Here is a 56989-nt window from a genome sequence, read left to right as displayed (position 1 = left end):
GGATATGGCACGCTCACTCGTCATGGCGGACAGTGCCCAGGCTAGGGCAAGGGCCGACAGCCGCTTTCACATCGAATTGGCGGTGACCGCTCAATCGACCCGCCTGGCAAATGCCGAAATCCGGTTGCAGGCCGAAACGGTGGAGGTCTTGTGGTCACCGTTGGTCGATGATTTTGATGCGGAACGGGCCACTGCTGAACATCTGGCGCTGGTGCGGGCCGTGTCCGAAAACCGCAGCCAGCAGGGGCAGCAATTGGTGATTGACCATATACGGCGCAGCACGCACCACCTAATTGATACGAAGCTGGCTTTGAGCTACTCCACCGACGTGAAGGAAAACCAATGAGTCTCTCCCAGCCGGCGGCAGCAGCGTTGGGATCCATTTCCGGGTGGTTCAATGATGCATCGGCGGACACCTATGCGATGGCCGCCGCGGTCACCGATCTGCTCACGCGAGATGTCGATCCGGGCGCACTGGTCACGAAACACGATCTGGCCGGGTTGAAGGCCCTCGCATCTGATTTCCTGCAACGGCATCCATTCGCCGTTGGATCCGGGGCAACGTTCTCCTCGGCTCGGGTAAGCGAGGGGCAAGGAGTCCTCGAGTGGTGGACGCCAGGGCCAAGCGGGTCCGAAAAATTGGTCTTTGACCTCGACCCGGATGGCGAGCGGTTCTACGACTACGAGCATCTTCCCTTCTTCAGCGCCGCCGAAAGAACGGGCGAGGCAACCATCTGGGGACCGTACGTCGATTATCTGGGTTCGGACGAATACATCCTCACTCACACCGCACCGTTCAAGATCCAAGGCGAGTTTGCGGGAGTTGCCGGCTACGACGTAACGGTGAGAGCGCTGGAAGTCATCTTCCTCCCAATGCTGCGTTCGATCCCGGGACACGCGGCCCTTTTGAACGCAAGCGATCGGGTCATCATCGGCAACTCCGGTGCATATCTTGTGGGAGAAAGAATCAAGTCCGCTCCAACCGGAAGCAGGATTGTGCCTTTGGAAGTCCCCCACCTGGGGTTGTCCATGTTGGTTCCGGCATAGCCGAACGACGGGTCGAACTGCTTCGACCCGCCATTCGCCTGAAGCTGCTTACGCGTTCTGCGCCAGCCGCTGACGCCGCAGAGCGGCTTGTTCCACCAGAGCCCCGAAGATCGCGCGGCGGTCTTCCGCCGATCCGTCGCGGTCCTCTGGATGCCATTGCACGGCGACGGCCCAGGTTCGCCCGGGGTGCTCTGTTCCCTCCACGATCCCGTCGTCGGCCACGGCGCTGACAACCAAGTCCGGGGCCACACGGTCCACAGCCTGGTGATGTCCGGAACGCACCGTGACGCGTTCATGGCCCAGGATCCCGTGGATCTTGCTGCCTTCGGCCAGGGTAACGCGTTCGTTGAGGAACATCGGCTTGCCGGGTTGTCCCTGGTGCAGAGCCGAGGGCACGATGTCCGGCACCAGTGTCCCGCCGAGCGCCACGTTGAAAAGCTGGGATCCACGGCAGATCGCAAGCAGCGGCTGGTCCTTCTCAAGGGTCCGATGGATCATGGCGATGCAGAATTCATCGGCAGTGCGGTCCACCCCGTAGGCCTTGGGGATCGGCCCCTGAAGCCCGTACAGTGCCCCGTCCACGTCACCGCCACCGAGAAACAGCACCGCGTCGGCTTCCTCGGCGGCAAACGCCGCTTGCGGGTCCGCCGTGGAACTGTCGATCAGGACAGCGCGGGCACCGTCTTCCAGCAATTGGTCGAAGGCACTGCGGGTGAAGTCGCGCATGATCCTGTAGCTCTCGCCAACCATGCCCGGGAACGTCAGTGAGACCACCACTGCCACCAAGGGAGCATCCGGGGGAAGCAAATCGAACCCTTCCGGGATGACTTCTTCCAGGGTCAAAACCCGGTCATCCTGTGGATCGGAACTCATGAACTCAAAACCTCCAAATTATTCGTCTGCAAGTGTGCGGGCCCCGGGGCCAGGCGGGTCCTGGCTGCCTCGACGACCCAGCTGAAGAGTGCATGATCACTGGGCGATTCCGCTGCCAAATCCTCGGGATGCCATTGGACAGCCAGCAGCGCCGCGTCCGGAACCTCGAGCGCTTCAATGACCCCGTCCGGAGACGTCGCGGCAACCCGCAATCCCTCGCCAACCCGGTCGACCGCTTGGTGGTGGTACGAGGAGGTGCGCACGGGGTCGGTCCCCAGAACCGAGGCAAGGAGCGTGCCCGGCACGCAGGCCACCGGGTGTTCGGCGCCGCGGTGTTGGATCGCGCCGGGTTCCAGATGTCCCAGAAGCGTTCCGCCGTGGACGACGTTGAGCAATTGCATGCCGCGGCAAATGGCCAACGTCGGGATCCCTGAATCGAGGCAGGCCTGCAGGAGGGCAGCCTCATAGTCGTCCTGCCCCGGGTGGTCGGCCGGCCAATAATGCTCGTCAGGCTCACTTCCGTAGCGGCGCGGATCGATGTCTGCCCCACCCGGAATGACCACCCCGTCCAAGCGGGCGAGCTGGTCAGCAGCCGACTCGCTGCTGCCCGGAAACAGGGCCACGGGTTCCCCGCCTGCCCGGTCGATCGAGGCCAGCACCGCCACTGCCACGGCCGCCCCCGCGAAGCGCATGCCCTGGACCTTGGCAGACCACATGGCCGGGACGCCTATCAGCGGGCGGCGGGTTGCTCCCGTCATGCGAGGCTGCCCGTGTCTACCTCGACGCTGTTCCCCAGCGGAAAATCGAGGGCGGGCATCCAGGCGTTCCATGCCTCATGCAGGGCGCCGTCCGCGATCACGGCCGTGAGCGCGGCGTTGAGTTCCTCGCGCAGGCCGGGGTTGTCCTTGGCGATCCCGATCCCCCACGGGTTGCGGGTCGCCACGGTGAAGGCCACGTCGTAGCGCGGGTCGTCACTCAGCGGCACCAGCACCACGTCGTCGTCCACCATGGCGTCGACGCTGGCATCCGCCACCGCCTCCAGCATGTCCTCGTAGACGGTGTCGCCGCTGAACGGCACGATGATCGCCCCGTCGAAGGTTCGTGCAAGTGCCATGTTGGCGCTGCCCTCGATGGCTGCCACCCGGTACCCGGACAGGTCGGCCGGGGTGCGGGCGGGGTCGCCCTTGCGCACCAAGACCGTTTCGTCGAAGACTGCGTAGGGGCGGGTGAAATCCACCACCGCCTGGCGCTCGGGAATGATGCCCTGCCCGCACCACACCGCATCAACCCGGTGGTCGCGCACCGCGGGCAGCATTTCGTCCCATCCCATAACGACCCATTCGATGGTCCTGCCCATGCGCGAGGCCACAAGTTCCGCGGCCGCCGGTTCATAGCCGGTGCGTTGGCCATTGGAGTCGCGTAGCGAAAAGAGCGGGGGCGCGTCAGCGTCGATGCAGGCCAGTTTAAGCGTTGTCATTACGGCATCGTCTCCCAGTACATTTCGCGGTCCCATTCGGTGATCGAGCCGCAGTAGCGGGCCCATTCCTCTTCCTTGAGCTTGGTGTAGATGGAGACCAGATCCGCCGGCAGCTGCGAGGTCAGGTAGGTGTCCGAGACGAACGCCCCGATGGCATCGCCCAAGGTCAGCGGCAGCTGGGCACCGAGCGCCGGCGCGCTGTCGCAGGCCTCGTCGGGGGCTGAGGGCTCAAGCTTGCGGTTGATCCCGTCCTCCATCGAGGCGATGAGCAGCGTGTGGGACAGGTAGGGGTTCACCGCGGCGTCCGGCACCCGGTATTCCATCCGGCCATTGGCCGAGATGCGGATCAGGCAGCCTCGCGAGTCCAGGCCCCAGTTGGCGGTCGACGGCGCAAATTGTCCGGCGTCCCAGAACCGCTTGTAGGAGTTCACGGTGGAGGCCATCACCGCCATGGAACCCTGGGCATGGGCCAGCATTCCGCCAATGGCGTGCCGGGCGGTTTCCGAGACGTGCAGTTCCACCCGGCCGGCATCCTCGATGACGTTGGTGTCCCCGTCCCAGAGACTGAGGTTGTGGTGGCAGCCGTTGCCCATCTGGCCGTTGTAGGGCTTTGGCATGAAGGATGCGGTGACACCGAATTCACGGGCGACCTGCTTGCAGATCTGCCGGTAGGTGACCAACCGGTCGGCGGTCTTTTCCACGCGGTCGTACATCCAGTTCAGTTCCAGTTGGCCGTCGTCCTCGTAGTCGCCCTCGATCATGTCCAGGCCCATTGCCTTGGAGTAGGTGACGAGCTTCTTATAGATCGGGCGCATGCGCTCGAGGTTCTCGACCTGGTAGGCGGGGCTGGAGCCGGGCCGCTTGACGACCTCGAGGCCGGGGCCTTCCCAGGTCATTTCCGGTTCGGTGCCCGACCGCACCTCGAACCCGGTGCGTTCGGTGAACGCGGCGTGGGTGCGTGCCAGCAAAGAACGGGTGTCGATGGCCAACGGACGGCCACCGACCTCCGGCAGGTGCGGGGGCTCATAGGCGGTGCAGAAGATCCGCGCGACCGAGGTGTCCCAGGGCAGCACCACGAAGGAGTCCGGTTCCGGCAGCGCCCAGAATTCGCGCGCCTCGATGCCGCCGCCGATCAGGTTTCCGTGGCGGTCGTTCTGCAGGTCGGAGAGGGCGGTGCGGTGGAAGCAGATGCCTTTTTCCAGGTTGCGTCGGAAGTGGTTGGCCGGAACCATCTTGGCGACGACGCGCGAGCCAATGGTGGGCAGCGCGTAGTAGATGTACTCGACGCCGGCGGCCTCGATCTTGGCCGCAAGGTCCTTGACGATCTGGGGCTCGAGGTTGCGGGCCTGGTGCCGGGAAAAGGCTTCGCGGTCCAACATGGTGTCGGTTTCGGTTCGGAGTGCTTGCAAGGTCATGGGACTCAACTCGTTTCTTCTGGAAGTCTTAGCTGGTGACAAGGGCGCCGGCGTCAAGAACCAGCTGGCGGTAATGCAAATGTCTCGATGCCGGCAGGCCTGCGTTGACGACGCCGATAAGCGTGTTCCCGCGGTAATAGCCCACCGCAACGCCTGTGTGAGGTTGACCGGGGTCGCCCTCCAGCACTCGGATTTCCTCGGCCTGGGCCGGGGAACCTATGCCGTTGATCCGGGTTCCGAAGATGTCGGTCCAGAAGGTCGGAAGCGGTGCGGGCAAATCTGCCGGCTGCTGGCCGGAGAGCCCGGCGACCAATGCGGGGGCCGCAATCTTGGCGGTGTCGGTGGGAGTCGCCCAATGCTCCACGCGCCGGGCCGAACTCCCGTTGCGGACATCGGGGTACCGCGCAATGTCCCCGACGGCGACGACACCGGGCACCAATTTCCCATCGGCGGCCAGGACCCGGAGGTGCCTGTCGCATTCCACACCGTCGCCGAGGTCTAGTCCGTTTCCTTGGAGCCATTCGACATTCGCGTCGGACCCCACAGCCTCGATTATGACCTCGGCCGCTACCGTGCTGCCGTCGGAGAGCTCGATCCCTGTACAGGATCCATCTCCCCGATAGGCAACCACGGAAACCCCTTCCCGACACTCCACGCCGCGGTTCGAGAGCATCTCTCTCACCCCGGAGGAGAGTGCAGGTCCCAATGGTCGTTCCATCGGGCCGGTGCGTCCCTCCACAAGGGTCACCGTGCAGCCCAGTGAGGCCGCTGTTGCCGCACTTTCGCATCCGATGAACCCGGAGCCGATGACGCCGACCCGGGTTCCCGGCCGCAGCACCGCGTGCAGGGCCAGGGCGTCGTCGATGCTGCGCAGGACGTGGCGTCCGGGCAAGGGTCCGGGCACGGCAACGCGAGCAGGACGCAGCCCCGTGGCAATCACCAGCCCGTCGAAACCTAGTTCTTCCCCGTCGTCGAGAGTGATCGTGCGGGTGGCGAAGTTGGAGGAGCCGATGCGGGCTCCCAATCGCCACTGGATTCCGGTGGCACTTCGCCGCGGCCGAAATGCCAGCTTGGCCAGCGCCTCGGTAGGGCTTCCGGGATCGGCCAGGACGTCTTTGGAGAGCGGCGGCCGGTTGTAGGGCGGATGACTTTCTTCCCCGATGACCAGGATTTCACCTTCCCAGCCTGCGGCCCGAAGCTGTTCGGCGGCGCGCAGTCCCCCCAGCGATGCGCCGGCGACAATGATCCGCTGGCCCATGGCTAGTCCTTCACGAAGATGGCTTGGACTGGACACACGTCGATGGCTTCCTCGACTTCGTCCAGCAATTCGTCGTCAAAGGCTTCCTCGTATTCAAGGATTCCTTCGTCGTTCATCGAGAAGATTTTCGGGGCGGCGATGGCACACTGGCCATGGTTGTCGCATAATTTACGGTCGACGGTGATCTGTGCCATGGTGAAGCTCGTTTCTTTATTGCTGGTGGTGATGTGGAGAGAGCGGAGGGCTTAGACGCGCTCGGTGAATCCGATTGGGAGCCGAATGGGTCCGGTGTTGCCCGAGTCGGGCAACCATTCGTCCCCGCCGGTCAGGTGCGGGTTGGCAAGGCGGCTGGCCAGCAACGGAAGTGCTTCACTCATATCGGCTCGGGCCACGAAGTGTCCGAGGCAGTGGTGCACACCCCCTCCGAACCCGTAGTGGGCGGAGTGCTCGCCAAGAAGGTCCAATTCGGGGTCGGGGAACGCAAGGGGATCGGTGCCGGAGGCCTGGGTGAACAGGTGCACGGTTGTGCCGGCGGCGATCTCAAGCCCCTGGTATTCAAAGTCCTCGACAGCCTCGCGAGTCACCCAGGTGACGGTCGGGTTGATGCGCATGACCTCTTCGACGGCCTTGCTCCCGAGCTCCGGTCGTTCGGCCAGGAGTTCCCATTGCTCCGGGTTCCGCATGAAAGATTGCATTGCCAGGCCCAACTGGTTTCGAGTGGTGTCCATACCACCGAAGATCAGCAGCACCAGGGCGTTGCGGAGTTCCTCGTCGTTGAGCTTGTCGCCATCCCGGCTGGCTAGGACCAGCCGAGAGACAAAGTCCTCGCCCGGGTTGGCCTGGCGGTCCCTGATGAGGTTTTCCGCGTAGGCATAGAGCTCGGCTACGGCCGCGTCAACCTTGTCCAGGTCCTGCTTGAAGGTGACGCCCAGTGCCAGTCCGATGGTGGAAGCAAGACGGGCGATGGTCGGCCACTCGCTTTCCGGAATGCCCAACAAGATCGTCAGCACGCGGGTGGCGTACGGTTCGGCGAAATCTCCGATGAACTCGCAGGAACCGCTGTCGATGAAATCGTCAATGAGTTCATTGGCCAGCGCCTGGAAACGCGGTACCAGGCCCTTGATCAGTCGCGGTGAAAAGGCCGGGTTGAGCAGGCGCCGGATCCGGTGGTGGTCTTCGCCCTCCAACACGAGCAGATTCTTGGTCCACCAGTCAAAGAACAAACCGCCATGCACACCGTTGTGTGCGGGCCACTTGGCGCTGCCCTGGATGAGCTTCGGGCTCTTGAGCAGCTTGCTGACTTCGTCGTAGCGCAACACGGCAATGCCGTAGTTGGTTTTCGCGTACCAGCTTGCTTCCCGGGCATTCCGGAGCTCCTCGGACTGCATGGCGAAGCTCGGATCCGAGATGTCGAGGTAGGGGATGTTGACTTGGTTCGGGGCGGTTTCGACACTCATGGTGCGATCCTTTCGTTGTGGTGCTGGCCTTACGGAGCGGGACTGGCGGCTACACCCAGCGGGTGCATGGCATTAGCTGGCGCTGACGGTTGTCCGGGGATTGATGGCGTCGGCTGCCGGGGCATCGCCCTTGAGATGCGGCTTGCGAAGCGCCAGGTACAGGCCGCCGATTCCCAGTACGACTAGTGAGGAAATCAGGACAATGTAGTTTGCGAACCATCCGGCCTCCGGAGTGCGCGGCCAGGCCATGTTCACCATGCCCAGGACCCCCCACAGCAGTGCCATCACGTTGACCGGAATGCCCCAGCGACCAAGCTGGTATTTGCCCGACGGCGTCCATCCCTTGAGCCGTGCACGCAGGGAAGCCAGCACGACCATTTGGAAGCCCAGATACATCCCCATGGCCGCGAAGGAGATGATGGCAACCAGTGCATCCTCGGAGATCTTGGAACCAATCACGACCAGTGCGGGGAACGCCCCGGCGACCAACAGTGCATACGGCGGCACATGTCGCCGATCGCTGAAGTGGCTGAGCAAGGAACTGAACGGCAGAATCCCGTCGCGGGCCATGGAGTAGGTGAGTCGGCTCGCGGCAGCCTGCAGGCTCAAAACGCACGACACGAAGGAAATCAGGACCACACCGAGCACGACCTTGTAACCAACAGGACCGAAGGCCGCCATCAGCACGCCCACGAGCGGGTCGGAGTCGGCACCTGAAATCACGGCACCGAAATCGGGAACCGCGAGAATGAGCGAGAGGCAGACGAACATCGCTGCGGCTCCCCCGATGTAGATGGTCATGCGCATGGCCTTGGGGATGGCGCGGCCCGGGTTCGGGACTTCCTCTGCAACGTCGCCACAGGCCTCGAAGCCGTAGTACTGAAAAATTCCGATCAGACCGGCGGCAGCGAAGGCCACGAAGTAGTCGGCGCCTTCACCCGCGCCAAAGGTGTTGAAGAGGACAGACAAGTCGTGGTTGCGGTGACCCACAATCAACCAGAGGCCGACAACGACGGCACCGCCAAGTTCCGCGATCAGGCCGAGCATTGCGACCTTGTTCAGAACGCCGGTGCCGAGGAGGTTGAGGCAAGTTGCCAGGGCGATGACCACCAAGGCGGCAAGAATAGTTGCGTTGACGCTGCTTTCCAATCCAAGGAATGCCGCAAGGTACGGGCCTGCTCCATATGCCACGGAGGCAATCGTCGTCAGGAGCGCGGCAAGATAGACCCAGCCGTTCATCCAGCCCCACTTGCGACCCCACAAGCGTCGCGACCAGGGATAGACGCCACCGGCGACCGGGTAGTTGGATACGATTTCGCCGAAGACCATGGCAACGAAAAGCTGACCGGCTCCCACGATGAGCAATGACCAGAACATCGGCGGCCCTGCAGTGCCCAATGCGATCGCAAAGAGGGAATAGATTCCCACTACGGGTGACAGGTAGGTGAACCCCAGCGAGACATTCCCCCAGAACGTCATTTCTCGCTTGAATTGCTTCTCGTATTTGTAGCCAAGAGATGCCAGATGTGCGGCATCCTCGTCGTGAGAATGGGATGAGGCCTCGGGTACTTTACGTGACTCTACGGACACGACGTCTCCTTGTTGGATTTCGATGAAGTGATCGAGTGAACAGAGCCACGCGTCACTGTGACTCTAATCACGTGGCCTCCGGTAAGAAAAACTGTAACTGTGAATGATTTAGAACACAAGCCCCTGCGAGCAATTTGCCCAAGCGCGAGATGGCAGACCTTCGGCCCCTGATTCCCGGGCAAATCCGGGCCAATACTTAGCGTATTGAGGCTCTGACGACCACCCCTCGGTCGCCTGGGCATGATCGGCGATGGCTCCAGACGTAGAACCAGCTAGATTTATTACCTACATTCATGAAGGTTAAATTGAAGCAATGGGCACAGTGGGGACCTGCGGCGGGTTCAAGGGAATCAAAAAACGCTCTTGGGCTAGCTTCAAGAAACTAGCCCAAGAGCGCTTCGACATGTCCGACGCTTCGCCGAACATGATGGTTGCAATTCCGTCAGTCGTGCCGCTCGTGCTCCGGGGCCTGGTGGCTGTGGGACTCGATCTGGAAGGTCGAGTGCTCGATGCTCACCTCGAAGTGCTCGGCCACGCAGGACTGCAATTCACCCAGCAGGGTTGCTGCGGCACCGGTGTGGAACGCCTCGTCTTCCACCACCACGTGCGCCGAAAGAATCGGCAGGTTCGACGCGATCTGGCTGGCGTGCAGGTCATGGACGGCCAGCACCATCGGGTGCGAAACCAGGTGGGCACGGACGTCTTCAAGATCAAGGCCCCTGGGCGTGGACTCCAGCAGGATATGCGTCGTCTCCCCCAGCAGTTTCAGTGCGCGCGGGATGATCATGGCGGCTATCAACATGGCGGCGATCGAGTCCGCCTGCATCCACCCAGTCGTGGAGATGACGATCGCGGAGATGATCACGGCGACGGAACCCAGGGCGTCGTTGACAACCTCCAGGAAGGCTGCGCGCATGTTCAGGTTGTCATCCTTGCCGGAGGCCAGGATCGCCATCGAGGCGACATTGCCCAGCAAGCCGATGATGCCGAAAACCAGCAAGCCGCCACCGGCGATTTCCGTCGGCTCGAAGAGGCGCCGAACGCCGTCGATCAGCGCATAGATACCCACAGCGAGCAGCAGCGTCGACTGGAGGGTCGCCGAAAGCACTTCCGCCCGGCGGAAGCCCCAGGTGCGCTTCGCCGTGGGCTTTCGCATGACCAGCGTCGCCGCGGTGAGGGCCAGCAGCAGGCCGGTGGAATCGGTGAGCATGTGCGCGGCGTCAACGAGCAGCGCCAATGAGTTCGTGAGGAACGCGCCGACGATCTCGGCGACGAGGATGGTCGCAGTGATGCCAAAGGCCCAGGCGAGCTTCTTCCGGTTGGTGGTTGCGGTGCCGTGGTCGTGGTCGTGGCTCATCGGCGCGCTCCTTCCGTCGCCCGGGAAGGATCATGGACGGCGGTGAAGTCGTGCGTGTCCAGTTCGTGGCCGTCGCTGATGCCGATGTAGTGGTTCGCGTCCCCCAGCAGCTCCAGCAACAGCTGCGGATTTGCGAGTGAAAACATACTGGCGCGGCCCTGCGCGCGAGAGGTCACCAGGCCGCAGTCGCGGAGGCAGGAAAGGTGGGCGCTCACGGTGCTTTGGGCCAGGCCCAGGTGCTCGGTGAGTTCCTTGACCTTGTGCTCTCCGGTGCGCAGGTGGGCCAGGATCATCAGCCGCGTGGGGTCGGCCAGGCCATGGAAGAGGGCCGCCGCCGCCCCATGGCTTTCAAGGGCATCCTGGCGTTCGCGGTCGGCTCGCTCTAGCATCGTCATACTACGATGATAGCGATCTGCAGCGATAAAGCCAACGCGGAAGAGCCGTGGCAGGATTGGAACATGAGCATCGGAATAATCATTGGCGAAGACAGCCTTGCCCGCCCGTCCTGGGCGGCCACCGACCCGATGATGCGCACGTATTACGACACCGAGTGGGGCATGCCGGTACGTGACGAGCACGGAGTCTTTGAACGGCTGAGCCTCGAGGCCTTCCAGTCCGGGCTATCCTGGGCCACCATCCTGCGCAAGCGCGAGAACTTCCGCGAGGCATTCGCCGGGTTCGACCCGGAGGTCATTGCAGGCTTCGGCGAGGCGAAGGTCGAGGAGCTGCTGGTCAACGCGGGGATCATCCGCAACCGCGCGAAGATCCTGGCAACCATCAAGAACGCGAAGGCCACCATCGCCCTGCGCGAGGACGGCGGCCTGGCGGAGTTCATCTGGTCGTTCCAGCCCGATTCCACCCCGGCACCGAACGCGCTGGAAGAAATCCCCACCACCAGCCCCGAATCCGTGGCGATGTCCAAGGCGCTGAAGAAGCGAGGATTCGCCTTCGTGGGACCCACGACCATGTATGCACTGATGGAGGCCCTCGGCATCGTCGACACGCACCTGATGGGTTCCCACCGCCGCGGCACCTCGGGCATCTGGCCGGCATGAGCTCGCGCTTCCTGAAGTCCAACGGCCTGCTGGACCCAGGGCACATGATGCGCACGCTCGGGATCCACTCGATCCCCACGCTCGACATCAACGAACCTTCCGAATTTCGGCACACCCGGCTGATCGCCGTCGACTCCGGGCCGATGGCCGTTGAGCTGGGGTTCGCCACGGACGGAGTCGAACTGACCTGTGCCGGGGCCACTGCCAACGACCTTGACCAGCTTGAAGCCGCGGTCCGCGCATGGCTGGACCTGGACACCGACCTGTCCGGCATGCAGGAGTCTTTCTCCCCCGATCCCGTGCTCGGCCCACTGGTCGAGGCGCGACCGTGGTTGCGGCTGGTCGGATACCTCAACGGCTTCGAGGCCGCGGCCACCACAATCCTGGGCCAGCAGGTGACATTGGCCGCCGGCAGGACCTTTGGCGGACGCTTCCTGTCGGCGTACGGAAGCGAGGGCCCCGGTGGGTTGCGCATCTTCCCTACGCCCGAGGCCGTGGTTTCGCGAGGCACTGAGGTCCTGCGCGAAACGATCGGCCTGACCAAGACCCGGGCGGGCACGCTGTTCCTCATGGCCGAGGGATTTGCCGCCAAGGATTTCGCCGGCACATCCGGGATCCCACTGGATCGTTCGGAGCTGCTGGCCTTGCGCGGTGTGGGACCGTGGACGGCCGACTACCTGCAGATGCGCGGCCGAAGCGATCCCGATGCCTTCGTGCCCGGGGATCTGGTCGCGCGTCGGGCCCTGGACAGGATCTCCGAACGCGAAGCCGCTGCGCTGGCAAGTTCGTGGGCGCCCTACAGGTCTTACGCCATGGTGCATCTTTGGGCCGCCGACTCGATGGGCGGTACGCCAGCCTAGTCCGTGCCCTTCGGAGAAGCGGCAGCGTTGACTCCTAGCCGTGGCGTCAAGGAAGTGCCACCGCAGCAAGGGTTCCATTGGCCCGAAGTGCGTAGGCGGTCGTTGACCGACACAAAGGTTACGGGGCATACACAACGACACCCAGTTGGTTCTCTTTGGCCCATGCTCCTGCAGCCTGCGTCGGCCGCCCATCGAATTCCGAGAGTTGGTTGCTACGTCTGCTTCAAGGTCTTCCGGTCTTCAACGGAGATTCCCCGACGTGCGAACTGGTCCAACGATGCTTCGTAGAGGCGCATATAGTCAACGGCCGGATAACGAAGAAGATCGATCCTTATGTAAGGTCGTCCGTCTTTTGTTTTGTTTCTTGGAGTATCCAAAGCCTTGTCAACATATACGTCCAGCGAACGGTTGAGGTCGGCGCGGTCCCATAGCAGCTGGACTTTCGAATTGTTCTCATATTGGATACTCGTCACAGAGGCAATGGATTCCCAGGGGATCTTGTGGCCCCCGCGCACGGTGATCCCGCTTGGCTGGAACTTGAGGTCAATGGCTTCTTTGCCCTTGCGCGAGATGCCCGCCGCTGCGGTAATCATACCGATGCACCCGTAGACAAGAGTCAGCGCGCCCATGACCGTTGGCGTCCACTGGACGATGATCTGGGCACGGCGGCTCGATACGTCTGGCAGGTCATTTAAAATGAGATACAGCCCCAGCGGCAGCAGGACTGCGGCCAGGACCAAAAGCGACCCGCCCTTCTGCATTCGAGGCAGGTGCTGCGAAAGCGAACTCACGAACTCTTCGGGCTGAGGTTTTCCCGTCTTCGGATTTCTCAAGAAAACACCGGTCCGTTCTCGTCTTCGTCATGATCGTCGTCTTCGACGCCAAAGGTTACCGTTTCGAACAGCTCAATCATCGGTTCCATCATGAAACCCAACGCAGCCAGATCGGAGTCGAAGGCCTCCAACAGGAACACCATCCCGTGGCTTCGGCCGACGGTTCTCACATGCCCGATCGCCGGCGACATGACCGTCTCGTCCTCCTTCGGAAGGTCGACGGTAATGGCCGAAGTCGCCTGCACGATCTGGCCGAAGACCGATGATTCGTATTCTTCAACTTGCGCCGGGGTCACCGAATCGTACTTCGGCAACGCCAGCTCGACCAGGCTTTGGCCCGGATCGTCATCGAGGACAATCAGATGCGCCGTCCCCATCGCATGCCCATCTTCTGGCGAGTACCACAGCGTATGCTCGGCCTCGTCCACCTGGTTATTCACCACATCCAATGCCATCAGCTGGTAAGCCTGCCGCATGGCGTCGCTCTCGGGGATGGCCACTTCGGCGAGGTCTGCGGACCACTGCTCTGCCGTATCCCATTCCTCGTCCGGGAAGGAACGCGGGACCGGTATCCAGTACTCCAGATCCGGTTCGATTTCATATGAGATCACTGAACTGGCACCCACCTAAACGTTCCAAAAATTGCATAGCCGAGGTCCCGCAAAGCCTCCGTGAGCTCTGCTTTGCCCTCGCCGGCGTCGACCTGGGCATAGGAATACAGCAACCACAGCCCCGCCTTCGGATCCGGGTCCTCGCTCCCGTCCGGCAGCGGTCGGGGAATCACCATATTCAAGCCCATGTTCAGGAATTCCGGGGCCTCTTCGGCTCGCTCCGAGGTACTCCAGTGATACCAGTTCGCCCCATCGACGGCTTCCGTTTCCAGCGGATTTCCGCCCGCGACCCTGCGCACTGCGTCGGCAAGCGTCCCAGATGCCCCCACCTTCAGTGGAGTCATGATCATGGATGTCGGAATGGCGCCGCCGTTGACCTGCGATACCGGCAGCGCGAACCCGAGAGAGCCACGGCGCCGCAAATGCTCGAACATTTCATGCGTTTTCTGCCGAATCAGCAGAACCACGTCCGCGCGGCCAAGCGACTTGGCCTCGGCCGTCGCAAGCTTGGTCAAAATTCCTTCGTGCTCAGCGGTCGTCCTGAACTCACGCCATCCCGGCGGATACACCATGCTGTATCCGATGCCCCGAGGCTTCGGCTTGGTTTCCGACAGGCTCTGGCTCATCGACTCTCCTGCAGTACTAGAGTTTTATTTGATCAGGCACCGCTCTGCGCGGCCCTCCGAGAAGCTATTTCTGCCGCTCGGACTCGTATACGCCGAGGCCGAAGGATTGCACGAAGGTACCGGAGTCTTCGAGCTTACCGGCAATCTTGGTTCCCATTGCCCAGTCCACGGCCCGAGGGTCGAGGTCGTCGGAGTGCTCCAGAATATAGTCTGCCAATGCCCGATGCTTGGCGCTGCCGCCGTCATTGAGGTAATTGACGAATTTGAGCGGGTCCTCCGCGAAGGACTTGTTGAACTTCGACAGGTACTCATTGCCATGCTGCAACTTGGCCTGCTGGTATTCCCGTTCAAGCTTGCGATTGTTGCGCCTGATGCTACTCCGGGTCTTGCTGTTTCCCTGGATCTTCGTCTTGACCGGACGCTTGGGCTTCCCCTTGAGGGAGGATCTGACAACGCCGCGCCCGGTGCTTGCGCGCGTCTTGGTAAAGGCCTTGAAGGCCTTCCCCAACCCGCGACTGCGCGCGGCCTTGGCTCCGCCCTTGAACACCTGGCCAAGGCCCGAAATACTTTTGCCCAGAACCCTGCCAAACGGGACCAACCCGACGATGGCCAGTCCCAAGCTGGTCCAATCGCCTTCGCCTTGGGTCATCTTGTAGATCTCGATGGCCAGGGCAACCACCGAGACGACCAGCGCGATGAGGCCCAGGATCGGCCCCAGGACTGTAGAGGCCAAGATGATCGCCAAGGCGCCCAGCACGATGGCGGCAATGCTCAAGATGTCGTTGAGCATGTCGTACCATTTCTTGTCGTCGTTGCCCGCGGCGTCGAAGGCCTCCTCGATGCCATTCACCGCCTCGTCATAGGCGTCTTCCCAGTAGGACACTCGGCCATCGAACTTGCCCCACAGCTCGGCGAGCTCCTCCTCTGCCCCCTCGCGTGCGGCTTTCGCATCGGTCAAATCGCTTTTCGCTTCGGCCTTCTGCTCATCGGTGCCTTCGCTGATGCCCAGAAACCCGTCGGCGTCGTCCATTGCGTCTTCTGCAGTGTCCTCTTGGCTTCGTTTCGCCGCCGCCGTCTGGTGCGCCTGCTCTATGTCCGCGATCAGCGCGTTCATCGATGCATGGGAATCCACGCCGCCTTGCGCGGTGCACATCTGCAAGGCGCCCTGGACCCGGTCCAGCGCCTCTGCATACGTTTTCAGTGCCTCACCGGTCTTCTCGTAGCGGATGGCTGCCTTGCGCAGGTCGGGAAATACCTCGCCGGCGGACTCGCGGACCGTGGCCACGGCATCGGACTTCAAATCCGTGGTGCCCTCGCTGATGTCTTCCAGGCGGGTTGCTGCACGATCCATGGCCCCGCCCGAAGAAATCAGGTCCAGGGCGCTGCGGCGCAAATCGTCGGGGTTCCCGCTGATCAGATCCAAGGTCGTACCGGTGTTCGGTGACTGCAAAGACATGCTTTGTACTTCCTCTATCTACTTGGACGCCTTGGGCGCATCGGAGACTCGTGAGTTCAGGAATGCCTTCTGCGCATCCCGATCCCACTCTTCGAAGCCGTCTTTGATGTCTTTCAAATGCGTGTGCACGCCGTCAAGTTTCTCCACCAGCTCATCGCGGTTCTTGTTCCAGTCGTTTTCGAAGTCCTCGACCCGATCTTTCAGCTTCCCCTTGCCCATCGGGTTGCCTACGGCGCCGGCAATGCCCCTGGCGATCTTCGAGGCGTCCTCGAACTCCTTGATGCTGTTGCCTAGGTCGGTCACGATCTCGTCAAGACGAGTCAGATAAATCTCTTCGGCCATAGTTCAGCGACTCCTTCAAATGTATCCAGCGAACAGATTGCCGGTCATGCGCTGCGCGCACTCATGGAGAACAAGCAAAATGTGGCCGCCCTGGTGCTCCCAATGACGACCACATCATTCCAGCTAGAAGCTGGTCTACTTGCCTGCCATGGAACGGTCGGTATCCTGGATCTGTTCCATCATGTCGCGCAATGCTGTCGCCATGTCGTTGATGCCTTCGAATGCCCGCTTCAGTCCGTCATTCAGGTCCTTGTAACCCTCGCCGAACTGGCCCGAAGCATGTTCCGTCGTGAAGTCATCACCCAACAGCTTGTCCACACCGGACTGCAGTTGCTCCAGCACGCCGTCCAGATCGTCGCGTCCGGTGTCCAACTTGGAGGCCATGGCTTCCATTTCGCTGTAATTTGCCTTGAAATCGCTCACAACAATGCTCCCTCACACTTCGACGGGCCCTCTCGCCGGGCCGCTCCGATTCGTACTAAATCTACGCTAATGTGACAACTGGTTTTATCCAATGGGTAGAACTCCCCGTAGCGGGGCTGCACCCGATTAACGTAGAAAGGTCATATGGACGCCGTCGCATTTTCCCTCGCCAAGGCCCACGAACTCGGGATGCGTCCGGCCGAGGCCCGCCTGCGCTTCTGGTCCTATCTGATCGACTACTCAGTGTCGTTCGCCGTCCTGCTCCCCGCCGGCATCGGGTACGTGTTCTACCTTGTCACGAAGCAATACTCGGTGGTCCCGATGGTCCTGACCGGGGCCAGCGGTTTGCTGCTGGTCGTCTACCTGATCGTTTTGCTGAGCCTGAACAGCCGGAAGGGAAGCTCCCCGGGCAAGGCCGCAATGCGCCTGCGGGCCGTGCGCCTGGCCGATTTCTCGGCGCCGGGCTTCCCGCGGGTCTTGGGCCTGGCCGTGGTATTCCTTGGCAGTCACCTGATCCCGCTGATCGGCCCGCTATTGTTGCTGTTCTCCTGCCTGTTCGATCGCCAGCACCGTCGCGGCTGGTTGGATAGGCTGGCGGGCAGCTACGTGCTCGACCTGCGCAGCGGAATCGACCCGACCAATGAGCGGGTCCTTGCCCGCGCCGAATACCTGCTCACCCGCCCCGACCGCGACATTTCCGAGCACCTGCCCGGGTTGGGCACGGTGGTTCACGGCGCCCCTGCCGAAGAAGCAGTCCTGTCTCCACGCCCGCGCTCCAGCGCCGGGATCGTCGGGGCGCAGAACAGCGACTGGCACGCGGCCGCCGCCGGCGGCAGGCGGGTGGTCCGCCGTGCCGCCTTGGCCTTCGACGACGGGTCCTACGTACCGGTCCCCGAGACCGGGCTGATCGGCCGTGCTCCGGTGGCCGACGCGGGTTCTTCCAACGCCTTGCTGATTCCGCTGAAGGACCCCGAACGCCTGTTGTCCAAGACGCACCTGTCCTTCGGCAGCGATGGCGCGGACGTGTGGATCATGGACCTGGGTTCCAGCAACGGCACCCAGGTCACCACCGCCAACGGCCGGCCACACAACGTGCCGGCCAAGACCCGAGCGCTCCTGAATGACGGCGACATCGTCCAGATCGGCAGCCGCACGTTCCGCATCACCTTCCAGGAGACCGAGAAGTGAAAATCAAGGCCACACTCAGGCGCCACGACGCCAGCACCGTCGACGTCGTCTTGACCTGCGACGCAACCGCCACCGTCGGCGATGCAGCCCTCGCCCTCGCCGGGGACCAGGCCCCGGAGCACCCCACGCTGCTGGCCACGGCGGCCGGCACCGCCTCGGTGCAGCTGAACCCGCAGACCCCGCTCGCCGAGGCGGAGCTCGGCTCCGGATTCACCATCGAGGTGGTCCCGACCACCGATGCCTTCGTCTCCGGCGGCTCGGCCGCCGCGGTGCTGCGGGTGGCCAGCGGGCCCGACGCGGGCATGGCCTACGCGCTGCCCGCCGGAACTTCAACCTTGGGGCGAACCGAACAGGCCACCGTCTTTTTGAACGACCGCTTGGTCTCCACCAGGCATGCGCGCATCGAAGTCGGCAACAGGATCGAGCTGGTGGACCTCAACTCGGCCAACGGGATCCTGGTGGACGGCGGGCTGGTGCAGCGCTTGGCGGTCATCCCCGGCCAGCTGATCACCCTGGGCGCCACTGACGTCTACTTCGAGCTGCTGACCGGGCACAGCACGCGCGAGTCCCCGGTCTACGAGAAGGGCGGCTCGATCAATTTCAACCGTTCTCCGCGGGTCGAGATCCGCTATCCGGGCAAGGAACTGAGCCACCCGGCCATCCCCCAGGAGGCCTCGCCGCGGCTCTTCCCCTGGCCGATGATCTTCGCCCCGCTGATCATGGGCTTGACGATCTTCGCCTTCACCCAGCGGACCCTCTCCCTGATCGTGGTGCTGGTTTCGCCGCTGATGATGCTCGGCAACCTGATCGGCCAGCGCACCCAGAACAACAACAAGCTGCGCCTGGAAATCGAGACCTTCGAGCGCCAGTTCGAGCAGCTCGAAGACGAGCTGTTCGCAGGAGAAGAAGCCGAACGGGCGCACCGGCGCAGCGAAGCGCCGGCCACGGCCACCGTGTACGACCAGGCCGAGGCGCTCGGCCCGTTGCTGTGGACCCGGCGCCCGGAGCACTGGAACTTCCTGTCCCTGCGCCTGGGCTCGGGGCGCGCGGCCAGCCGCAACTCGGTCACCGAGCTGCACGACCGCGCAGGGCTGCAGGACTACGTGCAACGCGTCGAGGAGCTGACGGAGAAATACCGGATGATCGACGACGTGCCGGTCATCGAGCTGCTGCCCTCGGCCGGGGCGATCGGCATCGCCGGCCCCCGCGTGCAATCGGCCGACGCGCTGCGCGCCCTGGCCGTGCAGCTTTTCGGCCTGCATGCGCCCAATGACCTATGCACCGCCGCCATCATCGACCCCGCCTGGACCGATGACCTGGAGTGGTTCAAGTGGCTGCCGCACACCACCGGCCCGCGCTCCCCGCTGGCCCAGGTGGCACTGGCCGATACCCAGACCTCGGGCACCGTGCTGCTCAACGCCCTGGAAGAACTCATCTCCCTGCGCGGCCAGGCAGCGTCCTACCGCTTGGGGCCGCTGTCGGCGTCGGCCACCTCCATGGAGCTGGGCAAGGCCGTCGGGGACCACAGCGAAAAGTCCTCGCGCGCCAAGGACCTTTCCCTGGTCCTGTTCGTCACCCATGACGCCCCGGTGGATCGCGCCCGGCTCTCCCAGGTCATCGAACGCGGGCCGGAGGTCGGGATCTACACCATCTTCGTCGCCCCGACCGTCGAGTCGCTGCCGGCCTCCTGCCGCACCTTCGTCGACGTCACCGAAGGACTTGGGCAGGCGACGGTCGGCTGGGTGCGCGCAGGAGAGGAAGTCCGCCAGGTCGCCATGGAAGGGGTCTCCCGCGAACACGCGGAGCACTTCGCCCGGCGGCTGGCCCCCGTCGTGGACTCCAGCTCGCTGATCCCGGACTCCTCGGACATCCCGGATTCGGTGTCCCTGCTGCGGATCCTCGGCACGGACCTGGCCGAGTCACCGGCGGCGGTGCTCGAGAGGTGGCGGCAGAACAATTCGGTCATCGACCGCACCGCGGAAGCCGGGTCGCTGCCGCGGCTCAAACGCGCCGGGACCCTGCGCGCCTTCATCGGGCAGGGCACCCCCGATGCGATGAGCCTGGACCTGCGCACCCAGGGTCCCCACGCCCTGGTCGGCGGCACCACCGGCTCGGGAAAGTCCGAATTCCTGCAGGCCTGGGTCCTGGCGATGGCCGCCGAGTACAGCCCCGATAGGGTCACCTTCCTGTTCGTGGACTACAAGGGCGGTTCGGCATTCGCCGACTGCGTGGATTTGCCCCACTGCGTCGGGCTGGTCACCGACCTGTCCCCGCACCTGGTCCGCCGCGCGCTGACCAGCCTGCGCGCCGAGCTTCACCACCGCGAGAAGCTCTTCCACCGGAAGAAGGCCAAGGACCTGCTGGAGTTGGAGAAGCGGCAGGACCCGCAGACGCCTCCGGCCCTGGTCCTCGTGGTCGATGAGTTCGCCGCCCTGGCCGGGGACGTTCCCGAATTCGTGGAGGGCGTGGTGGACATCGCCCAGCGCGGCCGTTCGCTGGGCATCCACCTGATCCTGGCCACGCAGCGCCCGGCCGGGGTGATCAAGGACAACCTGCGCGCCAACACCAACCTGCGCGTGGCCTTGCGCATGGCCGACGCCGCGGATTCCAACGACGTCGTGGAGGATCCCATCGCTGCCGGCTTCGACCCCTCCCTGCCCGGGCGCGGCATCGCCAAAACCGGCCCGGGCCGGCTCATCCCCTTCCAAAGCGGTTACGCCGGCGGTTGGACCACCGACGAACCCGAACAGGCCGAGGTGCGCGTCGAAGACCTGCGCTTCGGCGGCACCCGGGTGTGGGAACAACCCGAGTCCCAGGCTCCCAACGTCGAGGAGAACAGCGGACCGAATGACCAGAAGCTCTTGGTCACCAGCTTTATCGCGGCGGCAAGCGACGCGGCGATCCCGGCGCCGAGGCGCCCCTGGCTGGATGACTTGCCCGCCACGATCGACCTGCGCGAGCTGAGCGCGGACAGTGACAGCAAGATCCCCCTGGCCCTGGCCGACATCCCCGAGCGCCAAGCCCAGGAAACCGCCTTCTTCGAGCCGGATGCCGACGGCCACCTGCTGATCTACGGCACGTCCGGCTCCGGCAAGTCCGCGGCCCTGCGCAGCATCGCGATCGCCGCCGGAGCCAACCCGGGGGCCGGTGCGGCCGCCGTATACGCGCTGGAATTCGGCACCAGCTCGCTGCGTTCGCTCATCCCCATGCCACACGTCGGCGCGGTGCTCGGCGGGGACGACGTGGAACGCATCCAGCGCGTTTTCCGCACGCTGGCCGAACACCTGGATGACCGTTCCGCCCGCTACGCCGCGGCGAACGCCGCTTCCCTGAGCGAATACCGCCAGGTGACCGGGGACCTGGCCGAGCCGCGCATCTTCGTGCTGATCGACGGGTTCGGCCAGTTCCGCAGCGACTGGGAACTGGGCCACGGACGCAGCGAGTTCTACCAGGTCTTCATGCGGATCGTGGGCGAGGGCCGGCCGCTGGGCGTGCACGTGGTCACCACCGCCGACCGCTTCGGCGCCGTGCCCACCGCCATCAGCGCCAATATCACCCAGCGCGTGGTGCTGCGCATGGCGGACGAGCAGGCCTACAACGTGCTGGGCGTGCCCAAAGACGTACTCAGCGAACGCAGCGCTCCCGGACGGGCCGTCATCAAGGGCCATGAGGCGCAGATCGCGGTCTTGGGCGGTACCGCCAACGTCGCCGAGCAGACGGCGCTGACCACCGCATGGGCCGAGGAGCTACGCGCCGCCGGCGTCCCGCAAGCGGCCGGAATTCAAGCGCTCCCGCAGTCCTTCGAGGCCTCCGAATTGCCGGACTCCGCCAATGGGCAGCCGGTGATCGGCCTATCCGACATGACCCTGGGCCCGTGCGGATTCGAATCGGTCGGCACGTTCGTCGTCGTCGGCCCGCCGCAAAGCGGCAAGAGCAACACCCTGCGCGCCATGGTCACGGCCCTGGAACGGGCGAATCCGGCGACCCAGTTCTTCCACCTCGGCGGCCGCCGCGCCGAGCTGCGCAGCTGGCGGACCTGGAACGGCGCCGTCTCCGGGCCGGAGGAAACGCGGCGTTTCGCCAAGGACATGCTGGAGCTGGTCTCTGATGAGACCATGCCGGGCAAGATCGTGTTCGTGGTGGAGAACATCAGCGAGTTCGCCGATTCGGATGCCGAACGCCCCCTGAAGGAGCTGATCAAGGCCATCAACCGCTCCGACCACTTCCTGGTGGCCGACGGGGACGTCAACCAGTTCTCCTCCAGCTTCGGGCTGCTCGGCGAGCTGAAATCCAGCCGGCATGGCCTGGTGCTCAAGCCCGACGGTTACGACGGCGAATCGATCTTCAAGGTGCCATTCCCTCGCGTCAAGCGCCACGAGTTCCCGCCGGGCCGCGGGTTCATGGTCCAAAACGGCCAGCGCGCGCTGGTGCATGTTCCCCTGGTGGATCGGTAGACGCATCTGGGTCCAGCGCCGGCAGCCACGCAATCGTTGTGCTGCCGGCCAGAGCTGCCGCCGCTCGGAAATCCGAATGTGCGGTGGCGAGCGTTGCGGCGGTCAGATGCGCCGCATGGCTTCAGCCTGAACTGGCTTCAGCGTTGGAACCCGGGCCGACTCATAACCGCTTCGAGCCAGCGATGATCCTTCAAGGCCGGACCGAAGCGGGTGACAGCACGAGGAAAACGCCTCGAAGCCCGCGTCAGGCGCTAAGCGCCTCGGGGTAGATCTGACCGATGGGCGTCTTCTTTTCGGCCTGGAACTCGTCCTCGGCGCGGCCATAGGCCCAGTAGGCCGACAGCGACATGGCCCGGCGGTCCACGCCGCGCTCCCCGTTGAGGTAGGCGCGCAGCGACTTCATGGTTTCACGCTCGCCGTGGGCGAAGACCTGAAGGGTCCCCTCGTGCCAGTCGGCGTTGCGCACGGTTTCCTCGAGCTTGGTGTTCCCCGGGGTGAAGTAGCCTCCGCGGTGCAGCCAGTGGACGCTGATCCCGGCGGGCACATCCAACTGGACCTCGTCCTCGGGGCCGGAGACCTCGAGGTAGATGTCTCCCACCATCTCCGGGGTCATGTCCTCGACTGCCGCGGAAATCGCGGGAAGCGCCGTCTCGTCACCGATCAGCAGGTGGCGGTCGAATTCCGGGTCGGGAGTGTAGAGCCCGCCCGGGCTCGCGAAGCAGATCTGGTCACCGATCTTGGCATTCTGGGCCCAGGGCCCGGCCAGGCCCTGGTCGCCGTGGATGACGAAGTCGATCTGCACGGTCCGGGCCTCGAGATCCACATGGCGCAGCGTGTAGGTACGTCGAACCGGGAAGTCTTCCGGGGCCAGCTGCTCGCGCAGGGCATCGAGGTCATACGGCGGAACCAGCCCGAGTTCGGGCTTCGCAAACAGGATCTTGACGTAGCGGTCGGAGACGGCCTTGTCCTGGAAGTTCACGAACCCCGGCCCGCCGAAGGTCAGTCGCATCATGTGGGGACTCAGTCGCTCGCTCGCCAAAACCTCGAGGACTACCTGGGGCCGAACCGGACGTGCTGAAGGCTGCGTACTCACTAATTACCACTTTCTTGGATTAGGGAAGGTAAACCTATCCTATTCGATGGGGCATCGACCAAGCCAATGCCAACTTCACATGCCTACTCCATTGCGCCGGGCCAGACCGTCGATCATGATCGCGAGCCCCACCTCAAAGGAATGGTCCGCGCGCGCGCCCTCAAGCGCGGACTGCGCAGCGAGGACTCCGGCAAGCCCCGGGGTTTGCGCAGCGGCCTCGCCGGGATCGAACATGTCATCCGGGGCAACCACATCAAGCGCTGCCCCCAGGATGAACGACTCCAATGCCACCATGTCGCCCATGACTGCGGACGCCTCCCAGCCGGCGGCAAGGAACCCCTGCACTACGCATTCATACATGGCCAAGGTGCGAGTCGCCCCCGTGATGGGCTCGGTGGCCAACAGGGCAATGGCATTTGGGTGTGCGGAGAACGCGGCCCGGTAGGACCGGGCCCAGCGCTCCACGGCTTCGCGCCAGGACAAGCTTCCGAAACCACTGACATCAATGCTCTCATTGACCACCTCGCGCATCCCCACCAACAGCGCCTGCTTGTTCTTGACGTGGTGGTAGAGCGCGGGCGGCTTGACCCCAAGCTCGCCGGCGAGCGCTGCCATGGAGAACTTCTCCGGCCCCACGGAATTGAGCAGCCTAAGGGCCGCGACGAGGATCCTTTCGCGGTCGAGCACCGACGTGCGCGGCCGACCGGCGCGACGAACTTCTGACGAATCCACCAAAACCCCTTGCGTGTGACTCCGCCCACAGATAAGGTAGGCGACAGTTTATTTAATCTTATTAAATTTAGTTGGGAGCTGCACCCCTTGACCTTGACAGTCTTTCATTCGGGCTCGGTTGCCGGTGCCCCTGCGGGGCAAACGACCGCCGTGGCGGTCACCGACGGAATCATCACCGCCATCGGACCGGCCGCCGGGGACCTGGCATCGATCGCCGATGTCCTCCATGACCTGCGCGGCGGCTACCTTGGGCCCGCCTTCGGCGACGGCCACGCCCACCCCCTCTTTGCCGGGCTCGAGGACGTCGGTCCCCAGATCCGCCACTGCACGGACCTCGACGAAATCCTGGCCGCAGTCGCACGCTGGGCGGACGAGCACCCCGGGGACGAATGGATCGTCGGTGCCAGCTACGACGCAACACTGTCCGAAGACGGATACTTCGATGCCCGATGGCTCGACAGGGTCGTTTCCGACCGCCCCGTGCTCTTGCGCGCCTGGGACTACCACACGGTTTGGGTCAATTCCCGGGCACTGGAAATTTCCGGGATCACCTCGGACACGCCAGAGCCCGAGCTCGGCCGTATCATCCGTCGCCCGGACGGGTCCCCCCTGGGGACGCTGTGCGAACCCGGCGCCATCGACCTGGTCGCCGCCCATGTTCCCGCACACGGCCAGGACACCTTGGTCTCGGCCCTCACCAGAGCCACCTCGGCCTTTGCCCGGGCCGGTGTCAGCTGGGTGCAAGACGCATGGGTGGAAACGGAATCCCTCGACGCCTACCTCGCCGCCGCACGCCAGGGTGCGTTGCACACCCGAATGAATCTTGCCTTCCGCGCTGACCCGTTGCGCTGGGCTGGGCAGCTGCCCGAATTTGCCGCAGCCAGGGACCGCGTGATCGCCTCCGGCGGGGAACTGCTCAGCGCAAACACCATCAAGTTCTTCCTGGACGGGATCGTTGAATCGCACACGGCCCACATGATCGATGCCTATGCGGACTGCCCCGGCAGCCGCGGCCTGCCCAATTGGGAAGACAACTCACTCATCGATGCGGCGATCGCCGTGGATGCCATGGGTTTCCAATTGCACCTGCACGCCATCGGAGACGCCGCCGTGCGTCAGGGACTGGACACCATTGCGGCGGTCGTTTCCGCCAACGGCCCACGCGACCGCCGACCGGTCATGGCCCACCTGCAGTCCATCTCCCCCACCGACCTGCCACGGTTCAGGCAATTGGGCGTCATCGCGAACTTCGAGCCGCTGTGGGCCCAGCGCGACACCGTCATGACCGAACTGACCTTCCCACGGCTTGGAGCCGAACGCGCGTCACGGCAGTTCCAGATCGGCGAGGTCGCCGCCTCGGATGTCAGGGTGTCCTTTGGCAGCGACTGGCCCGTCACACACCACCACCCCATGCTGGGCATCGGCACGGCAGTGACCCGCACAGGATTGTCCGACCCCGACGTTCCTCCGCTGGCCGGGGCGCCCTACGGCATTGTCGATGCCCTGGACTCCTACAGCACCCAGGTGGCCTACCAGGCCTTTGCCGACCACGAACGCGGAACCCTGGCAGCGGGGCAGATCGCGGACCTGGTCTGGCTGGAGAGCGATCCGCGCTCCAGCGCGGAACACGACGTGGCCGGCGTGAAGGTCCTTGGCACCTGGCTCGCAGGCAACCCCACCTATTTGGAAGCACCCGATCGAATATTGGAAGGAACACGATGAACACCAAGGTCTCGGCTCACGTCCCTGCAGCCGGCAGCATCCACGGCTCCCGTCCCACCGAGCTCAAGCGGGTCCTGGGCATTCCCTTCCTGGTGCTCTTCGGACTGACCTACATGGCACCCGTGACGGTGTTCACCACCTACGGCGTGGTGACCGGGGTGACCAACGGACATCTGCCGGCCGCCTACATCGTGGGGCTGGTGACCATGCTGTTCACCGCCTTCAGTTATGCCCAGATGTCCCGGGCCGTGCCCCAAGCGGGATCCGCCTACGCCTACACCCAGCAGGCCTTCGGCGGAACTGTCGGCTTTGCCACCGGCTGGACCCTGATGCTCGACTACCTGTTCATCCCGATGATCAATTTCCTGCTCATCGGGATCTACCTCAACACGCAATTCCCCGCGATTCCCGCCTGGGCGTTCTCGCTGGTGTCCCTCGTGCTGGTGCTGGGCCTGAACATCATCGGCATCAAGTTCATCGGCCGGCTCAGCGCCACGGTGGTCGCCTCCTCGGTGCTCATGATCGGCATCTTCGTGGCCCTGGTGCTCAACCAGGTCCTCAACGCCGATGCCCCCAGCCTGTTGGCACCCTTCTCCTTTGGCGCCGACGGCCTGGGCCCGATCTTCTCCGGCGCTGCCATCCTCTCGCTCTCGTTCCTGGGATTCGATGCGATTTCGACCCTGTCCGAGGATGCGAGGAATCCCGGCAAGTCGATTCCCGCCGCGATCGTGCTCACCACCTTGGCCGGCGGCCTGATCTTCATCGTCGTGGGCTGGGCCGGGGCACTGATCCACCCGGACCACACCACCTTCGCCGACCCGGATGCCGCGGGAGTCGAACTCATGGCAGGGGTCGGCGGTTCGGTGCTCACCGCGATTTTCGTGGCGGTCTACGTCGTGGGGTCGTTTGGCTCGGCCATGGCCTCGCAGGCCAGCGTGACCCGAATCCTGTACTCCATGGGCCGCGACGGATTGCTTCCGCGCCGCATGGGCATGCTCAACCGCCGTTTTTCCACCCCCGTCTACGCCACCCTCGTGGTCTCCGCGGTGTCGCTGACCTACCTCTTTGTCAGCTTGGAGACTGCGGCCTCGGTGGTCAGCTTCGGGGCCCTGGTTGCGTTCTCCATGGTGAACCTTTCGGTCATCAAGACCTTCTTCATGGATGCGAAGGAGCGCGGTGCCCGCTCGGTGTTGCTCTACCTGCTCATGCCCCTGGTGGGATTCGCGCTGACCATTTGGTTGTGGACCTCGCTCTCCGGCGTCAGCCTCGTGGTGGGACTGGTGTGGTTCGCCGCAGGAATCGGCTTTTTGGCCATCCGCACCAAGGGCTTCCGCACCACCCCGCCGAAGCTTTCCTTCGAGGACTGACGCCGACCCGGAAATGCCGCCCGCACGACGTTCCGGCATCGTGCGGGCGACACCGCCGTTTGCGGGGCGGGACCTTCTAGTCCAGGTGCCGGTCCTGCCAGCTGCGCATGGTCCAGCGGGATTTGGCGGCCGCATCCAGTGTCACCACGCCGGTGTTGGCCAGGGGCGTCGGACGCAGCAGGCCGGGGTCGAAGTTGGTGCTCCTGGAGGCAAGCCAGGTCACCAGCATGGCTGCGTGGCTGACCACCACAAGCTTCCCCGTCCCCGCTGCGCGGGCCTGCTCGATGACCACGTTGAAGCGCTCCAGCGCCGTGTGTGCATCTTCGCCGCCGGCAACCTTGGCTGCCAGGTCGCCGGAGAGCCAGCGGAAAAACACGTCGCGGTAGGCCAGCTGGGCCTCGGGGTCGTTGCGCATTTCCAGTTCTCCGGCGGAGATCTCGCTCAGTCCCGCATGCTCGGCCAAGATCAGGCCGCGCGACTCGGCCAGGGGCGTGGCGGTCATCTTGGCCCGCAGCAACGGCGAGGAGAAAACCGCGTCGACATCCTCTCCACCGAGCCGCTTCACGAGTTCCCGAACCTGCGCCAGTCCGGTCTCGTCCAGCGGGGCGCCGGGGGCCGCGGTGTCCAGGGCCTGCGCCACGTTCGAGGCGGTCTGCCCGTGGCGGATCAAGATGAGTCTCATTCATTCACTCTAAATCGTCGCCGGTGTTTTGGTACGATGAAACCAGCTTCACGAGATGTGCGCCAGCCATGGGCTCCGACCCGGCGCACACACCAACCCCATGCTTCACGGGTGGTTCGGATGACGAAGCGGTCCTGGCAGCAGCCGCTGCCCTGGGGACAAGAGCACACGAAAGGCGCCGCCCCTTGCGCAATCAGTCACGTTCCACCGACACCTGTACCTCGTTCCACTCCGGACACCGCACCAACCCCCGCGCCATCAGGAGCCTCATGGCCCGCCCCACGCTGTGGGCCCCCGCGGACGTCGAGGTCGCGATGTCGATGGCCCACGGACTGACGCTGCACGTGTTTGCCGGCGGGACCCACCACCAGGTGTTCGCCCACGACCTGCCGGAGATCGCCCACCTGCTGCGCATTGCGCCGCGCCCGGCCCCCGGGCTGTCACTGGGGCGGGTCAATTTCCACAACAGCGCGATCGCGCTTCCCGCGGACCCGCGACACAGCGCCGGGTTGCGCTACTTCTCGTTCAGCACCGAACCGCTGTCGGCCTGCAATTTCGAGCGCGACGAGGCACTGGCCCGGGACTTCGAGTCCCTCACGGCCGACCTGCAGCTGTCCTAGCGAAAGATCGGATCGGCGGCGTAGCGCGCCAGCGCTTCCTTGTTGCCCGGGCTCAGGCGCAACAGGCGCTGTTCGTCGACGGAAAAGAACGCCAGGGTCGTGGCGGCGCGCACGCACACCCCACCGTCCACGGGATCGTGGAACTCGTAGCTGATGTCGAAGCTCGCGCCCTTGATGGTGCTGATCCACAAATCCACGTGCGCCGGGACGTTGCGGTAGTCCAGCGGCTTGAGGTAGCGGACCCGGTGCTCGACGACCAGGATCTGCGTGTTCTGAGGGACCGTCGAGAACAGGTCGACCTGGGGCATGATGCCGGGCTTTCCGGTGCCGCCGGGCACCCCGAACCCGGCAATGCGGGCCTCTTCCATCATGCGGACCAGGTTCACGTTGTTGATGTGGCCGTACGCGTCCATGTCCCCCCAGCGCATGGGGACCTCGACGCGGATCTTCTGTTCGGGCATTCAGTCGATCCTTGCCTGGTCATCGGGGCAGATGATGCCCAGCGCCTCCAGCTTCTGGGCAATGCGCGCCCCGTCCGGCTCGTAGACCCAGGGCACCCCGGGGGTGGAGTTCAGGATCCCCTGGCTGCGCCCGCCGGCCAGCACCGCCTCGGAGGGGGTCAGCTGGCGGATGACGATGGCTTCGACATGGCGGGGATAGCGGCGGGCGAATTCGGCGTAGAGATAGGGGTCGTGTTGGCCGTCGTCGCCGATCAGCAGCCATTTCATGTTCGGGAATTCGGCTGCCAGGCGGCGCAACTGGTCGGCCTTGTGCTGCATGCCGGAACGGAACCAGCCGCCCTCGGTGGCGCCCCAGTCGGTCAGCAGCAGCGGTCCCTGCGGGTAGAGGTTGCGCGAGAGGAAGCGGGTGAGGGTCTGGGCCACGTTCCAGGCCCCGGTGGAGAGGTAGAAGGTGGGGGCGCCGGGCTTGTCGCGCATCAGCCGCTCCATCATCACCGGCATCCCCGGGGTGGCCAGGCGGGCGTGCTCGGAGAGCACGAAGGAGTTCCAGGCGGCCAGCAGGGGACGCGGCAGCGCGGTGACCACCACGGTGTCGTCCACGTCCGAGAGCACCCCGAATTCCTGCGTCCCGTCAACGACCACGATCGGGGCGGTGACGGCCGGCCCGCCCTCGACATGCAGGCTGATCTCGTTCCAACCAGGCTCCAGCTTGGCTGCCACGCGGACATCGACCACTCCGCCGCGGTCGGCCTTCACTTTGAAGCGTTCGCCGTTGATGTGGGCCTCGATCTCGCCATGGGGCAGGATCGGCGACATGAAGTTCCGCCAGCCGCGCACGCCGTCGGCAATGACCTTCGCCAGGTGGCGCCCGTCCTCGAAGGCGCCGGGCTTGGCCAGCAGCACCCTGGCGAATATGCGCACCCAGCCGTTCTCCGGATCCGACAAGCCGTAGCCGGTGTAGGGCAACACGGTGGGAACCATGCCACGTTCGCGGGCGCGCTCCGCGCGAAGCTCGTAAAGGCGATCCTCGAAACGTGCTGCAATGTGCCGGGCACGTTCGGATCCTGTTTCCTTGACCATGATGCCCAGTCTTTCATGAGCCGGGAGCATGTAGTGGATCGAAAGGATGACTCGCCGCCATTGCGTGAAAAAGACCAGGTCCAATAACACTGGCATTCTTCTACGTTCCGTAGAAGGATGAGCCCATGATGTTTGACCACGAAACTGATCAACCAGTGCTGGTGCTCACCGAGGATCAGGCCTGGAACCTTCTCGAGCGCACCAGCCACGGCCGTCTGGCCACGGCAGTGGGCAACACCGTCGACATATTCCCGCTGAACTTCGGCTTGCTGGATCGGACCATCTATCTGCGCACGGCACCGGGCGAAAAGCTCGCCGCCCTGACCGTGCACGATGCGGTCGCGTTCGAGGCCGACGGCATCCTCTCCGACGAGGCATGGTCGGTGGTGGTGCACGGAAACGCGCACCAGCTGCAGACCAGCGCAGAGATCGAGGAAGCACGCAGCTCCGGCGTCTCCCCTTGGACGCCCACGCAGAAGCATGCCTGGGTCAAGATCGAGGCAACCAGCATCTCCGGGCGCCATTTCCTCCTCGGGGCACAACCCGAGGCGGATTAGGGGACATTGCCGCATACGGCCCACACATCCACTGGGCCGAACGGCTGGTGATCAGACCTTGACGGCGCTGACCTTGTTCATGCGTTTGAGAAGGTCGGCCGCTACGCTGACCGCAATCGTGGCCGGATCCTTGCCCACCACCTCCGGGTCTCCGATGGGGCAGTCGATCTTTCCAATCATCGCTGCCTCATGTCCGCTTTCCGCTAGATTCTTGCGGAATCGCTGCCATTTGGCGTTGGACCCGATCAGGCCGATCGAGCCAAGATTCGGATGCCGCAACGCAGCATCACAGAGGTGGAAATCCTCTGCGTGGTCATGGGTCATGATCAGCACATGTGTTCCACTGGGCAACCGACTGAGTACTTCTTCGCCAATGACGGCCAGTTTCGGATGAATCCGCGCCACCGCCGGTTCAAGAGCATGCAGGCCCCGCAGGTTTTCCTCGCGGGAATCGCTCAAATACAGTTCAAGGTCCTGCCGCGAAAGAATGCGGGCAAGTTCAAGACCCACATTGCCAACGCCAAAGATCGCCACCGCCGGGGGCACGGCCAGTGGTTCAAGCAAGATCGTCACTTCTCCTCCACAGCATTGTCGACCGTATGTCGCCGGAGCCTTGTCATTCAGCCGCAAGGTCATGGTTTCGGGCACGTGCAGCGACTCGGTGAGCATTTGCCGTGCCCGTGTCACCGCCGTCATCTCCAGGTTGCCGCCACCTATGGTTTCAAAAAGCTCGTCACTGGTGGCAACCATCTTGGTTCCGGCTTCACGCGGTGCATGCCCGCGTACTTGGACCACGGTGATCAACACCGCCGGGGCGCGATGGGCCCGAAGCAACGTCACCGCATCAATCCAGGTCATAAGGATCGTCCGCTGATTATTTCGCTGTGCTCGCGGGCCGTCTGGACCGCCCAGAACACCGCTTCGGGCGTGGCAGGCGAAGCCAGCTCCACACTGCTTCCGGGCTGGGCAAATTCGGCGATGGCTTGGCGCAATGCCTCGCGCACAGAAAGGGACAACATCAGTGGGGGCTCACCCACCGCCTTGGAACCGTAGACCGCGCCTTCTTCATGGGCCTTGTCCAGTAGCGAGACGTTGAAGACTTCGGGCATTTCCGACAGGCTCGGGATCTTGTAGGTGCTGGCGCTCTGGGTCGCCAGCCGCCCCCTGGTGGGCCGGTCGCTGGTGTCCCAGCGCAGGTCCTCCAGGGTCAGCCACCCCGCCCCCTGCACGAATCCGCCTTCGATCTGTCCCAGGTCGATCAGCGGGGAGAGCGAATCCCCCACGTCATGCACCACATCCACCCGGCGCAGGGTGTACGAACCGTCGAAACGGCTGACCTCCACCTCACTGGCCGCCGCCCCATAGGCGAAGTACTTGAACGGTTCCCCCTTCATGATGTCCAGGTCCCAGTGCAGCCCTTCGGTCCGGTAAAAACCTGCTGCCGAAAGCTGGACCCGCTGGAAGTACGCGGCATTGACCAGTTCCTGCCACGAGATGGATTCACGTCCACTGAGGCTGGAGACGGTACCGCGACTGAACCGGATCTCGTGGGCGGGAACGCCCAGCTTGACGGCCGCCACCTGGGCGAGCCGGTCACGGATCTGCTCGCACGCATCCTTTACTGCCCCGCCGTTCAGGTCGCTGCCCGAGCTGGCCGCCGTGGCCGAGGTGTTCGGAACCTTGTCGGTACGAGTCGGTGCGATCCGCACGGTATCGAGGGGGACTCCGAGGGTGGTGGCTGCCACCTGCAATATCTTGGTGTGCAACCCCTGCCCCATTTCGGTGCCACCGTGGTTCACCAGCACCGAACCGTCCTTGTAGACCAGCACCAGGGCGCCGGCTTGGTTGAAGGCGGTGAGGTTGAAGGAGATCCCGAATTTCACCGGGGTCAGGGCCAAGGCCCGCTTCGCATGCTCATGGCTCTGGTTGAACCGGGCAATCTCGGCTTCGCGACGTTCGATCTCCGCACCCTCCAACAGCTGCTGCCAGGCAGCCTCCATACGTTCGGGATGGCGCACCGGCTGGTAGTACGGGGTGTCCTGCCCCTGGACGTAGAAATTCCGGCGCCTCAGTTCCCGGGCGCTCATCCCGAGTTGCGGGGCCACCCGTCCCAGGATGTCCTCCATGACCAGCATGCCCTGTGGTCCCCCGAAGCCGCGGAACGCCGTTTGCGAGGTCTTGTGGCATTTGGCGACACGGCCGTGAACCCGGATGTTGGGTATCCAGTAGGCATTGTCAATGTGGCACAGCGCCCGGGTCAGCACCGGCTCGGACAAATCCAGGCTCCACCCGCCGTCGGCGGTCAGTGTCGCATCCAGGCCCAGGATCCTGCCTTCGTCGTCAAAACCGGCTTTCCAGCTGGCATGAAAACCGTGGCGCTTGCCGGTCATGGTGATATCCACCGTCCGATCCAGCCGCACCCGCACCGGCCGCCCGGTGAGCATGGCCCCGAGGGCCGCCACCGCTGCAAACCCATGCGACTGCATTTCCTTGCCGCCGAAGGCGCCGCCCATGCGCAGCACCTGGACCGTGACCCGGTGCGCGGGGATCCCCAATATGTGGGAGACGATGTCCTGGGCTTCGGTGGGGTGCTGGGTGGATGAATGGATCATCACCTGGCCGATTTCGTCCACCATGGCCAGCGAGTTCTGGGTTTCCAGGTAGAAGTGTTCCTGCCCGGCGAACTCGAACTCCCCCTCAAACACCCGCGCGGCGTCCCTGATTGCGGCCTGGCTGTCGCCCTTGTCGATCACCGGCTGGATTCCGTGGAAGCTTTGCGCGGCGATCGCGTCCTGCAGCGTGATCAACGAGTCGAGCGGTTCGTAGTCCACCTCAACGGCGGCTGCCCCGGCCTTGGCTGCTTCCAGGTCCTCACCGAGAACCCACACCACGGGCTGGCCGTAGAACATGACCTCGTCCACCGGCAGCATCGGCTCGTCGTGTTTGGCACCTTGGTCATTGACCCCGGGGATGTCCGCTGCCGTGATCACCTGGACCACGCCGGGAACCCGGTAGGCCCCGTCGATACCCACATTCAGGATTTTTGCGTGCGCCTGCGTGGACTGCACCGGGTAGGCATGCAGCACTCCGACCAACCGCCGGTCCAGGTCATCGGTGTACAAGGCGCTTCCGGTGGCATGGTCCACCGCGGACTCGTGCGGATGCCACTCCCCGACGATTGGCCGCTCTGGACGTTGGGACAGCTTGCTCATTTGCCTTCTCCCTTCAACCGGCTGGTCTCTTGCAGTTGTGCGACGAAGAACCGTTCCAGCGAGGAGGCAAGCATGGCTTTCCGGTATTCGGCGCTGGCCCGGTGGTCATCCATCGGGGTACCTTCCTCGCCCATCACCCGGGCCGCGGCGCGGATCGTTTCCAGCTCCCAGGCCCGGCCTTCGAGCATCGTTTCGGTGGCGGTCGCCCGCAACGGGGTGGCCGCCACCCCGCCCAGGCCGATCCGCGCCTTGGTGATGATGCCGCCCTCGACGGCGAGCGCATAGCCGATGGCCACGCTGGAGATGTCGTCAAAGCGGCGCTTGGCGATTTTCTGGAAGGACGTCAGTTTGGACAGAGGCAGCGGGACGCGGATGGCGGTGATCAGCTCGCCGGGCCTGCGGACCGTTTGCCTGTACCCGGTGAAGTATTCGGCCAAGGGAACCACTCGTTGGCCCGCCACCGAGCTGAGCACCAGCTCGGCTTCCAGGGCCAACAAGGCCGGAGGAGTGTCGCCGATGGGTGAACCGGTGCCCAGGTTCCCGCCGATGGTCGCGCTGTTGCGGATGAGCCGGGACGCGAATTGGCCAAAGAGCTTGTCCAGCAGGGGGATCCGCCCTTGCAGTCCACGCTCCAGTTCACTGAGCGTGCAGGCCGCCCCGATCTCAAGATGCGTGTCGGTGACATCCAGTCGCCGCAGCTCACTCAGCCGGTCGATGGCCAGCAGGGAACGGGCCCGTGCCCCCTTGATGTTGACCTCCACGCCCCAGTCGGTTCCACCGGCGAGGGGCAGCACCTCAGGTTCCTCGGACAGGATCCGCAGGGCTTCCTGCAGGGTTCCGGGCCTCCGGTAGCGGCCGAGCCGGCCTGTGGGGGTGTCGACGCGAGACAGGTCCGTGTGCACGACGTCCGGCGCCGGCCGGTCGCGGCGGGCAGCGAGCGCATCCTCCGCCGCCGGCGTGCCCAGCGCAAAGGCGGCATCACGGATGGGCCGGTACCCGGTGCATCGGCACAGGTTGCCTGAAAGCGCATGCAGGTCGAACCCATTTGGCCCGCAGTGGTGGTCCGCTGCGTCCTCTTCGTCCGGCGGGGTGCCGGTGGGGGCAGCTCGTTCCGGACGGTAGTATTCGGCGGCCATGCTGCAGACGAATCCCGGGGTGCAGTACCCGCATTGGGATCCACCGTGCTCGACCATCTGTTGCTGGACCGGATGCAGGTCGGTGCGGTCCCCCAGCCCCTCGGCCGTAATCACTTCCTGCCCGTCGAGGGCCGCGGCGGGCAGAAGACAGGCGTTTAGTGCGGTCCAGCGTGTGGCATCTCCGTCTGCTCGGGCCACCAGGATGGAACAGGCCCCGCATTCGCCCTCGGCGCAGCCTTCCTTGCAGGAGGTAAGTCCTTCACCGCGGAGGAAGTCCAGGGCGTTGGTATGCGTTGGTCCGGTAAATTCCCGCACCGTTCCGTTAACGGTGATCAAGCACTGGGATTCTGTGGTTGGTTTGGCGGTCATGCCGCTTCCTCCTGCTTCCCGCCGAGCGGAAAGCCCTGTGTACGAACGATCGATGATGGGCACCCAACAAAGCGGCCTGCGTATCAGCGTCAGGAGCCGGAGTCCGGGTCAGCTGGCTCGCTGTGCGCAGGCCAGCTTAGGCTCCGTGGGCAATCTGCCCTTTCGGCCAAGCGATCGTTCCACCCATGAGGTCCTCCGGCATTTTCCGATCATCCATGTGGTTGGTTCACAAAACAGTCAAAAAGTTCGCGGGAGTTTGCTGCGCTCGGCTGCCGCCTCTGTGTTGCAGGCCGGCCGTCTTGTTGTTCACAGCTGTGACTCCCTGTCGTTTCCAATGAATGGACCGGCAAACCCGCTGTGTCCGGAACCGCCAGCCACCCAGTCGGAAACACTCCCGGTGGTTAACGACCATCTGTAGGTGTCTGCCATGGACATGTTCCGACCATAGCAGTGACTGTGATCCGTGTCATGCTTCATGTGGTAGTTGGATCCCACCATGCGGATGCGGTGGTTCCGCACCTGCCCAACGGTCCCGTTGCACCTCCTGTTTGCGTGGTTCAACGCCAAAAACCAAGAGGCCCCACGGTCAAATGCACCGGCTCCAACGCGATGCCATCGATTAGGTCCGCGGCCAATATGATCGAGCCGGCGATTGACTTCGCGACCGCCGGGACCGATCTACTTCCTGATCGTGCAGATTCCGGGCTTTGCTCGCCCGGTTTAGTAGGCCAGCAAGCCCCACATCACACGGAAAGCCGAACACCCTGAACGGATTCAAGGTACTGAAAACGCAAGTAGTGCAATCCAGGGAAGCGCCAGCGCTCCGCCTGCAAGGCGAGCAAGCGGGCTCACCAGCATGTCCGCGAATGCGGAGATCAGAAACGTCAAGTCAATGAATCGTAACCATGGCCGAATTCCGTCAGCCCCGCCCCGGCTCCTTCGATGTCGAGGGGCGAGCTGGCGAGCCTTTCGCTTCAACGGACGCCCTCGACTGGCGAACCCGCATCGCAGGCAACGGAAACTCGCGCGAGCGGCTCCTCCCTTGTGACAGGACCCGCATCTACGGGCTTTCCGGCGCAGGTGAACACTGACTGCCAGCATTCCGCCCTTTCAAGGCCCCCGAAGGCTGGCCTACTTCGTCGACCACACCCCAGAAAACATCCTCTGGAAAACGTCACGCTGATTGAGCTGCCCGGTTCGCCGGGGTGCCTCACGCGATCACGCTCGACTGTCGGTGCGACCGAAGGCCTCTGGACTTTTGCGGAGATCCCATGAGGCAGTTGGGTAATTCAGCTTTGATCTTTGGCTAGCCTCCGGCCGTGCGTTCCAGATCTGGGAGCCTAGTCAGCGGGTCGATACGTTGCCCGCTTTCCGGCCCAAAGATTCACCGAGGGAACTCGAACTTGAAACGGCTGGCGTTTAGACGCCCCGCAGAACGGGCTGTCAGCCAGCTGGAACAAGCCGTGATTGAAGGTACGCGGCTTCGCCTGCGGAGATCGGTCGTGGCTTCTGCGTTTCCGGGTCCAGCGCGACTAAGACGGTGCGGGCGCGGAATACCTCGAGACCATTTTGCATGCCGCGGTAACGCAACGTGAATGACGTCTCACCGATTTTTTCGGTTGAGATTGATACGCTCAGATCGGTCTTTGAGGTTACCGAATTTGTGTAGTCCACATTGAGGGAAACAACCACTTTGGGGCCCGCGAACAACACGAGCCCTTTGGCTTCGGCGTCCCTGTTCAACCACTGGATGCGAGATTCCTCGATCAGCGTGACGATGGTGGCATTGTTGACGTGCCCGTTAATGTCCTGGTCCGACCATCGAACAGGAACGCGGACCTCATACTCTGTCGCATGCATAGTGGGACCCAATTTCTGGTTACGGTTGCCGCGGGCGAATCCAACGAGGCATCTTCATATACTTTATATGATTCTGCGGGTGGGGGGCCAGGGGGAGCCGGAATCGCTATTCCTGTGGTTCCAATTCGAAGATTCCCCGGCGCTCGAGATTCTCAATGACTTCCCGCATGGCAAGCTGCTCGTGCTCATACATGGCCTCATAGGCAGCCTTGGGATCTTGGCCTTTGATCGCTTCGAGGATGTTGCCATGTTGCTCGATAAGCATGTTCGTCAGGCCAGTAATGTTGGCATAAAAGCGCGTTGGGACGTACTTAAGGATGCTCAGGAGAATCCACGCCAATTTGGCCGAGTCCGCCGCCCTGTTGATTATTCGGTGAAATTCGTCGTTCGCCCGTTCGACATTTTCGAAATCCTCAAGCTCGGCGGCCCGGATCATTCGCTTGTGAACGATCTCTAGCTGTTCAATATCGTGGGGCGTCGCAGCTGTAGCCGCACGCTCGGTCAGGCGTCCGGACACTTCCGCAAGCAGCGTGTAGAGATCCTCAAGGTCTCCGCGCTTCAACGCAGACACAATGAAGCCACGTCGCTCCGCATGTCGAACAAACCCCTCGACACTAAGGCCCATGAGCGCCTCACGGACCGGAGTAACACTTACGCCGAGCTGCTGGGCAACCTCATCAAGGCGCAAAAACTCGCCAGGATGTCTCACGCCTCCGAGAATGTCGGCGCGAATGCGCTCCGCAATGTGGTTACTGAGCTGCTTAGGCTGAAGAATCCCCGACGGCATGGACTGGCTCACGACAATTTCCTATAAGACATATCTAATATCCTAGCGCGGCCATCCCGCTTACCCAGGAACCAGTCCCACAAGCTTGGGCAACCTGGATTGCCAGAAAAGGGCCGATCGCGCCTCCCCTAGCAAAGTGTTGCCAAATTTCGAATATCATATATTGTATAAAGAACGAGCGATGGTATGGCTTCAGTCACCACCGACTGAGTGCTAGATCTCAGTCGCGTCCATCTCTAGTCAAAGCCACAAATCAGGAGAATCCATGAAAATGCTCGATGGAAAAGTTGCGGTTGTTACGGGTGCCAGCCAAGGTATTGGCCGCGAAATCAGTCAGGTATTTGCCGAGCAGGGAGCCAAGGTTGTCGTCTCGGACGTCAATATAAAAGGCGCACAGAAAGCCGCTCAAGAACTCAACGATGCAGGCTTCCAGGCCAAGGCGATCGGCTGTGACGTCACCAACGAGGAAGACGTTCGAGCACTTGTAAACGGTGCAGTTACCGAATTCGGCTCACTGGACGTCATGGTTAACAACGCAGGTATCACCCGCGATGCCACCATGCGCAAGATGAGCCTGGACCAGTTCAACCAAGTCATTCAGGTCCACCTGCTTGGATGCTGGCTTGGCACCAAGGCAGCCTCCGACATCATGCGAGAGCAGGGTCACGGTTCCATCGTGAATATGTCCTCGATGTCCGGAAAGGTCGGAAACATCGGCCAGACCAACTACGCCGCAGCCAAGGCAGGTATCGTCGGTCTTACCAAGTCCGCAGCAAAGGAAGTTGGGTTCAAGGGCGTACGCGTCAATGCGATCCAGCCGGGCCTGATTAAGACGGCGATGACCGCAGCAATGCCCGCAGACATCTTTGCCGCCCGCGAGAAGGAAATCCCGTTGGGCCGTGCCGGCGATCCACGTGACATCGCCAACGCCGCCCTTTTCCTCGGCTCTGATTTGAGCAGCTACATCACCGGAATCGTTGTGGAGGTTGCCGGTGGGCGCCACATCTAACGACCAGCAGTGGATCCTCCGGGTCGAGGCACAACTTAGGGAAATCCGTCAGCTCCAGGAAGCGATCTGGCCGACTCACATCCCTCGGGATTTCCCGCAGGAGCTCGAGGGCCAAACATTCATCGAGATATTCCGGCGCAACGCACGCGACTACTCGGATCGCACGGCCATCCAGTTCTACGGCACCAACATCACCTACGCCCAACTTGACCAGTGGAGCGACAGCTTTGCCGGATGGTTGCAACGCCATAAGGTTCGTCCCGGTGACCGGGTCGGACTATTCCTGCCCAATTGCCCGCAATTCATAGTTCTCATGCTGGGAACGCTCAAGGCCGGAGCCGTTCACGTTCCGATCAACCCGATGTTCAAGCGCAGCGAACTAGAGTACGAGGCCAACGACGCGGCCATTAGTGTCCTTGTTGCTCCCAATTACCTCATGAACGTTGTAAGTGCAGCGGATATGACCACCGTACGGCACATCGCACCGATCAATATTCAGGACCTCGTCCCGAATGAACCAACCATTCGACTGCCCAAGTTCCTTGCGCCTGACACCACCACCGAGTCAACCGAGAACGTTTGGGAAGGTCTCATTTCCGGACAGACGCTTACCCCGGTGGAGATGGATCCCGACGCGCTTGCGGCACTGAACTATACCGGTGGGACCACCGGCGAGCCCAAGGGTTGCATGCACACGCAACGCAACATGGTGGTAGCGGGACACAACTGCGCCATCGCATGGGGATTGATTGGCCCCGAGGCTGTGGAACATGAGGCGGTCATCGCATTCACCCCGATCTTCTGGATCTCCGGTGAGAACAATGGCATCCTCGCACCCCTCTTTGCCGGAGCAACGATTGTCCTGTTGGCGCGCTGGGATGTTACCGCCGGTCTGCAGGCCATCGAGAAGTACCGGGTGACCGCCATGAGCGGGGTCGTGGAAAGTTTCCTCGAACTCTTGGAAAACTCCGAAGACAGCGCCCGGCAGCTCGGCTCGCTGCGTCACCTGCGCGCCATGTCCTTCTCCCGCCGGCTGTCCATGGACATTCGTCGCCAGTGGGAAGGCGCCACCGGAGGCAACAGCGTGCTGCGGGAATCCAGTTTCGGAATGACCGAGTCACATACTTCCAATACGTTTACCACGGGACTCGAAGTCGACGACTTTGATCTTCTCAGTGAGCCGGTCTTCGTGGGCCTGCCCATGCCCGGCACGGATTTCATCATCGTCGATCCGGCAACCGGAGAGCCGAAACCGCTCGGGGAAGCCGGCGAAATCGTCCTGCGCTCCCCCTCGAATTTCAAGGGTTACTGGCAAGTCGCCGGGGAAAACGCCGCCGTGCTCAGGGACGGCTGGGTATTCACCGGAGACACCGGCAAGCTCTCCGCCGATGGTGCACTGCACTACCTGGGACGCCAGAAGGAAATGCTCAAGGTCAACGGCATGAGCGTCTTTCCCAGCGAGGTAGAGGTCTTGATGTCACGAAACCCAGACATCGAGTCGGTCGCCGTCGTGGGGCATCTCGACGGGAAGACCGGGCAGAGTGTTCACGCGTTCGTGAAGCTGAATTCCGGATCAACAGCCACTGCGGAACAGATTCAGGATTGGGCCCGGGAATCCATGGCTACCTACAAAGTGCCACGGGTCCACCTGCTGGCTGAACTTCCGATGACCGCAACCGGCAAGATTCGCAAGAATGACCTGCCCTCCCCCCATCACCTGATCTAACCAACCACCATTACCGGAGGTAACCCCCAATGTCTTCCAAAGTTCAGTTGTCATGGGACAGCATGGTCACCGGAGAAACGCTCGGAGTGTTCCGCTCAACCTTTGACGCCGAGCACACACGGGAGTTCGCGCACATCGTCGACCCGCAGCAGCAGGTATACACCGACGGGACGGCGCCCAGCCTGGCCTACGACACGCTGCATGCGGTCAAGGACTTTATCGAACTCCCACAGGGAACCGTGCATTCCAAGGAATCCGTGGAATTCCATGCTCCCGCATTGGTAGATCAGCCGGCAACCGTGCTGGTCCTGGTGGCCGACAAGAGCGTCCGCCGCGGAAGGAAGAACTTCACTCTGGAGTGCCGCGTCGTTACCGGCTCCCGCCACGTCATCTCCGCCTTCAAGAGCTTCGTGGTTCCAGGGAAAACCGAGGAGCCCGACTCCTCGACCAGCCGTTCATTCGATTTCGGGTTGTTCACTTCAGGGACAAACCCCGGCCAGGCCGGCCCGAAGAGGCAGGTGGAAACCGTCGAGTTTGTCGTGGTGCAGTCGCTGCTTGACGAATTTGGGCGCGTGACCGCTACCGACGGGCCAATCCACACCGACTCGCGGATTGCCACCGAACAATTCGGGGGCACGATCCTGCAGGGCATGTATCTCTTCGAACTTGCCTCCCAAACCATGACGCGATTCTCCTCGCCAAGCCAATGGCTAAGCTCCGGCAAGCTTGCCGCGAAGATCGTGGGCAGCAGCATCACCGGGGAAACGGTCACCATCATCCCCACCGCACATCGGGTGACCAACGGCGATACGGTTCACGTTCACTGCTCATTCGAGGCGCGAACCAGCTCCGGAAGCACCGTCTTCGTTGCCGAAGCAGTAGGCCCGCTCACTGCAAAGAAATACCTAAAGGAACTCGCATCATGAACCCCATCAACACCCAGCAACAGACATCGGTGGCCATCCCCGAGCTGCGCAACTTAGTAGGCGTCGAACTCGGTCCGTCGTCCGACGAGGTCATTACCCAGGACAGGATCAACCGCTTCGCCGAAGCGACCGGCGACTGGCAGTGGATCCACACGGACCCTGAAAAGGCCGCCGCAACTCCCGCCGGCTCCACCATTGCCCATGGGTTCCTGGTGCTCTCCTTGATCGCCGGCGTGAACCAGCAGCTGCTGAGCATTCCGGATGCAAAGAGCCGCCTGAACTACGGATTGGACCGAGTACGATTCCCGGCTTCCGTTCCGGTGGACTCGGTGTTGCGCGGTTTTACGACTTTGAAGTCAGTTGAATCGGTACGAGCCGGGATCCAGCTGAAGTTCGAAGTGCGTCTCGAAGCAGACGGCATCGCCAAGCCGGTGTGTATCGCCGAATTCATCAGCCTGATTCCCGGTGCGCAGCTGGAAACGACGGAACAACCAGCATGAGTGCGATCAAGGACAACGACGCAGTAATCGTCTCCATTGCCCGCTCCCCTATCGGGCGAGCCCACAAGGGCTCGCTGGCAAGCTTGCGCGGCGACGAGATGGCAGCGCAGATGGTTCGAGCTGCCCTTGACCAGGTTCCGGAACTAGATACGCATCTCATCAACGATTTGATGATGGGATGCGGCCAGCCCGGCGGAGAGACCGGATTCAACGTGGGGCGCATCGTCGCCGAGATCCTTGGGCTGGATTGGATTCCTGCCACGACAGTGCAACGCTACTGCGCCTCATCGTTGCAAACCAGCCGCATGGCCTTCCACGCCATCAAGGCGGGAGAGGGCGATGCCTTCATCTCCGCCGGTGCTGAAGCGGTGTCCCGGTTCGGCAAAGGAACCTCGGATGCATGGCCGGACACCAAGAACCCGCGGTTCAGCCAGGCTGCAGAACGAACGGCCCGGTTGGCAACCGGTGATGGCATCTGGCAAGATCCTCGCGAACTGGGATTCGTACCCGACGCATATATCTCCATGGGACAAACGGCCGAAAATGTCGCACAGCATCTTCGCATCAGCCGAGAAGAGCAGGACCAGTGGGCGGTACTGAGCCAGAATCGTGCCGAAGCAGCAATCAAGGCAGGCTTCTTCGAACGTGAGATCACCCCGCTGACGCTGCCCGATGGCACGATTGTCTCCAAGGATGACGGCCCCCGGTTTGGCACGACACTCGATTCGGTCAGCGGGCTGAAGCCGGTCTTCCGTGAGAACGGGACGGTGACCGCTGCCAATGCCTGCCCGTTGAATGACGGTGCGGCCGCGGCGATCATCCTCAGCGGCGCCAAGGCGAAGTCGCTGGGACTCAAGCCCTTGGCCCGCATTGTTTCCACGGGAGTATCGGCCCTGTCGGCGGAGATCATGGGTTTGGGCCCCATCGAGGCCTCCAAGCAGGCACTTGCCCACGCCGGGTTAAGTATGCGCGACATCGACCTCGTTGAAATCAATGAGGCCTTCGCGGTGCAGGTCATCGGCAGCGCCCGCGCCCTGGACATCGAGGAAGACAAGCTCAATGTCCATGGAGGTGCGATCGCGTTGGGTCATCCCTTCGGCATGACCGGTGCACGGATCACAGCCACGCTCATCAATGGCCTGCAATCCACGGACCAGCAGTTCGGATTGGAAACCATGTGCACGGCCGGCGGCCAGGGCATGGCCATGGTCCTGGAACGACTCTGAGATTCACCAAGGACCCAAAATACCAACTCACCCTTAACACCCGTCGCCTGTCCCAACCAAACGACGGCAACCACATTCACGAACGGGAGTAGAAAATGTCAAACGTAACGAACGGATCCCCTCCGGAGCAATCGCAAGTCACCACGAAGACGCCGAGAACCCTGCCCGGGAAGAATCCCGAGTCGCGAGCTACCGCATGGGGCCTAACCATGGTGCTCATGGCCCTTTACACCATCAACTACAGCGACAAATTGCTGCTGGGGCTGGTTGCCCAGCCGCTGAAGGAAGAACTGGGTCTGACCTCAAGCCAGATCGGCCTTACCGCCAGCGTTTTCTTCTTCGCATTCACCATTGGAGGATTCTTCGCTGGCTCGATCAACAAGTTGTTCAGCCTGAAGTGGGCCCTCATCGGATTGGCATTGATCTGGGCGGCCATGATGTTGCCCATGGTGGTTGTCGGCAGCTTCACGGTCCTCCTGGTCACGCGAGCAATCTTGGGCTTTGCCGAAGGGCCTTCCGGGGCACTGGTATTGTCGGCAACCTACACTTGGCACCCGGTGGAGAAGCGAGGACTGCCAAGTGCCTTCATCTCGGCAGCAAATTCGACCGCCAAGATCGCCATGGCTCCGTTGCTTGCCCTGATCATTGCCCGCTTCGGTTGGCATTATTCGTTCCTGGCGCTGGCCGGTCTGGGCGTTCTGTGGTGTGTCCTCTGGTACTTCGTGTGGAAGCCGGGCCCCTACGCGGCTATCAAGAACACCGCGATTAAGCTTGAGGGCAAGGCAAAAAAGCCGGCAGTCAAGTGGAGCAGGATCTTCTTGAGCCGGACCTTTCTTGGCGCTCTGGCTGCGGCCGTGCCGATGTACGGCCTGATCACCGTCGTCTTGACCTGGCTCCCATCCTATTTCGAGGTCGGCTTGGGCTTCACCCGTTTGCAGGCAGGAGCGATGTTTGGCTTTCCGAGCATCGCCGCACTGATCGCAATGTTTGTCAGCACCGCGATCACGGACAAGTTGATGGTGCGCGGGGTGAGCTCCAAGATCGTCCGGGGTATCGTCCCGGGCGTCGGCTTGCTGCTCTGCGGTGCAACAATGGTCGTCCTGCCGATGATCCATGTTCCGATGACCGTGGTTTTGGTGGTGTCGGCCGCTTACGGCGTTGGTTGCATCGTCACACCAATCACCAACGCCGCAATTTCACAGATCTGCCCTCCCGACCAGGTGGCCGGTGCGCTTGGGGTGTTCCTGGCGCTTCAAGCAGTCGCCGGCATCGTGGCTCCCCCGATCACCGGTGCGATTGTGGATGGTGCAGCCACCGCAGCCGCAGGCTATGCGCAGTCCTTCCAAGTCTTTGGGCTCGTGTCGATCGTTGGCGCGATCATCGCAATGATCTTCATGAACCCCAGCCGAGATGCGCAGCGCCTCATGGCCGAAGCGCCGTCGGTTCGGGCCTAATTGCTCTTGGCCGGTCAGTTCGTCACCGCCGCCACCGGGCACTTGCGATGCATGCAGCGGGCCGGCCAAGAGCGTTCTGGAAATAATCGTCCGATAGCGATAAATTTCGGACAGTGAGGAATTGATGTCAAGAGAAAAAGCTGCACCACGGCGCGTGTTAATCACCGGTGGTGCCAATGGGATTGGGGCAGCAATTGCCCAGCGGTGCGTGGAAGACGGCTATCAGCCAATTATTCTGGATCGTGCGGGCACCGGGGCCATTCCTTGTGACCTATCGGACGCGCAATCCACGAGAAGCGCACTCGGGGTGGCATTGCAGGACGGTCCGATCACGCGTCTGGTGAATAATGTTGGTGCGGTGTTCCCCAATCTCTTGGAAGACCAGACCCTGGACGAGTTTGACGCTGCCGTCGCGCTGAATCTGCGTAGTGCCTTCCTGTGCGCACAGGCATTGCTCCCGGGAATGCGGGAAGCGGGATTCGGCCGCATTGTTGCCATGTCGTCGCGCGCGGCACTTGGCAAAGAGCGGCGCACGGCTTACGCGGCTACCAAGGCAGGTTTGCAAGGAATGACTCGAACCTGGGCATTGGAAGAAGGTGCCCATGGAATCACTGCCAATGCGGTTGGTCCGGGACCGATTGCCACTGATCTCTTTAGCAAAGCCAACCCCGCTGATTCCCAGGAAACCCAGGCCATCCTCGGCTCTGTTCCCGTGCGCCGGATGGGAACCCCCCGGGATGTTGCACATGCGGTCAGTTACCTACTCGATGATCGTTCGGGATTTGTCACTGGCCAGACGCTCTACGTTTGTGGCGGAATGACCATAGGAGCACACCATGGCTAGGAAGTTTCCAGCGCTGAAGACCGCGATCATCGGTGGCGGTTCCATCGGCGTCGGGTTCGCGGTGGTATTCACGCGCGCCGGATACTCGACGACCATTACCGATCCCGATCCGACCCGCCGCTCGGCCATTCCTGGGGAACTGACAGCCCGGCTCCGAACCCTGGAATCTTACGGGTTGCTCGAGGAGCCGGTTGAAGCGATTTCGGAACGGTTGCGCGTGATCGCAGACATCTCCGATGCCGTAAGCGGTGCCGACCTGGTGCAGGAATGTGTTCCCGAGCGTGAGGACATCAAGCGTCCATTGTTTGCCCAGCTGGCCGAACTTACCGATGATCGGTGCATAGTGGCGTCCTCATCATCGTTCATGACCACGACGACTTCGGCGGGTAGCACTGGAGTGGAGTCCCGGGCACTGGTTGCGCACCCGGGCAACCCGCCATTTGCCATTCCGGTCATTGAGTTGGTGCCCAACCCACAGACCCGTGCCGAGGTTGTGCAACGAGCACGGGCTCTCTACGCCGGCGCCGGGATGTCACCCGTGCTGGTGAACAAGGAATGTGAAGGGTTCATCTTTAATCGGCTGCAGGGCGCGATCCTGCGAGAGGCCTATGCGCTGGTCAGAGATGGAGTCGCGAGCGTCGATGATGTGGACACCGTGGTACGCGACGGGCTGGGACGCCGCTGGACCTTCATGGGTCCCTTCGAAACGGTTGACCTAAATACCAGGGGCGGAATTTCGGCACACGCCAAGAACATGGGCCCCACCTATCGCCGGATGGGCCAAGAACGAGGCGATACGTCGGAATGGACCCCGGATTTGGTCGCAGAGGTAACTTCTCAACGTCGCCAGATGCTGCCGCTGGATCGCTGGGAAGACCGTGTCGCGTGGCGCGACGAGCAGCTGCTCAATCGACTTGGACAGTAATCGGCCCATTTGAATCACCTGGAATCAAGGGTTTATTTCATACAGGTCCCGCGTCGTGGTCTTGTCCCGATGGTCGGTCCCGATGGCTCGGTTGACCGCAGGGCCGGGGGAAAATTTCGTCCTCCGGCCCACTCTTTCCCGACACTGCCAGCACTTGGAACGTACCCGCGTCAGCCGTTTCACCCGATTCCAGCCAGGCAGGGCCTGCATCAGTGATCCACGGTCGCAACCCGACTGCGGGCCGCCACGGGGCAAGTTTAGTATGGCCCTTCAGAAAGTCATCCGGCTAGGCGCACAACGCTGTCGCAAGGGTGTCCAGGTCTTTGTCCAGCTGATTTCCCCAAGTCGGCGATTTGGCTGGTTCAACTCAATCCCGGACGCCCGTCCCGCGGCAGTACCCGAGGCGGGATAAAGCGGTTCCTTGCTACCCGTTGTAGGCGTAGAACCCGGCGCCGGACTTGCGGCCCAGCTTGCCCTCGGCCACCAGTGCCGCGATCCGCTCGTTGGGGGCGTCCTCGGCCGCGCCGGTCTCCGCGTGGGTGGCCTGGGCGATGAAGTCGATGACGTCCAGCCCGACCATGTCCATCAGCGCAAACGGACCCATCGGGTGGCCGAGCGCCGTGCGGGCGGTGGTGTCGATGTCCTCGATGCTGGCGATGCCCTCATCGGCCAGGAAGAGAGCCTCGCGCTGGATCGCCCCCATCAGGCGGTTGGCGATGAAGCCGGGGATCTCGCGGTTGATCAGCACCGGCTCCTTGCCCAGGCGCCGCGCAAGTTCCATGGTGGTGGCCACGGTCGCGTCGCTGGTTTCCCCGTGGCGCACGACCTCCACGCACTTCATGACCAGCGCCGGGTTGAAGAAGTGCATGTTGCACACCTGTGCCGGCCGCCCGGTGGCCGCCGCGATCTTGGAGGAGCCGAGGGTCGAGGAGTTGGTGGCCAGGATGGCGTGGGCCGGGGCCAGCACGCCGAGCTTTTCGAAGATCGCCGTCTTGATCTCCAGGCGCTCGGTGGCGGCCTCGATGACGAAGTCGGCGTTGGCGGCAGCCTCGTCCAGGTCGGTGCTGTAGGCCAGCGCGTCCAGCGCCGCGGTGGCCGCAGCCTGCTCCAGCTTGCCCTTGGCCACCCGTGAGGCGGCCCAGCCCTCGAGTTCAGTGCGCGCCGTAGCGAGTCCGTCGGCGGAGATGTCCTGGATGGTGGTCGCGTACCCGGCCAGGGCCGCGGTCATCGCGATCTGCCGTCCCATGGTCCCCGCGCCAATGACCAGAATGGTGGAAATGTTCTCGATGCCGGTCTCTACGCTCATTCTTGGGTCCGCACTTTCGTCAATTGTTCGCTGGCTCACGTTTCTGCCATGCCCGTTGCCTATCCTAGACATGACTCGGGGCACCCGCCGCATCCGGTCAGGCTGAATGACGGCGGGTGCCCCGAACCTGGTTTCCTACGCCCCGCGCAGGTACACCGTGGTGGTGTGGGTGAAGAATTCCTTCGCCGCACCGCCCTGTTCCTTGGGCCCGTACCCGCTCTTCTTGGCCCCGCCGAAGGGCACGTGCGGGTCCGCTCCTGCCGATTCCGAATTCACGTGCAGGACGCCCACGTCGATTTGTTCCATGGCCGCCAGCGCCTTGGAGAGGTCCCGGGTGAACAGCGCACAGCTCAGTCCGTATTCCGAATCGTTGGCCAGCTCGAACGCCTGCTCGGTGGTTGCCGCCCGGCGCACGGCCAGCACGGGACCGAAGAACTCCTCGCGCCAGGCATTGTTCTCCCCGGTCGGCAGCTCCAGGACGGTCGGGGCCACGAAGGCGTCCCCCAGGCCCGCGACATCGCCTTCGAAGGTGACGACTGCTCCCTGGGCGATCGAGGCGGCGATGCCGGCACGGATCTGCTCCGCGGCCGCACCCGAGACCACCGGCCCCATGTGCACGGAGGAATCCGTCGGGTCCCCGGTTTTCCACTCAGTGAGGCGTTCGCGCAAGCGTGCCAGGAACGCATCGGCGATTTTCTCCTGCAGGATCAGCCGCGAGGTGGCGGTGCACTTCTGCCCGGTGGAGCGGAAGGCGCCGAGGAGCACCTGTTCCACGGCGAGTTCCACGTCCGCGTCATCGAGCACGACCGAGGCGTTTTTGCCGCCCATTTCGGCCTGGATCGGGACCCCGGCGCCGGCGGCTGCGGCGGCGAGCTTGCGGCCCACGCCCGTGGAACCTGTGAAGGTGAGCCCGTCAAGGTCCGGGTGGTTCACGATCTCGTTTCCGAGCGCACCGGATCCGATGACCAGGTTCAACACGCCGGCCGGCAGGCCCGCCTGCACCAAGGCCTGGGCCAGCCGCATCGCCAGCAGCGGCACGGTGGAGGCGGGCTTCCACACCACGGTGTTGCCGAAGACCAGTGCCGGGGCGATCTTCCAGGCCGGGATCGCAATGGGGAAGTTGAACGGGGTGATGACGCCCACGACGCCCAACGGCTTGCGGGTCACCAGGATCTGCTCGCCGCGGCGCGGGGAGGAGAAGACCTCCCCGGCCAGGCGGTCGGACTCGGCGGAGTAATAAGAGAGGATCTGCGCGGCGCGCAGCACCTCTCCGGTGCCCTCAACTGCGGTCTTTCCTTCCTCGCGGGCCAGCTCGCCGCCCCACGCGTCGGCGTTGGCCGTGATGATCGCCGCGGCACGGGCCAGGTATGCCCCGCGTTCGGCCATCGGGGTTGCGGCCCATTCGGCGGCGGCCGCGCGCGCGGCCGCCATGGCGGTGCGCACGTTGTCCACCGTTGCGGTGCCACCGGCGGCGACCACGTGCCCGGGGTTCGCGGGCGAGGTGGATTTCAGGCCCGCACCGGCGCCGTCGATCCATTGCCCGTCAATGAGCAGGCGCAGCGGAACGGTGTCGGTATGCGTCATGGTTTCGGTCATGGCGTTCCTCTCGAAACGATGGTGGGGGGTGTTTAGCGGAAGGCCGGGACGCCGGTGAGCTTGTTGCCCAGGATCAGCGTGTGGACCTCGTCGGTGCCCTCGTAGGTGCGCACGGATTCGAGGTTGTTGGCGTGGCGCAGCGGCGAGTACTCCAGCGTGATGCCGTTGCCGCCCAGGATGGTGCGGGCCTCGCGGGCGATCTTGATGGCCTCGCGGCAGTTGTTCAGCTTGCCCACCGAGATCTGGTGCAAATCCAGGGTGCCGGCGTCCTTCATGCGCCCGATGTGCAGGGCCAGCAGGTAGCCCTTGTTGATTTCCAGGGCCATGTCCACCAGCTTCTGCTGGGTCATCTGGTACCCGGCCAGCGGCTTGTCGAACTGCATGCGCTGCTGCGAGTACGCCAGCGCATCCTCGAAGGAGTCGCGGGCCGCGCCCATGGCGCCCCAGATGATCCCGTAGCGGGCCTCGTTCAGGCAGGAGAACGGGCCCTTGAGCCCCGTGACGTTGGGCAGCACCGCGGTCGCGGGCAGGCGCACGTCGGTCAGTTCGATCTCGCACTGGATGGAGGCGCGCATCGAGAGCTTGGGCTCGATCGGGGTCGCCTTGAACCCGGCGGTCTGGGTGGGCACCACGAAGCCGCGGATGCCCTCGTCGGTCTGCGCCCAGATGACCGCGACCTGGGCGACGTTGGCCAGCCCGATCCAGCGCTTGGTGCCGTTGATGACCCAATCGTTCCCGTCCTTGCGGGCGAAGGTCTTCATTGCCGAGGGGTCAGAGCCGGCCGTCGGCTCGGTCAAACCGAAGCAACCAATGGCCTCGCCCGCCGCCATCTTCGGCAGCCACTCCTGCTTCTGCTCCTCGGAGCCGTGCTTGTAGATCGCGCTCATGGCCAGCGAACCCTGCACCGAGACGAAGGTGCGCAGCCCCGAGTCCCCTGCCTCCAGCTCGGAACCTGCCAATCCGTACTCCACCGCGGTGGCCCCGGCGCAGCCGTAGCCTTTCAGGTGCATGCCCAGCAGGCCCAGCTTCGCCATTTCCGGGACGATCTCCAGCGGGAAGACCGCGTCGGCGTACCAAGAAGCGATGTTCGGCTTGATGGCCTCCTCGACGAAGGTCCGCACCTTGGAACGCAGCGCGAGCTCCTCGGTGGTGAGAAGCGCATCGAAGTTGATCAGGTCAGCCGGGTCCAACTGGTGGGTTTCGTGGTCGTGCATGGTGAGGGTCATGGTGTTCTCCAAAAAGTTCGGGGGGGGGTGAAGTGTTCCGGTGCTAGTTGGCGGCGTCGGTGATTGCCCGGGCGAGCACGTCCAGCCCGTCGCGCAGCAGCGCCTCGCCGATCACCAGCGGGGGCAGCAGGCGCACGACGTTGCCGTGGGTGCCACAGGTCAAGGTGAGCACACCGGCGGCGTGGCAGGCGGCGGAGATCTCCTTGGCCAGGTCCGCGCGCGGGGCCAGGGTCCCTGCGTCGGCCAGTTCGATGGCGAGCATCGCGCCGCGGCCGCGGACCTCGGCAACGATGCCGGTGGAGGAAAGCAGCGGCTCAAGGATCTCGCGGGCGACCGCCTCGATGCGGCGGGCGTTGGCCAGCAGCGTGCCGTCCTCGAACTGCTCGAAGACCGCCAGCGCGGCCTCGCAGGCCAGCGGGTTTCCGGCATAGGTGCCGCCCAGGCCGCCCGCGTGCGGCGCGTTCATCAGCTCGGTGCGTCCGGTGACCGCGGAGAGCGGGACGCCGTTGGCCAGTGCCTTGGCGGTGAGGATCATGTCCCCCGCAACGCCCTCGTGCTCGGAGGCGAAGAGCGTTCCGGTGCGGCCCATGCCGGCCTGGATCTCGTCGATGACCAGCACGATGCCGTACTTGTCGGCAAGTTTGCGCAGGCCCGGGATGAAGCCGGCGGCCGGGACGATGAAGCCGCCCTCGCCCTGGATCGGCTCGATGACCATGGCGGCGAAGGTGTCCGCTCCGTGTTCCAGGATGGTGGCCTCCACGGATTCCAGTGCCGCCTCGGCCCCGGATTCGAGGCCCTCGGCGGGACGCAGTGGGTTGGCCGAGGCGGCGCGGATGATCTCCGCGGGAAGCGGACCGAAGTTCAGCTTGTAGGGGTTGACCTTGGCGGTCATGGCCATGGTGAGCAGCGAGCGGCCGTGGTAGGCCTCGTCGAACACCAGCACGTTGGGCCGTCCGGTGGCGGCCCGGGCGATCTTGATGGCGTTTTCCACGGCCTCGGCACCGGTGGAGAACAGCCCGGTGCGCTTGTCGAAGTCGCCGGGGGTGTTGGCGTTGAGCCACTTGCAGACCTGGGTGAAGGATTCGTATTCGGTGACCATGAAGCAGGTGTGGGTGAAGGCGTCCAGCTGCGCGGCAACGCGTTCTGCCACGCGCTTGTTGCTGGCCCCCAGCGAGGTCACGGCAATGCCGGAGGCGAAGTCGATGAGCCGGTTGCCGTCGACGTCCTCGACGATTCCGCCGTCCGCGCGGGCCACGAAGACCGGCAGGGTGATGCCGAAGCCGTTGGTCACCTGTGCGGTGCGTTCGGCGTGCATGGCCGTGGAGCGCGGGCCGGGGATGGAGGTGGCAAGGTGGCGGGTCTGCGGGAGCGTCTCGGCGTCAACGGCCAGAAGTGTTTCGGTCATGGGCTCCACGCTATGCGAAAACGTGACACGCGTCATTGGATGATTTGCCCAACACGACCCTCTGTGTTGGATAATTCAACCCATGATTTCCTTGTTGCAGTTGGGTGCCGAACTCGGACCCGAACTTGTGCCCAGCCCCGGGGCCGAATTCAGCGCCAAGCCGGTGACGGGAGTCCATGTCTCCGAGCTGGAGGACCCCACCCCGTACCTGGAGGGCGGCGAGCTGTTGCTGACCACCGGCATGCCCTTCGCAAAGTCGGCGGCGCTCTCGCTCGCATACATGAAGCGGCTCGGGGCAAAAGAGGTTCGTGCCGTGGGCCTGGGCCTGGGCCCATGGCTGAAGCAGGTGCCCGGGCACGTACTGGCCGCCAGCCGCGCGGCGGGCATCGAGCTGGCGATCGTCCCGGACGGGGTGCCGTTCCAGCATGTCTCGCGCGCGTATTGGCGGCTGTCCACCCGGGACGACACCGCCAACCTCATGGATTCGCTCGGCACGCAAACGGCGCTGGCCAGGGCGGCCATGCGCCCCGACGCCACCAGCGCCGTGGTCCGCGGACTCGCCCAGGCGCTCGGCGGCTGGGCCGCCTATCTTCCGGCGGATGCCGGAACCGAGACCGTGTGGCCCGCCTCCGCAAGCGCCCTGGTCGAGGACCTGCGCGCCGAGTCGATTCGCTTCAACAAGGCAGGCGTCCCCTCGGCCGCCACCTTTGAGCTCCACGGCCAGCCCGTGGTGCTGTACCCGATCCTGCTTGGTGCGCGGATCCACGGGTTCCTGTGCATCGGCTCGGGGCGCACGCTGACCCGCGCCGACCGGCAGATCATCATGACGGTCTCCACGTTGCTGGCCCTGCGGGCCAGGCAGCGCGAGGTGGTCGTCGGCACCGCCCATGCGCTGGGCGCCGCGACGACCAAGCTGCTGCTGCACGGGCAGACCGAGGCCGCGCACATGGTGGCCGAGGACCTGGGACTGGCCGAGCTTCCCAACCGGGTCCGCCTGCTGGGCATCAGGCTCTCATCCGGGGACGACCCGGGGCTGGCGGCACGGGCAGCGGCGCGGCTTCTCGCGGACCCGGGGTTGCCGGACCTGTCCGCCGCGGTGGATGCCTGCACGCTGCGCCACGTCCAGGACGAGATCCTGTACCTGGTCCTGCCGGCCTCCGGGATCGGCAGCAAGCCCGCGGACGGGCCCGGCGAGTCCCTGGAGCAAGATGCCCTGTTGGGGCTGCCTGCCCTGGCCGACCCCGAGGTCTCCGGATCGCTGGCCGCCGCGCTGGGCGAGCCCGTGAGCTTGGGAGAGATCCCGGGCAACCTTGCGGTGTTGCGCCGGGCCACGCTGCAGGCCCCGGCCGGACGGCTGGTTGCGGTCAACGCCAGCGAGGATGCCAAGGCCGCCGGCTGGGTTCGCCTGCTGGCCGACTACCACCGCGCCGACCTGTTGGGCACGGTGCGCGCCTACCTCGCGGCGCGCGGCACCTGGGAGGATGCGGCACGGGCCCTGGGCATCCACCGCAATTCCCTGCGCCACCGGATTTCGGTGGCCACCACGCTCATCGGCGTGGACCTGGACGACCCGGATGTCGCGGCGCACCTGTGGCTGGCGCTGCGCCGCGAGACCTCAGGGCCGGGGCTGGGCTAGGGCCTGGAACTCCGCCATCGATTCCGCGTCGCTGCCCAGCCAGGCCCGGACGGCTTCGGTGTGTTCGCCCAGCTGCGGCGGCGCCATGGCAGGGGCATCCAGCGCCGGGGTCCAGGTGATGGGGTGGCGCACCTGCCTGCCCACGGTGTCCCCCTGCGCGTTGTGCACCTCGATGACCGGGTCCAGTCCCAGGGATTCGGCGTAGTCCAGGCCCTCGTCGATGCCCGCGACCTTGCCCGCGGGCACGCCCACGGCGGTGAACCGGGTCTGCCACCTCGCCCCGGTGTCCGCGCCCAGCGCGTCTTCGAGCAACGGGATGAGCTCCGCGCGATGGGCCACGCGGGCCGAGTTGGTGGCGAAGCGGGCGTCCTTGGCCAGCTCCGGTTGCCCGATCTCGGCGCAGAGCCTGGCAAACTGGCCGTCGTTGCCGCAGGCCACCGCCACCGATCCGTCGGCGCATGAGAGCAGCTGGTAGGGCACGATCGAGGGATGCTCGTTGCCCATGCGCGAGGCAACCTTGCCCGCCCCCAGGTAGGCCTGGCCCTGGTTGGCCAGCGCGCCCTGCAAGCTGGAGAGCAGGTTGACCTCCACGTGGGCGCCGGTTCCGGAGGAGGCGCGGGCGTGCAGCGCCGCCAGCACCCCGATGCTTGCGTCCTTGGCGGTGAGCACGTCCACCAGCGCGACCCCTGCCTTCATGGGCTCCTCCCCGGCCTCGCCGGTGATGGACATCAGCCCGCCCAGGGCCTGGACGATGAAGTCGTAGCCGGGCAGGTGCGCCCCGCCGGCGGACCCGAATCCGGAGATCGAGGCATAGACCAGCCCCGGGTTGAGTGCCGCGAGCTCCGCATACCCCAGGCCCAGCTTGTCCATGCCGCCGGGCTTGAAGTTCTCCACCAGCACGTCGGCGCGCAGCGCCAATTCCCGTGCCACCTCGCGGTCCGCCGGATCGGTGAGGTCCAGGGCGACCGACTGCTTGTTGCGGTTCACCGACTCGAAGTAGGTGGAGCCGGTGGCGGAGAACGGCGGGCCCCAGCTGCGGGTGTCGTCCCCGGTCCCGGGACGCTCGACCTTGATGACGGTTGCACCCATGTCGGCCAGCGTCATGGTGCACAGCGGTCCGGCCAGGACGCGGGAGAAGTCCGCGACGATGATTCCCTCGAGGGGACGGATCTTGTTCATGCGTGTTCCGAGTCCTTCACGTTGTTCCTGGCCGGCGCCTCCTGCGGGGCCTGGCCGTAGACGGCCTCCGCCTTGGCGGCCTTGCGCATCGCCAGGCGGGTGAGCAGTTCCTCCTCGGCGTCGATGCCCGGGACCACACCGCGCGGAACGCGCAGCAGGAAGATGACGCCCAGGACCCACCAGGCCAGGAAGAGCAGCCACGGCTGGATGCCGATGGCCGCGGGCATGCCCGGCAGGTAGAGACTGATCAGCCCCGCGCAGAAAAGCACCGAGGTCAGGCCGATGACCTGGCCGAAGTTGCCCTTCCCGCCGATGCGCAGCGGGCGCTCCATCATCGGTTCGCGCCGGCGCAGGATCACGAAGGCGACCCCGACCAGCAGGTAGGCGATCACGATCGAGGGCGACCCGGAGTCGACCAGCCAGCCGAGCATGGCCGAACCGAAGAACGGGGCGAGCACCGAGAGCCCGCCGATGAACAGCAGGGCGTTGACCGGGGTGCCGTACTTGGGGTGCAGCTTCGCGAACCAACCCGGCAGCATGCCGGAGCCGGCCATGGCGTAGAGGAGACGGGAGGCGCCCATCAGCAGCGAGTTCCAGGAGGTGAGGATTCCGGCGATGCCGCCGGAGATCAGCACCTTGGCCATCATCTCCGAGCCGAAGAGCGCGCCCATGGCATCGGCGGTGGCCAGTTCGGAGCCGGCCAGCGCCGCGGCGCCCATGCCGGAGGAGGTGGCCAGGATGACCATGACGTACCAGGCGGTGGCGATGAGGACGGCGATCACGACGTACTTGCCGATGCGCCGCGGTTCGATGTCGCATTCCTCGGCCGATTGCGGGATGACGTCGAAGCCCACGAACATGAACGGCACGATGATCATCACCCCGAAGAACCCGGCGACCCCGTTGCTGAAGAACGGCTCCATGGTTTGGGTGGATCCGCCGGTGAAGGAACCGAAGAGCAGCACCGCGCCGATGGCGAAGAGGAAGAGCACCACGAAGGTCTGCACCACCCCGGCGGTCTTGATGCCGCGGATGTTGATGGCGGTGATGACCACCGCGCCGAGCACGCCGACCAGTGCCCAGGTCAGGTAGACCTCGGAGCCGGCGATGTCCCAGAGCTTGATGCGGTTCAGGTCGGGGAAGAGGTAGAGCGCCGTCTTGGGCAGGGCCACCGCCTCGAAGGCGACGATGGTGATGTAGCCGCCGACGATGGCCCAGGACCCGGCGAAGGACCAGCGGGCGCCCATGGCGCGCAGCAGGTAGTTGTGCTCGCCTCCGGCCCGGGGCATCGCCGCGACCAGTTCGGCGTAGGTCAACCCGACCACGGCCATGATGCCGCCGCCGACGACCATGGCCAGGGAGGCGCCGAGCGGGCCGGCGGTGGTGATCCAGTCACCCGTGAGCACCACCCAGCCGAAGCCGATCATGGCGCCCACGCCGATGGCGAGGGTGTCCCAACGGCCCAGGACCTTCTTGAGTTTCGGTGTTTCGGTGGTGCCTTGCGTGTGACTGCTGGTCATCGCGGTTCCTTCCGTGTGTACGACCCAGCTCACACTACGCAAGGGAAGTGACAGGAGTCTCGGACAGATCGTCCAATCCATTGGTCCATTCATCCAAAGGCTGCGTCCGGGCCGAGTCCGGCAACCGGAGCGCCGGGGTGCACTTCCCAAGATGTTCGGCAACGCCGATCCCGCGGAACATTGCGCCCCCTGCGCATTGTCCACTGGTTGTCGTGGGTGATGCTGCCTGAACGGATATTTGGTTTTAGAAAACCTTGGCGTCTGGCCGGTTGCGGGCGCCAACAATGGCATGCGGAGTGAAACCTAGCTGGAACTCTGCACCGCCATGGTGATGGCTTCCTCGGGGCGGTGGCCCTGCTTGGCCTTCTGGATTTCCGCGTAGACGTGGTGCCGCAGCTCGGTGAAGCGCGGCAGGGAGCGGGTCTCGAGCTGGTCGCGTTCGGCCGGAAGGTCGATCACGATGTCCTCCTGCACGATGGTCGGCGAGGAGGACAGGATGATCACGCGCTCG

Annotated in this window: 51 protein-coding genes, 1 pseudogene and 1 riboswitch (1 of these 53 cut by a window edge); of the genes and pseudogenes, 19 read left to right on the top strand and 33 right to left on the bottom strand. The window is 63.9% G+C overall.

The genetic code is table 11. The features are described from left to right. Nucleotides 1–346: the final stretch of a FadR/GntR family transcriptional regulator gene (locus tag ACIPVK_RS02135; protein ID WP_407610336.1), read on the top strand. 416 nt of this gene lie to the left of the window's left edge; 346 of the gene's 762 nt are visible here — the last part of the coding sequence; its start codon lies beyond the left edge, outside the window; its stop codon occupies nucleotides 344–346. Next, entirely contained in the window at nucleotides 343–1047 is a 705-nt protein-coding gene (locus ACIPVK_RS02130; RefSeq protein WP_407610335.1) for a cache domain-containing protein, read from the top strand. The genes ACIPVK_RS02135 and ACIPVK_RS02130 overlap by 4 nt, the downstream gene beginning before the upstream one ends. Before the next feature lie 48 nt (nucleotides 1048–1095). Here ACIPVK_RS02130 and ACIPVK_RS02125 read toward each other — a convergent pair whose 3' ends face one another. The 10 genes from ACIPVK_RS02125 to ACIPVK_RS02080 form a co-directional block, all read right to left on the bottom strand. Next, on the bottom strand, nucleotides 1096–1920 hold the full coding sequence (locus ACIPVK_RS02125) for a gamma-glutamyl-gamma-aminobutyrate hydrolase family protein (protein WP_407610334.1): 825 nt from the start codon (nucleotides 1918–1920) through the stop codon (nucleotides 1096–1098). Further along, nucleotides 1917–2678, bottom strand: a complete 762-nt coding sequence (locus ACIPVK_RS02120; protein ID WP_407610333.1) for a gamma-glutamyl-gamma-aminobutyrate hydrolase family protein — start codon at nucleotides 2676–2678, stop codon at nucleotides 1917–1919. The genes ACIPVK_RS02125 and ACIPVK_RS02120 overlap by 4 nt, the downstream gene beginning before the upstream one ends. Then, on the bottom strand, nucleotides 2675–3397 hold the full coding sequence (locus ACIPVK_RS02115; protein ID WP_407610332.1) for an ABC transporter substrate-binding protein: 723 nt from the start codon (nucleotides 3395–3397) through the stop codon (nucleotides 2675–2677). The genes ACIPVK_RS02120 and ACIPVK_RS02115 overlap by 4 nt, the downstream gene beginning before the upstream one ends. Continuing rightward, nucleotides 3397–4812, bottom strand: a complete 1416-nt coding sequence (locus tag ACIPVK_RS02110) for a glutamine synthetase family protein (protein ID WP_407610331.1) — start codon at nucleotides 4810–4812, stop codon at nucleotides 3397–3399. Before ACIPVK_RS02110 ends, ACIPVK_RS02115 begins: the two co-directional genes overlap by 1 nt. 28 nt (nucleotides 4813–4840) lie before the next feature. Further along, complete coding sequence (locus tag ACIPVK_RS02105) at nucleotides 4841–6070, bottom strand: NAD(P)/FAD-dependent oxidoreductase (RefSeq protein WP_407610330.1); 1230 nt, start codon at nucleotides 6068–6070, stop codon at nucleotides 4841–4843. A 2-nt stretch (nucleotides 6071–6072) separates the two neighbouring features. Continuing rightward, on the bottom strand, nucleotides 6073–6264 hold the full coding sequence (locus ACIPVK_RS02100) for a ferredoxin (RefSeq protein ID WP_407610329.1): 192 nt from the start codon (nucleotides 6262–6264) through the stop codon (nucleotides 6073–6075). Nucleotides 6265–6315: 51 nt separating this feature from the next. Then, nucleotides 6316–7527, bottom strand: a complete 1212-nt coding sequence (locus ACIPVK_RS02095; protein ID WP_407610328.1) for a cytochrome P450 — start codon at nucleotides 7525–7527, stop codon at nucleotides 6316–6318. A 72-nt stretch (nucleotides 7528–7599) separates the two neighbouring features. Beyond that, nucleotides 7600–9117: an APC family permease gene (locus ACIPVK_RS02090; RefSeq protein ID WP_407610327.1), complete on the bottom strand. Its 1518-nt coding sequence runs from the start codon at nucleotides 9115–9117 to the stop codon at nucleotides 7600–7602. Between the two features lie 442 nt (nucleotides 9118–9559). After that, entirely contained in the window at nucleotides 9560–10474 is a 915-nt protein-coding gene (locus ACIPVK_RS02085; RefSeq protein WP_407610326.1) for a cation diffusion facilitator family transporter, read from the bottom strand. Next, on the bottom strand, nucleotides 10471–10869 hold the full coding sequence (locus tag ACIPVK_RS02080; protein WP_407610325.1) for an ArsR/SmtB family transcription factor: 399 nt from the start codon (nucleotides 10867–10869) through the stop codon (nucleotides 10471–10473). Before ACIPVK_RS02080 ends, ACIPVK_RS02085 begins: the two co-directional genes overlap by 4 nt. 63 nt (nucleotides 10870–10932) lie before the next feature. Between ACIPVK_RS02080 and ACIPVK_RS02075 the strand changes: the two genes are divergently transcribed. Together ACIPVK_RS02075 and ACIPVK_RS02070 are read left to right on the top strand one after the other, a co-directional pair. After that, nucleotides 10933–11529, top strand: a complete 597-nt coding sequence (locus tag ACIPVK_RS02075; RefSeq protein WP_407610324.1) for a DNA-3-methyladenine glycosylase I — start codon at nucleotides 10933–10935, stop codon at nucleotides 11527–11529. Next, on the top strand, nucleotides 11526–12389 hold the full coding sequence (locus ACIPVK_RS02070; RefSeq protein WP_407610323.1) for a DNA-3-methyladenine glycosylase family protein: 864 nt from the start codon (nucleotides 11526–11528) through the stop codon (nucleotides 12387–12389). Before ACIPVK_RS02075 ends, ACIPVK_RS02070 begins: the two co-directional genes overlap by 4 nt. A 212-nt stretch (nucleotides 12390–12601) precedes the next feature. Here the strand turns inward: ACIPVK_RS02070 and ACIPVK_RS02065 are convergent, their stop codons facing one another. From ACIPVK_RS02065 to ACIPVK_RS02040, 6 genes are all read right to left on the bottom strand, one after another. Continuing rightward, nucleotides 12602–13222, bottom strand: coding sequence for a hypothetical protein (locus tag ACIPVK_RS02065; protein ID WP_407610322.1), 621 nt, complete (start codon nucleotides 13220–13222; stop codon nucleotides 12602–12604). After that, nucleotides 13219–13833, bottom strand: a complete 615-nt coding sequence (locus ACIPVK_RS02060) for a hypothetical protein (protein ID WP_407610321.1) — start codon at nucleotides 13831–13833, stop codon at nucleotides 13219–13221. The genes ACIPVK_RS02065 and ACIPVK_RS02060 overlap by 4 nt, the downstream gene beginning before the upstream one ends. Further along, entirely contained in the window at nucleotides 13830–14459 is a 630-nt protein-coding gene (locus tag ACIPVK_RS02055; RefSeq protein ID WP_407610320.1) for a hypothetical protein, read from the bottom strand. Before ACIPVK_RS02055 ends, ACIPVK_RS02060 begins: the two co-directional genes overlap by 4 nt. A gap of 64 nt (nucleotides 14460–14523) precedes the next feature. Next, a complete protein-coding gene (locus ACIPVK_RS02050) occupies nucleotides 14524–15852 on the bottom strand; it encodes a hypothetical protein (RefSeq protein ID WP_407610319.1) in 1329 nt (442 codons plus the stop codon). Nucleotides 15853–15933: 81 nt separating this feature from the next. After that, on the bottom strand, nucleotides 15934–16257 hold the full coding sequence (locus ACIPVK_RS02045; protein WP_407610318.1) for a hypothetical protein: 324 nt from the start codon (nucleotides 16255–16257) through the stop codon (nucleotides 15934–15936). Between the two features lie 135 nt (nucleotides 16258–16392). Further along, nucleotides 16393–16680, bottom strand: a complete 288-nt coding sequence (locus ACIPVK_RS02040; RefSeq protein WP_407610317.1) for a WXG100 family type VII secretion target — start codon at nucleotides 16678–16680, stop codon at nucleotides 16393–16395. 144 nt (nucleotides 16681–16824) lie between these two features. On the opposite strand from ACIPVK_RS02040, the gene ACIPVK_RS02035 reads away from it, so the two are divergent. Next, on the top strand, nucleotides 16825–17868 hold the full coding sequence (locus tag ACIPVK_RS02035; RefSeq protein ID WP_407610316.1) for an RDD family protein: 1044 nt from the start codon (nucleotides 16825–16827) through the stop codon (nucleotides 17866–17868). After that, complete coding sequence (locus ACIPVK_RS02030; protein ID WP_407610315.1) at nucleotides 17865–22322, top strand: FtsK/SpoIIIE domain-containing protein; 4458 nt, start codon at nucleotides 17865–17867, stop codon at nucleotides 22320–22322. Before ACIPVK_RS02035 ends, ACIPVK_RS02030 begins: the two co-directional genes overlap by 4 nt. A gap of 244 nt (nucleotides 22323–22566) precedes the next feature. Here the strand turns inward: ACIPVK_RS02030 and ACIPVK_RS02025 are convergent, their stop codons facing one another. Together ACIPVK_RS02025 and ACIPVK_RS02020 are read right to left on the bottom strand one after the other, a co-directional pair. Further along, nucleotides 22567–23415, bottom strand: a complete 849-nt coding sequence (locus tag ACIPVK_RS02025; RefSeq protein ID WP_407610314.1) for a siderophore-interacting protein — start codon at nucleotides 23413–23415, stop codon at nucleotides 22567–22569. 75 nt (nucleotides 23416–23490) lie between these two features. Then, nucleotides 23491–24147 carry a TetR/AcrR family transcriptional regulator C-terminal domain-containing protein gene (locus tag ACIPVK_RS02020; protein ID WP_407610313.1) on the bottom strand — a complete coding sequence of 219 codons (657 nt, stop codon included), beginning with the start codon at nucleotides 24145–24147 and terminating at the stop codon, nucleotides 23491–23493. An 87-nt stretch (nucleotides 24148–24234) separates the two neighbouring features. Here ACIPVK_RS02020 and ACIPVK_RS02015 point away from each other — a divergent pair, with 87 nt between their 5' ends. Then, entirely contained in the window at nucleotides 24235–25869 is a 1635-nt protein-coding gene (locus ACIPVK_RS02015) for an amidohydrolase (protein ID WP_407610312.1), read from the top strand. Then, nucleotides 25866–27236 (top strand): APC family permease, encoded by a 1371-nt coding sequence (locus ACIPVK_RS02010; RefSeq protein WP_407610311.1) that lies wholly within the window; start codon nucleotides 25866–25868, stop codon nucleotides 27234–27236. The genes ACIPVK_RS02015 and ACIPVK_RS02010 overlap by 4 nt, the downstream gene beginning before the upstream one ends. Before the next feature lie 76 nt (nucleotides 27237–27312). On the opposite strand, the gene ACIPVK_RS02005 is transcribed toward ACIPVK_RS02010, so the two are convergent. Continuing rightward, nucleotides 27313–27918 carry a histidine phosphatase family protein gene (locus tag ACIPVK_RS02005; RefSeq protein WP_407610310.1) on the bottom strand — a complete coding sequence of 202 codons (606 nt, stop codon included), beginning with the start codon at nucleotides 27916–27918 and terminating at the stop codon, nucleotides 27313–27315. Between the two features lie 46 nt (nucleotides 27919–27964). Further along, nucleotides 27965–28089: riboswitch (SAM riboswitch) on the top strand. A 14-nt stretch (nucleotides 28090–28103) separates the two neighbouring features. Between ACIPVK_RS02005 and ACIPVK_RS02000 the strand changes: the two genes are divergently transcribed. Beyond that, nucleotides 28104–28538: a hypothetical protein gene (locus ACIPVK_RS02000; RefSeq protein WP_407610309.1), complete on the top strand. Its 435-nt coding sequence runs from the start codon at nucleotides 28104–28106 to the stop codon at nucleotides 28536–28538. On the opposite strand, the gene ACIPVK_RS01995 is transcribed toward ACIPVK_RS02000, so the two are convergent. Both ACIPVK_RS01995 and ACIPVK_RS01990 read right to left on the bottom strand, forming a co-directional pair. Next, on the bottom strand, nucleotides 28535–28999 hold the full coding sequence (locus ACIPVK_RS01995) for an acyl-CoA thioesterase (RefSeq protein ID WP_407610308.1): 465 nt from the start codon (nucleotides 28997–28999) through the stop codon (nucleotides 28535–28537). The two genes, ACIPVK_RS02000 and ACIPVK_RS01995, sit on opposite strands and share 4 nt — an antisense overlap. Beyond that, a complete protein-coding gene (locus ACIPVK_RS01990; RefSeq protein ID WP_407610307.1) occupies nucleotides 29000–30079 on the bottom strand; it encodes an App1 family protein in 1080 nt (359 codons plus the stop codon). A 125-nt stretch (nucleotides 30080–30204) separates the two neighbouring features. Between ACIPVK_RS01990 and ACIPVK_RS01985 the strand changes: the two genes are divergently transcribed. After that, nucleotides 30205–30636 (top strand): pyridoxamine 5'-phosphate oxidase family protein, encoded by a 432-nt coding sequence (locus ACIPVK_RS01985; RefSeq protein WP_407610306.1) that lies wholly within the window; start codon nucleotides 30205–30207, stop codon nucleotides 30634–30636. 51 nt (nucleotides 30637–30687) lie between these two features. Here the strand turns inward: ACIPVK_RS01985 and xdhC are convergent, their stop codons facing one another. The 5 genes from xdhC to ACIPVK_RS01960 form a co-directional block, all read right to left on the bottom strand. Continuing rightward, on the bottom strand, nucleotides 30688–31494 hold the full coding sequence (xdhC, locus tag ACIPVK_RS01980; RefSeq protein ID WP_407610305.1) for a xanthine dehydrogenase accessory protein XdhC: 807 nt from the start codon (nucleotides 31492–31494) through the stop codon (nucleotides 30688–30690). Next, a complete protein-coding gene (gene xdhB / locus ACIPVK_RS01975; protein ID WP_407610304.1) occupies nucleotides 31491–33848 on the bottom strand; it encodes a xanthine dehydrogenase molybdopterin binding subunit in 2358 nt (785 codons plus the stop codon). Before xdhB ends, xdhC begins: the two co-directional genes overlap by 4 nt. Beyond that, on the bottom strand, nucleotides 33845–35353 hold the full coding sequence (locus tag ACIPVK_RS01970; protein WP_407610303.1) for a xanthine dehydrogenase small subunit: 1509 nt from the start codon (nucleotides 35351–35353) through the stop codon (nucleotides 33845–33847). The genes xdhB and ACIPVK_RS01970 overlap by 4 nt, the downstream gene beginning before the upstream one ends. Before the next feature lie 1443 nt (nucleotides 35354–36796). After that, entirely contained in the window at nucleotides 36797–37213 is a 417-nt protein-coding gene (locus ACIPVK_RS01965) for an acyl-CoA thioesterase (RefSeq protein WP_407610302.1), read from the bottom strand. Nucleotides 37214–37319: 106 nt separating this feature from the next. Next, the gene (locus tag ACIPVK_RS01960; RefSeq protein WP_407610301.1) at nucleotides 37320–38012 is read right to left on the bottom strand and encodes a GntR family transcriptional regulator; all 693 of its coding nucleotides are present in this window, start codon (nucleotides 38010–38012) and stop codon (nucleotides 37320–37322) included. 253 nt (nucleotides 38013–38265) lie between these two features. Here ACIPVK_RS01960 and fabG point away from each other — a divergent pair, with 253 nt between their 5' ends. The 8 genes from fabG (at nucleotide 38266) to ACIPVK_RS01920 (ending at nucleotide 46610) form a co-directional block, all read left to right on the top strand. Then, entirely contained in the window at nucleotides 38266–39009 is a 744-nt protein-coding gene (fabG, locus tag ACIPVK_RS01955) for a 3-oxoacyl-ACP reductase FabG (protein WP_407610300.1), read from the top strand. Then, entirely contained in the window at nucleotides 38993–40735 is a 1743-nt protein-coding gene (locus ACIPVK_RS01950) for an AMP-binding protein (RefSeq protein WP_407610299.1), read from the top strand. The genes fabG and ACIPVK_RS01950 overlap by 17 nt, the downstream gene beginning before the upstream one ends. Before the next feature lie 29 nt (nucleotides 40736–40764). Next, nucleotides 40765–41661: a hypothetical protein gene (locus ACIPVK_RS01945; protein WP_407610298.1), complete on the top strand. Its 897-nt coding sequence runs from the start codon at nucleotides 40765–40767 to the stop codon at nucleotides 41659–41661. Further along, complete coding sequence (locus ACIPVK_RS01940; protein ID WP_407610297.1) at nucleotides 41658–42161, top strand: MaoC family dehydratase; 504 nt, start codon at nucleotides 41658–41660, stop codon at nucleotides 42159–42161. The genes ACIPVK_RS01945 and ACIPVK_RS01940 overlap by 4 nt, the downstream gene beginning before the upstream one ends. After that, nucleotides 42158–43387, top strand: a complete 1230-nt coding sequence (locus ACIPVK_RS01935; RefSeq protein ID WP_407610296.1) for an acetyl-CoA C-acetyltransferase — start codon at nucleotides 42158–42160, stop codon at nucleotides 43385–43387. Before ACIPVK_RS01940 ends, ACIPVK_RS01935 begins: the two co-directional genes overlap by 4 nt. 209 nt (nucleotides 43388–43596) lie before the next feature. Next, nucleotides 43597–44841: an MFS transporter gene (locus ACIPVK_RS01930; protein ID WP_407610295.1), complete on the top strand. Its 1245-nt coding sequence runs from the start codon at nucleotides 43597–43599 to the stop codon at nucleotides 44839–44841. A gap of 124 nt (nucleotides 44842–44965) precedes the next feature. Next, nucleotides 44966–45685: an SDR family NAD(P)-dependent oxidoreductase gene (locus tag ACIPVK_RS01925; protein WP_407610294.1), complete on the top strand. Its 720-nt coding sequence runs from the start codon at nucleotides 44966–44968 to the stop codon at nucleotides 45683–45685. Beyond that, the gene (locus tag ACIPVK_RS01920) at nucleotides 45678–46610 is read left to right on the top strand and encodes a 3-hydroxyacyl-CoA dehydrogenase (protein WP_407610293.1); all 933 of its coding nucleotides are present in this window, start codon (nucleotides 45678–45680) and stop codon (nucleotides 46608–46610) included. The genes ACIPVK_RS01925 and ACIPVK_RS01920 overlap by 8 nt, the downstream gene beginning before the upstream one ends. A 424-nt stretch (nucleotides 46611–47034) precedes the next feature. On the opposite strand, the gene ACIPVK_RS01915 is transcribed toward ACIPVK_RS01920, so the two are convergent. The 4 genes from ACIPVK_RS01915 to ACIPVK_RS01900 all read right to left on the bottom strand — a co-directional run bounded on the left by ACIPVK_RS01915 (nucleotide 47035) and on the right by ACIPVK_RS01900 (nucleotide 52143). Beyond that, nucleotides 47035–47916: a 3-hydroxyacyl-CoA dehydrogenase family protein gene (locus tag ACIPVK_RS01915; protein ID WP_407610292.1), complete on the bottom strand. Its 882-nt coding sequence runs from the start codon at nucleotides 47914–47916 to the stop codon at nucleotides 47035–47037. Nucleotides 47917–48051: 135 nt separating this feature from the next. Beyond that, nucleotides 48052–49512, bottom strand: a complete 1461-nt coding sequence (locus ACIPVK_RS01910; RefSeq protein ID WP_407610291.1) for an aldehyde dehydrogenase family protein — start codon at nucleotides 49510–49512, stop codon at nucleotides 48052–48054. A gap of 32 nt (nucleotides 49513–49544) precedes the next feature. After that, nucleotides 49545–50738, bottom strand: a complete 1194-nt coding sequence (locus tag ACIPVK_RS01905) for an acyl-CoA dehydrogenase family protein (protein ID WP_407610290.1) — start codon at nucleotides 50736–50738, stop codon at nucleotides 49545–49547. 43 nt (nucleotides 50739–50781) lie between these two features. Continuing rightward, nucleotides 50782–52143: an aminotransferase class III-fold pyridoxal phosphate-dependent enzyme gene (locus ACIPVK_RS01900; protein WP_407610289.1), complete on the bottom strand. Its 1362-nt coding sequence runs from the start codon at nucleotides 52141–52143 to the stop codon at nucleotides 50782–50784. Nucleotides 52144–52225: 82 nt separating this feature from the next. Here ACIPVK_RS01900 and ACIPVK_RS01895 point away from each other — a divergent pair, with 82 nt between their 5' ends. After that, nucleotides 52226–53779 (top strand): PucR family transcriptional regulator, encoded by a 1554-nt coding sequence (locus ACIPVK_RS01895; protein ID WP_407610288.1) that lies wholly within the window; start codon nucleotides 52226–52228, stop codon nucleotides 53777–53779. Here the strand turns inward: ACIPVK_RS01895 and ACIPVK_RS01890 are convergent. From ACIPVK_RS01890 to ACIPVK_RS01880, 3 genes and pseudogenes are all read right to left on the bottom strand, one after another. After that, nucleotides 53759–54958, bottom strand: coding sequence for a CaiB/BaiF CoA transferase family protein (locus ACIPVK_RS01890; RefSeq protein ID WP_407610287.1), 1200 nt, complete (start codon nucleotides 54956–54958; stop codon nucleotides 53759–53761). The genes ACIPVK_RS01895 and ACIPVK_RS01890 overlap by 21 nt on opposite strands. Continuing rightward, entirely contained in the window at nucleotides 54955–56478 is a 1524-nt protein-coding gene (locus ACIPVK_RS01885) for an APC family permease (protein WP_407610286.1), read from the bottom strand. Before ACIPVK_RS01885 ends, ACIPVK_RS01890 begins: the two co-directional genes overlap by 4 nt. Before the next feature lie 303 nt (nucleotides 56479–56781). Beyond that, nucleotides 56782–56989, bottom strand: a pseudogene (locus ACIPVK_RS01880) (ABC transporter ATP-binding protein); the annotation flags it as partial.

It is taken from the genome of Paeniglutamicibacter sp. MACA_103, assembly GCF_045798555.1.
Classification (GTDB): Bacteria; Actinomycetota; Actinomycetes; order Actinomycetales; family Micrococcaceae; genus Paeniglutamicibacter.
This window is presented reverse-complemented; position numbering and strand designations above follow the sequence as displayed.

Bases quoted from the DNA above. Each gene is read 5' to 3' on its own strand.
- ACIPVK_RS02130 (WP_407610335.1), top strand. From the start codon at position 343: ATGAGTCTCTCCCAGCCGGCGGCAGCAGCGTTGGGATCCATTTCCGGG.
- ACIPVK_RS02125 (WP_407610334.1), bottom strand. From the start codon at position 1,920: ATGAGTTCCGATCCACAGGATGACCGGGTTTTGACCCTGGAAGAAGTC.
- ACIPVK_RS02120 (WP_407610333.1), bottom strand. From the start codon at position 2,678: ATGACGGGAGCAACCCGCCGCCCGCTGATAGGCGTCCCGGCCATGTGG.
- ACIPVK_RS02115 (WP_407610332.1), bottom strand. From the start codon at position 3,397: ATGACAACGCTTAAACTGGCCTGCATCGACGCTGACGCGCCCCCGCTC.
- ACIPVK_RS02110 (WP_407610331.1), bottom strand. From the start codon at position 4,812: ATGACCTTGCAAGCACTCCGAACCGAAACCGACACCATGTTGGACCGC.
- ACIPVK_RS02105 (WP_407610330.1), bottom strand. From the start codon at position 6,070: ATGGGCCAGCGGATCATTGTCGCCGGCGCATCGCTGGGGGGACTGCGC.
- ACIPVK_RS02100 (WP_407610329.1), bottom strand. From the start codon at position 6,264: ATGGCACAGATCACCGTCGACCGTAAATTATGCGACAACCATGGCCAG.
- ACIPVK_RS02095 (WP_407610328.1), bottom strand. From the start codon at position 7,527: ATGAGTGTCGAAACCGCCCCGAACCAAGTCAACATCCCCTACCTCGAC.
- ACIPVK_RS02085 (WP_407610326.1), bottom strand. From the start codon at position 10,474: ATGAGCCACGACCACGACCACGGCACCGCAACCACCAACCGGAAGAAG.
- ACIPVK_RS02080 (WP_407610325.1), bottom strand. From the start codon at position 10,869: ATGACGATGCTAGAGCGAGCCGACCGCGAACGCCAGGATGCCCTTGAA.
- ACIPVK_RS02075 (WP_407610324.1), top strand. From the start codon at position 10,933: ATGAGCATCGGAATAATCATTGGCGAAGACAGCCTTGCCCGCCCGTCC.
- ACIPVK_RS02070 (WP_407610323.1), top strand. From the start codon at position 11,526: ATGAGCTCGCGCTTCCTGAAGTCCAACGGCCTGCTGGACCCAGGGCAC.
- ACIPVK_RS02055 (WP_407610320.1), bottom strand. From the start codon at position 14,459: ATGAGCCAGAGCCTGTCGGAAACCAAGCCGAAGCCTCGGGGCATCGGA.
- ACIPVK_RS02045 (WP_407610318.1), bottom strand. From the start codon at position 16,257: ATGGCCGAAGAGATTTATCTGACTCGTCTTGACGAGATCGTGACCGAC.
- ACIPVK_RS02035 (WP_407610316.1), top strand. From the start codon at position 16,825: ATGGACGCCGTCGCATTTTCCCTCGCCAAGGCCCACGAACTCGGGATG.
- ACIPVK_RS02010 (WP_407610311.1), top strand. From the start codon at position 25,866: ATGAACACCAAGGTCTCGGCTCACGTCCCTGCAGCCGGCAGCATCCAC.
- ACIPVK_RS02005 (WP_407610310.1), bottom strand. From the start codon at position 27,918: ATGAGACTCATCTTGATCCGCCACGGGCAGACCGCCTCGAACGTGGCG.
- ACIPVK_RS01995 (WP_407610308.1), bottom strand. From the start codon at position 28,999: ATGCCCGAACAGAAGATCCGCGTCGAGGTCCCCATGCGCTGGGGGGAC.
- ACIPVK_RS01990 (WP_407610307.1), bottom strand. From the start codon at position 30,079: ATGGTCAAGGAAACAGGATCCGAACGTGCCCGGCACATTGCAGCACGT.
- ACIPVK_RS01985 (WP_407610306.1), top strand. From the start codon at position 30,205: ATGATGTTTGACCACGAAACTGATCAACCAGTGCTGGTGCTCACCGAG.
- xdhC (WP_407610305.1), bottom strand. From the start codon at position 31,494: ATGACCTGGATTGATGCGGTGACGTTGCTTCGGGCCCATCGCGCCCCG.
- xdhB (WP_407610304.1), bottom strand. From the start codon at position 33,848: ATGAGCAAGCTGTCCCAACGTCCAGAGCGGCCAATCGTCGGGGAGTGG.
- ACIPVK_RS01970 (WP_407610303.1), bottom strand. From the start codon at position 35,353: ATGACCGCCAAACCAACCACAGAATCCCAGTGCTTGATCACCGTTAAC.
- ACIPVK_RS01965 (WP_407610302.1), bottom strand. From the start codon at position 37,213: ATGCATGCGACAGAGTATGAGGTCCGCGTTCCTGTTCGATGGTCGGAC.
- fabG (WP_407610300.1), top strand. From the start codon at position 38,266: ATGAAAATGCTCGATGGAAAAGTTGCGGTTGTTACGGGTGCCAGCCAA.
- ACIPVK_RS01945 (WP_407610298.1), top strand. From the start codon at position 40,765: ATGTCTTCCAAAGTTCAGTTGTCATGGGACAGCATGGTCACCGGAGAA.
- ACIPVK_RS01940 (WP_407610297.1), top strand. From the start codon at position 41,658: ATGAACCCCATCAACACCCAGCAACAGACATCGGTGGCCATCCCCGAG.
- ACIPVK_RS01935 (WP_407610296.1), top strand. From the start codon at position 42,158: ATGAGTGCGATCAAGGACAACGACGCAGTAATCGTCTCCATTGCCCGC.
- ACIPVK_RS01930 (WP_407610295.1), top strand. From the start codon at position 43,597: ATGGTGCTCATGGCCCTTTACACCATCAACTACAGCGACAAATTGCTG.
- ACIPVK_RS01925 (WP_407610294.1), top strand. From the start codon at position 44,966: ATGTCAAGAGAAAAAGCTGCACCACGGCGCGTGTTAATCACCGGTGGT.
- ACIPVK_RS01920 (WP_407610293.1), top strand. From the start codon at position 45,678: ATGGCTAGGAAGTTTCCAGCGCTGAAGACCGCGATCATCGGTGGCGGT.
- ACIPVK_RS01915 (WP_407610292.1), bottom strand. From the start codon at position 47,916: ATGAGCGTAGAGACCGGCATCGAGAACATTTCCACCATTCTGGTCATT.
- ACIPVK_RS01910 (WP_407610291.1), bottom strand. From the start codon at position 49,512: ATGACCGAAACCATGACGCATACCGACACCGTTCCGCTGCGCCTGCTC.
- ACIPVK_RS01905 (WP_407610290.1), bottom strand. From the start codon at position 50,738: ATGACCCTCACCATGCACGACCACGAAACCCACCAGTTGGACCCGGCT.
- ACIPVK_RS01900 (WP_407610289.1), bottom strand. From the start codon at position 52,143: ATGACCGAAACACTTCTGGCCGTTGACGCCGAGACGCTCCCGCAGACC.
- ACIPVK_RS01895 (WP_407610288.1), top strand. From the start codon at position 52,226: ATGATTTCCTTGTTGCAGTTGGGTGCCGAACTCGGACCCGAACTTGTG.
- ACIPVK_RS01890 (WP_407610287.1), bottom strand. From the start codon at position 54,958: ATGAACAAGATCCGTCCCCTCGAGGGAATCATCGTCGCGGACTTCTCC.
- ACIPVK_RS01885 (WP_407610286.1), bottom strand. From the start codon at position 56,478: ATGACCAGCAGTCACACGCAAGGCACCACCGAAACACCGAAACTCAAG.